General features: G+C 70.3%; 51 protein-coding genes and 1 other RNA gene (1 of these 52 running past the window's edge). 35 read left to right on the top strand and 17 right to left on the bottom strand.

Features of this window, described 5'->3' with window-relative positions:
* A protein-coding gene (locus JUB11_RS09695) for a DMT family transporter (protein WP_348771401.1) crosses the window boundary here: on the top strand, window positions 1-847 show its 3' portion. 53 nt of this gene lie to the left of the window's left edge; 847 of the gene's 900 nt are visible here — the last part of the coding sequence; its start codon lies off the left edge, out of view; it ends in the stop codon at window positions 845-847.
* A gap of 87 nt (window positions 848-934) precedes the next feature.
* Window positions 935-1915 (top strand): heparan-alpha-glucosaminide N-acetyltransferase, encoded by a 981-nt coding sequence (locus JUB11_RS09690; protein WP_207458326.1) that lies wholly within the window; start codon window positions 935-937, stop codon window positions 1913-1915.
* A gap of 78 nt (window positions 1916-1993) precedes the next feature.
* Here JUB11_RS09690 and JUB11_RS09685 read toward each other — a convergent pair whose 3' ends face one another.
* From JUB11_RS09685 to JUB11_RS09655, 7 genes are all read right to left on the bottom strand, one after another.
* A complete protein-coding gene (locus JUB11_RS09685; RefSeq protein ID WP_207458325.1) occupies window positions 1994-2995 on the bottom strand; it encodes a YihY/virulence factor BrkB family protein in 1002 nt (333 codons plus the stop codon).
* Window positions 2996-3007: 12 nt separating this feature from the next.
* On the bottom strand, window positions 3008-3820 hold the full coding sequence (locus tag JUB11_RS09680; protein ID WP_207458324.1) for a DUF3618 domain-containing protein: 813 nt from the start codon (window positions 3818-3820) through the stop codon (window positions 3008-3010).
* 96 nt (window positions 3821-3916) lie between these two features.
* The gene (locus tag JUB11_RS09675) at window positions 3917-5071 is read right to left on the bottom strand and encodes a DUF2336 domain-containing protein (protein WP_207458323.1); all 1155 of its coding nucleotides are present in this window, start codon (window positions 5069-5071) and stop codon (window positions 3917-3919) included.
* A gap of 108 nt (window positions 5072-5179) precedes the next feature.
* Window positions 5180-5839, bottom strand: a complete 660-nt coding sequence (locus tag JUB11_RS09670) for an ABC-type transport auxiliary lipoprotein family protein (protein WP_207458322.1) — start codon at window positions 5837-5839, stop codon at window positions 5180-5182.
* A gap of 2 nt (window positions 5840-5841) precedes the next feature.
* The gene (locus tag JUB11_RS09665) at window positions 5842-6774 is read right to left on the bottom strand and encodes an MlaD family protein (protein WP_207458321.1); all 933 of its coding nucleotides are present in this window, start codon (window positions 6772-6774) and stop codon (window positions 5842-5844) included.
* A gap of 7 nt (window positions 6775-6781) precedes the next feature.
* Window positions 6782-7531, bottom strand: coding sequence for an ABC transporter ATP-binding protein (locus tag JUB11_RS09660; RefSeq protein WP_348771402.1), 750 nt, complete (start codon window positions 7529-7531; stop codon window positions 6782-6784).
* A 93-nt stretch (window positions 7532-7624) separates the two neighbouring features.
* Window positions 7625-8779, bottom strand: coding sequence for an MlaE family lipid ABC transporter permease subunit (locus JUB11_RS09655; protein WP_207458319.1), 1155 nt, complete (start codon window positions 8777-8779; stop codon window positions 7625-7627).
* A 229-nt stretch (window positions 8780-9008) separates the two neighbouring features.
* Between JUB11_RS09655 and JUB11_RS09650 the strand changes: the two genes are divergently transcribed.
* Complete coding sequence (locus tag JUB11_RS09650; protein ID WP_207458418.1) at window positions 9009-9524, top strand: adenine phosphoribosyltransferase; 516 nt, start codon at window positions 9009-9011, stop codon at window positions 9522-9524.
* Window positions 9525-9692: 168 nt separating this feature from the next.
* Window positions 9693-11387 carry a CocE/NonD family hydrolase gene (locus JUB11_RS09645; RefSeq protein WP_207458318.1) on the top strand — a complete coding sequence of 565 codons (1695 nt, stop codon included), beginning with the start codon at window positions 9693-9695 and terminating at the stop codon, window positions 11385-11387.
* A gap of 18 nt (window positions 11388-11405) precedes the next feature.
* Here JUB11_RS09645 and JUB11_RS09640 read toward each other — a convergent pair whose 3' ends face one another.
* The 6 genes from JUB11_RS09640 to JUB11_RS09615 all read right to left on the bottom strand — a co-directional run bounded on the left by JUB11_RS09640 (window position 11406) and on the right by JUB11_RS09615 (window position 18638).
* Window positions 11406-12035 carry an FMN-binding negative transcriptional regulator gene (locus tag JUB11_RS09640; protein WP_207458317.1) on the bottom strand — a complete coding sequence of 210 codons (630 nt, stop codon included), beginning with the start codon at window positions 12033-12035 and terminating at the stop codon, window positions 11406-11408.
* Between the two features lie 26 nt (window positions 12036-12061).
* On the bottom strand, window positions 12062-12841 hold the full coding sequence (locus JUB11_RS09635) for a Fic family protein (protein WP_207458316.1): 780 nt from the start codon (window positions 12839-12841) through the stop codon (window positions 12062-12064).
* A 136-nt stretch (window positions 12842-12977) separates the two neighbouring features.
* Window positions 12978-16076, bottom strand: a complete 3099-nt coding sequence (locus JUB11_RS09630) for an efflux RND transporter permease subunit (protein ID WP_207458315.1) — start codon at window positions 16074-16076, stop codon at window positions 12978-12980.
* Between the two features lie 4 nt (window positions 16077-16080).
* Window positions 16081-17235: an efflux RND transporter periplasmic adaptor subunit gene (locus tag JUB11_RS09625; protein ID WP_207458314.1), complete on the bottom strand. Its 1155-nt coding sequence runs from the start codon at window positions 17233-17235 to the stop codon at window positions 16081-16083.
* A gap of 153 nt (window positions 17236-17388) precedes the next feature.
* Window positions 17389-17745 (bottom strand): hypothetical protein, encoded by a 357-nt coding sequence (locus JUB11_RS09620; protein ID WP_207458313.1) that lies wholly within the window; start codon window positions 17743-17745, stop codon window positions 17389-17391.
* Window positions 17746-17783: 38 nt separating this feature from the next.
* A complete protein-coding gene (locus JUB11_RS09615) occupies window positions 17784-18638 on the bottom strand; it encodes a glycosyltransferase family 2 protein (protein ID WP_207458312.1) in 855 nt (284 codons plus the stop codon).
* Between the two features lie 244 nt (window positions 18639-18882).
* Here JUB11_RS09615 and JUB11_RS09610 point away from each other — a divergent pair, with 244 nt between their 5' ends.
* The gene (locus JUB11_RS09610) at window positions 18883-19509 is read left to right on the top strand and encodes an ATP-dependent Clp protease proteolytic subunit (protein WP_207458311.1); all 627 of its coding nucleotides are present in this window, start codon (window positions 18883-18885) and stop codon (window positions 19507-19509) included.
* 96 nt (window positions 19510-19605) lie between these two features.
* On the opposite strand, the gene JUB11_RS09605 is transcribed toward JUB11_RS09610, so the two are convergent.
* The gene (locus tag JUB11_RS09605) at window positions 19606-20169 is read right to left on the bottom strand and encodes a GNAT family N-acetyltransferase (RefSeq protein ID WP_207458310.1); all 564 of its coding nucleotides are present in this window, start codon (window positions 20167-20169) and stop codon (window positions 19606-19608) included.
* 248 nt (window positions 20170-20417) lie between these two features.
* Here JUB11_RS09605 and JUB11_RS09600 point away from each other — a divergent pair, with 248 nt between their 5' ends.
* The 26 genes from JUB11_RS09600 (at window position 20418) to recN (ending at window position 50216) form a co-directional block, all read left to right on the top strand.
* Window positions 20418-21161 (top strand): TerB family tellurite resistance protein, encoded by a 744-nt coding sequence (locus JUB11_RS09600; RefSeq protein ID WP_207458309.1) that lies wholly within the window; start codon window positions 20418-20420, stop codon window positions 21159-21161.
* A gap of 133 nt (window positions 21162-21294) precedes the next feature.
* Complete coding sequence (locus JUB11_RS09595; protein WP_207458308.1) at window positions 21295-23121, top strand: ATP-binding cassette domain-containing protein; 1827 nt, start codon at window positions 21295-21297, stop codon at window positions 23119-23121.
* Entirely contained in the window at window positions 23118-23996 is an 879-nt protein-coding gene (locus tag JUB11_RS09590; protein WP_207458307.1) for an EamA family transporter, read from the top strand. Before JUB11_RS09595 ends, JUB11_RS09590 begins: the two co-directional genes overlap by 4 nt.
* Before the next feature lie 42 nt (window positions 23997-24038).
* Entirely contained in the window at window positions 24039-24737 is a 699-nt protein-coding gene (locus JUB11_RS09585) for an N-acetylmuramoyl-L-alanine amidase (protein ID WP_207458306.1), read from the top strand.
* Window positions 24738-24807: 70 nt separating this feature from the next.
* Complete coding sequence (locus JUB11_RS09580) at window positions 24808-25449, top strand: Uma2 family endonuclease (RefSeq protein WP_207458305.1); 642 nt, start codon at window positions 24808-24810, stop codon at window positions 25447-25449.
* Window positions 25450-25460: 11 nt separating this feature from the next.
* Window positions 25461-25859, top strand: an RNA gene (gene rnpB, locus JUB11_RS09575) — RNase P RNA component class A.
* Window positions 25860-26741: 882 nt separating this feature from the next.
* Window positions 26742-27239 (top strand): MraZ family transcriptional regulator, encoded by a 498-nt coding sequence (locus JUB11_RS09570; protein WP_207458304.1) that lies wholly within the window; start codon window positions 26742-26744, stop codon window positions 27237-27239.
* Window positions 27236-28213: a 16S rRNA (cytosine(1402)-N(4))-methyltransferase RsmH gene (gene rsmH, locus JUB11_RS09565; protein ID WP_207458303.1), complete on the top strand. Its 978-nt coding sequence runs from the start codon at window positions 27236-27238 to the stop codon at window positions 28211-28213. Before JUB11_RS09570 ends, rsmH begins: the two co-directional genes overlap by 4 nt.
* A complete protein-coding gene (locus JUB11_RS09560) occupies window positions 28210-28839 on the top strand; it encodes a hypothetical protein (protein WP_207458302.1) in 630 nt (209 codons plus the stop codon). Before rsmH ends, JUB11_RS09560 begins: the two co-directional genes overlap by 4 nt.
* Window positions 28836-30656 carry a penicillin-binding protein 2 gene (locus tag JUB11_RS09555; RefSeq protein WP_207458301.1) on the top strand — a complete coding sequence of 607 codons (1821 nt, stop codon included), beginning with the start codon at window positions 28836-28838 and terminating at the stop codon, window positions 30654-30656. Before JUB11_RS09560 ends, JUB11_RS09555 begins: the two co-directional genes overlap by 4 nt.
* A 7-nt stretch (window positions 30657-30663) precedes the next feature.
* The gene (locus tag JUB11_RS09550) at window positions 30664-32103 is read left to right on the top strand and encodes a UDP-N-acetylmuramoyl-L-alanyl-D-glutamate--2,6-diaminopimelate ligase (RefSeq protein WP_207458417.1); all 1440 of its coding nucleotides are present in this window, start codon (window positions 30664-30666) and stop codon (window positions 32101-32103) included.
* Window positions 32100-33584: a UDP-N-acetylmuramoylalanyl-D-glutamyl-2,6-diaminopimelate--D-alanyl-D-alanine ligase gene (locus JUB11_RS09545; protein WP_207458300.1), complete on the top strand. Its 1485-nt coding sequence runs from the start codon at window positions 32100-32102 to the stop codon at window positions 33582-33584. Before JUB11_RS09550 ends, JUB11_RS09545 begins: the two co-directional genes overlap by 4 nt.
* A gap of 48 nt (window positions 33585-33632) precedes the next feature.
* Window positions 33633-34718, top strand: a complete 1086-nt coding sequence (mraY, locus tag JUB11_RS09540) for a phospho-N-acetylmuramoyl-pentapeptide-transferase (RefSeq protein WP_207458299.1) — start codon at window positions 33633-33635, stop codon at window positions 34716-34718.
* 13 nt (window positions 34719-34731) lie between these two features.
* Window positions 34732-36123, top strand: a complete 1392-nt coding sequence (gene murD / locus JUB11_RS09535; RefSeq protein ID WP_207458298.1) for a UDP-N-acetylmuramoyl-L-alanine--D-glutamate ligase — start codon at window positions 34732-34734, stop codon at window positions 36121-36123.
* Window positions 36123-37244: a putative peptidoglycan glycosyltransferase FtsW gene (locus JUB11_RS09530; protein WP_207458297.1), complete on the top strand. Its 1122-nt coding sequence runs from the start codon at window positions 36123-36125 to the stop codon at window positions 37242-37244. Before murD ends, JUB11_RS09530 begins: the two co-directional genes overlap by 1 nt.
* A 14-nt stretch (window positions 37245-37258) precedes the next feature.
* Window positions 37259-38416 carry an undecaprenyldiphospho-muramoylpentapeptide beta-N-acetylglucosaminyltransferase gene (gene murG, locus JUB11_RS09525; protein ID WP_207458296.1) on the top strand — a complete coding sequence of 386 codons (1158 nt, stop codon included), beginning with the start codon at window positions 37259-37261 and terminating at the stop codon, window positions 38414-38416.
* Complete coding sequence (locus tag JUB11_RS09520) at window positions 38413-38676, top strand: hypothetical protein (protein WP_207458295.1); 264 nt, start codon at window positions 38413-38415, stop codon at window positions 38674-38676. Before murG ends, JUB11_RS09520 begins: the two co-directional genes overlap by 4 nt.
* Before the next feature lie 4 nt (window positions 38677-38680).
* Window positions 38681-40096, top strand: coding sequence for a UDP-N-acetylmuramate--L-alanine ligase (murC, locus tag JUB11_RS09515; protein ID WP_207458294.1), 1416 nt, complete (start codon window positions 38681-38683; stop codon window positions 40094-40096).
* A complete protein-coding gene (gene murB, locus JUB11_RS09510) occupies window positions 40093-41046 on the top strand; it encodes a UDP-N-acetylmuramate dehydrogenase (protein WP_207458293.1) in 954 nt (317 codons plus the stop codon). The genes murC and murB overlap by 4 nt, the downstream gene beginning before the upstream one ends.
* A complete protein-coding gene (locus JUB11_RS09505; RefSeq protein ID WP_207458292.1) occupies window positions 41043-41987 on the top strand; it encodes a D-alanine--D-alanine ligase in 945 nt (314 codons plus the stop codon). Before murB ends, JUB11_RS09505 begins: the two co-directional genes overlap by 4 nt.
* Window positions 41972-42919: a cell division protein FtsQ/DivIB gene (locus JUB11_RS09500; RefSeq protein ID WP_207458291.1), complete on the top strand. Its 948-nt coding sequence runs from the start codon at window positions 41972-41974 to the stop codon at window positions 42917-42919. The genes JUB11_RS09505 and JUB11_RS09500 overlap by 16 nt, the downstream gene beginning before the upstream one ends.
* Window positions 42920-42965: 46 nt before the next feature.
* Entirely contained in the window at window positions 42966-44234 is a 1269-nt protein-coding gene (ftsA, locus tag JUB11_RS09495) for a cell division protein FtsA (protein ID WP_207458290.1), read from the top strand.
* A gap of 180 nt (window positions 44235-44414) precedes the next feature.
* A complete protein-coding gene (ftsZ, locus tag JUB11_RS09490; protein WP_207458289.1) occupies window positions 44415-46106 on the top strand; it encodes a cell division protein FtsZ in 1692 nt (563 codons plus the stop codon).
* Between the two features lie 314 nt (window positions 46107-46420).
* Window positions 46421-47332 carry a UDP-3-O-acyl-N-acetylglucosamine deacetylase gene (lpxC, locus tag JUB11_RS09485; RefSeq protein WP_348771400.1) on the top strand — a complete coding sequence of 304 codons (912 nt, stop codon included), beginning with the start codon at window positions 46421-46423 and terminating at the stop codon, window positions 47330-47332.
* A gap of 389 nt (window positions 47333-47721) precedes the next feature.
* Window positions 47722-48540: an outer membrane protein assembly factor BamD gene (locus JUB11_RS09480; protein WP_207458288.1), complete on the top strand. Its 819-nt coding sequence runs from the start codon at window positions 47722-47724 to the stop codon at window positions 48538-48540.
* Entirely contained in the window at window positions 48507-50216 is a 1710-nt protein-coding gene (gene recN, locus JUB11_RS09475; protein WP_348771399.1) for a DNA repair protein RecN, read from the top strand. Before JUB11_RS09480 ends, recN begins: the two co-directional genes overlap by 34 nt.
* A gap of 364 nt (window positions 50217-50580) precedes the next feature.
* Here recN and JUB11_RS09470 read toward each other — a convergent pair whose 3' ends face one another.
* From JUB11_RS09470 to JUB11_RS09460, 3 genes are read right to left on the bottom strand one after another with little or no spacing between them, the layout of a single operon-like run.
* On the bottom strand, window positions 50581-51660 hold the full coding sequence (locus JUB11_RS09470) for an Ldh family oxidoreductase (protein ID WP_207458286.1): 1080 nt from the start codon (window positions 51658-51660) through the stop codon (window positions 50581-50583).
* Window positions 51657-52397, bottom strand: coding sequence for a GntR family transcriptional regulator (locus JUB11_RS09465; protein ID WP_207458285.1), 741 nt, complete (start codon window positions 52395-52397; stop codon window positions 51657-51659). Before JUB11_RS09465 ends, JUB11_RS09470 begins: the two co-directional genes overlap by 4 nt.
* Before the next feature lie 44 nt (window positions 52398-52441).
* Window positions 52442-53209: an SDR family NAD(P)-dependent oxidoreductase gene (locus JUB11_RS09460; protein ID WP_207458284.1), complete on the bottom strand. Its 768-nt coding sequence runs from the start codon at window positions 53207-53209 to the stop codon at window positions 52442-52444.
* Between the two features lie 190 nt (window positions 53210-53399).
* On the opposite strand from JUB11_RS09460, the gene JUB11_RS09455 reads away from it, so the two are divergent.
* From JUB11_RS09455 to JUB11_RS09440, 4 genes are all read left to right on the top strand, one after another.
* Window positions 53400-54137 carry an SDR family oxidoreductase gene (locus tag JUB11_RS09455; RefSeq protein WP_207458283.1) on the top strand — a complete coding sequence of 246 codons (738 nt, stop codon included), beginning with the start codon at window positions 53400-53402 and terminating at the stop codon, window positions 54135-54137.
* Between the two features lie 39 nt (window positions 54138-54176).
* Entirely contained in the window at window positions 54177-54707 is a 531-nt protein-coding gene (locus JUB11_RS09450; RefSeq protein ID WP_207458282.1) for a 2,4'-dihydroxyacetophenone dioxygenase family protein, read from the top strand.
* 106 nt (window positions 54708-54813) lie between these two features.
* The gene (locus JUB11_RS09445) at window positions 54814-55797 is read left to right on the top strand and encodes a tripartite tricarboxylate transporter substrate binding protein (protein ID WP_207458281.1); all 984 of its coding nucleotides are present in this window, start codon (window positions 54814-54816) and stop codon (window positions 55795-55797) included.
* 234 nt (window positions 55798-56031) lie between these two features.
* Window positions 56032-56489, top strand: a 458-nt coding sequence (locus JUB11_RS09440) for a tripartite tricarboxylate transporter TctB family protein (RefSeq protein ID WP_207458280.1), incomplete at its 3' end; no start/stop codon positions are given.

The raw sequence follows: 56489 nt of genomic DNA, 5'->3' as shown, positions 1-56489 counted from the left end.
CTTCCTGTCGATCATGAACGCGCTCGTGAAGATCGTGGCCGAGCACCACCCGGTGAACCAGGTGGCCTTCTTCCGCAGTGCCTTCGCGCTGATCCCCGCCCTCATCGCCATCCGCCTGCACGGAAGCTGGGCGGAGCTGCGCACCGACCACCCGCTGGGCCACGTCAAGCGTTCGGCGATGGGGCTGATGTCGATGCTGCTGGTCTTCCTCTCCTTCAGCCTGCTGCCGCTCGGCGAAGCAGTCGCCATGACCTTCTCCGCACCGCTGTTCCTGACCGCCCTGTCGGTGCCGCTGCTCGGTGAAAAGGTCGGGCTGCACCGCTGGAGCGCCGTGCTGGTCGGCTTCGCCGGCGTGCTGGTGATGGTCCGGCCGGACGGGGAGATCGTCAATCTCGGCGCGTTGGCGGCGCTGGGGGCCGCCCTGACCCAGGCCTTCGCGATGATCGCCATCCGCCAGATGAGCCGGACCGAGGCCCCGAACACCATCGTCTTCCATTTCACGGCCATCTGCACCCTGGTCACGGCGCTGACGCTGCCCTTCGGCTGGGTGACCCCGACCCCCGCCGATCTCGCCCTTCTGGTCACGACGGGGCTGGTCGGCGGCTGCGCCCAGCTCTGCCTGACGCGGGCCTATTCCCTGGCCCCGGCGGCGGCGGTCGCACCCTTCACCTACGTCTCACTCCTGTGGGCCGTGCTGTTCGGCTGGTTCCTCTGGCAGGAGGTGCCGACCGTTCATATGATGGCCGGCGCCGCCCTCGTCTCGGCGAGCGGCCTCTACATCCTGTACCGCGAGGCCCGCCGGGGGCGGAGCAAGCCGGTGACCGGCACCCCGCCCGGAGCGGATTGAGCCCCGGCCGCCTGCCCCTGCCCCTGTACCCTGCCCCCCTGTACCCTGCCCGACGAACGCGGACGGAAATCGAAGCGAGCGCACCCGATGGCCCCATCGCCCCCCGCCCGTGCCCCGACGCGGCTTCCCCTGATCGATGCCGCGCGCGGGGCGGCGATCCTCGCCATGATCGCTTATCACGCCTGCTGGAACCTGAACCTGTTCGGGCTGGCGGAGTTCGACCTGTTCGGCAACCCGCTGTGGCTCGCCGCGCGCACGCTCATCCTCGGCAGCTTCCTGGCGCTCTCCGGGCTGAGCCTCGTCCTGGCGGCGGAGCTTGGGCTGGACCGCCGGCGTTTCCTGCGCCGGCTCGCCCTGCTGACCGCGGCGGCGGCGGCCGTCTCCGCCGTCTCCTATCTGGCCTTTCCGCAAAGCCCGATCTTCTTCGGCGTGCTGCACCACATCGCGGTGGCGAGTGTCCTCGGGCTTGCTTTCGTCCGGCTCCCCTGGGCGCTCACGCTGGCCACCGCCCTGGCGGTGATCGTCGCGGGGGAGACCCTGTCCCACCCGATCTTCGAGCAAGCCCCGCTGCAATGGGTCGGGCTGATGAGCTTCGAGCCGAACTCCAACGATTACGTGCCGCTCTTCCCCTGGTTCGGCGTCGTGCTGCTGGGCATCGCCGCCGGCCGGTTCCGGCAGGAGCGGATACGGACAGCGGGGGCATGGGAGGATGGTTCCGGCGGATGGTTTCCCCAGGGGCGGGCGGGGCGGCTGCTGATTCTCGCGGGCCGGCACAGCCTGGCCGTCTATCTCCTCCACCAGCCGGTCCTTCTGGGGCTGCTGTGGCTCCTGGCGCAGGGCGTCGGCGTCACTCCGCCGGAGGTCCGCAACTTCCGGGAAAGCTGCACGGCAAGCTGCACGATGAACGGCGCGCGGCCGAACGTCTGCGCCGCGAATTGCCGCTGCATCGCGGACAGCCTGATCGAGCAGGGCCTGTGGGAGCGGACCCTGGCCGACCGGCTGGACCCCGCCCAGGGCGAGCAGGTCGGCATCATCGCGCAGCGCTGCATGACGCCCGATCCGGAATAGGAACGGGACCCGACCAAGAAAAAGGCGCCCGGCGCGGGGCGCCGGACGCCTTGAGACTAGAAGTCCCGGATGGAGCCGTCAGGCCCGCTTCTGGCCGACCGTGTCGGCCACATAGGCGCCGCGCTGGCCCAGCGGCCGCTCGTTGCCGTTGTTGGCGGTGGTGTCCTGGACCGTCTGGTGCTCGATCTCGGCGTTCAGCTCCGCCCCCATCAGGATGACGTAGGCGGTCAGGTTGAACCAGAGCAGCAGCACGACCACGGCACCGACCGAGCCGTAGGTTTCGTTGTAGCTGCCGAAGTTCGACACATAGACCGAGAAGCCGACGGAGCCCAGCAGCCACAGGAAGGTCGCGGCCCCCGCTCCCCAGCTCACCCAGCGCCACTTCGCCTCGCGCCGGTCGGGAGCATAGCGGTAGAGGACGGCCAGCACGAACATGATCGCCGCCGCCAGGATCGGCCAGCGCGCCAGCCGGGCGACCCAGCCGATCATCGTCTCCTCCAGCCCCATCGCGTTGATGGCGGCGGGCACCGCGACGATCATGCCCAGCGTGACGATCAGGAACAGCAGCCCGGCAACCGTCAGCATCAGCGACAACGCGGCCAGCCACAGGAAGCTCCGGTTCTCCTGCTCCCCATAGGCGATGTTCAGCGCGGTGATGAGGGAGTTGGTGCCGCGCGACGCGCTCCACAGCGTCAGCAACAGGCCGAACAGCACGCCGAAGCCCAGCCCCTGCGGTGGCGCCGTGGCCACGCTGTGCGCCTGGCTGCGCAGGATCTCCAGCGCTTCCGGCGGCAGCAGCCCGTTGAGCTGCTCGACCTGCTGCTCGATGCCGGCGGGATCGGCGAAAATGCCGAAGAGGGAGACCATCGCCGCGATCGCCGGGAAGATGGCGAGCAGGGCGTAATAGGCCACCCCCGCCGCGATCATGGAGATGTTGTCCTTGCTCTGCTCGTCCCAGGTGCGCCAGAGGATGTCCTTCCAGCCCGCCTTCGGAATGTCGCTCGGCGTCGTGGCGAGGCGGCCGCGGTGGGCGGCCGGGCGCGGGTACTGGTGATGGTGGCGGCGGCTCAGGCCCAGCATCGGCTCGTCCCCTTACGCCACGGCTTCGCGCAGGGCGCCGATCGTGTGCCGCATCGATTCGATTTCGTGGAAATGCGCGCCCACGATCACGCGGAGGTCGTCCGGCAGGTTCTCGTGCAGCGTGATGCGGAACAGCTCGAGCGTGCCGTCGAGGCCATGCTCCAGCGCGCCGAAGATCGCGCGGCGGTCCGGCGCGATGCCCAGCGCCCGGTCCCCGCCGATGGCGCGGTCGAGGTCGTACCAGGCCGGATGGACGGGGCCCCCGCCCTCCACCGTGCCGTTGCGGTTGCGCAGCTCGCCCTCCAGGGCGGCGGCGGTCCGCTCCAGCTGGGAGACGATCTGGTCGAGGCGCGGGCTGAGCGCTGCGTCGCCGAGGAGGCCGTCGGCCCGGCGGAAGCCGTCGGCTCCCTGCCGGCAGGCGCCGACGAGACCGGTCAGCAGGATGCGCGCGTGCTGGCCGGAGATCAGTTCGCCGTCCTTGAAGCCCTCGCGGGCACCGGTTTCCGCACCCGGCAGTTCGGGCGTGCGCGAGACGTTCCATGCGAGCCACAGGGCGCCGGCGCCGATCAGCGCCAGCGGCCAGGGGTTGGAGCGGATGGCGCGGGAGAGGCGGGTCGGCCGCCCGTCGATCACGTCGCGCACAACCTCCGCGACGCCGCCGGAGAGCTGCCCCGGAGACAGCCGGTACTCGATCTCGTCGAGCACCGAATCCATCCGGGAGCGAATGTTCTGAATGTCCTGCTCTATTTCCTCCGGCCCGCGCGAACGGTGCGCGGACATGGCGGAAGCGTCCTGAATGTTCGCGGGTTCGTTGTCTCGGGTCATGCCGGCCACTCCGTATCAGACTGCCGGAGTGCAACACACCCGCCAGACGAAGGTTCCGGGCCATTCAGGGGGAAGCACCCCCGCCAATCCCCCAGATCAATGGGCCGGGGCCGGCCCCCGAGCGGGGGCCGCCATGCCGCCGAGCCTGGTCAGGAGATAGTCCAGATCCTCAGCACCCATCTCCTCGTACTGGGTCAGGATGCGCTCGATCACCCGGCGGCGGTAACGTTCGACATCGTCCGGGCCGCCGTCGTAGTCGGTTTCCCGCAGCACGTCGAGCGCCACGCGGCAGGCCGGCAGCAGCGACGGCGGCAGCTTCGCCTTGTCGTAGATGGATTTCAGGCCAAGCCGCCCGGCATCGTGGATCAGCAGCCGCGCGTTGGTGGGCGACACCTCGGCGAGATGGGCCATCGCCGCCTCGAAGAAGGCGGTGTCCCCCATGCACAGGGCACGCACGAGAAGCGACGGCGTCAGCCGCCCGGCCCTGGAGAGCTGGGCGACGAGCCGCTCCAGCGCGCCGTCGCCGCGCCCCTCCTCCCCTTCCCCGGCCAGCAGCGACAGGGTGGCCCGCTCGCGGCTCTGGAGGACCAGTTCGGCGGCGACGCGCGGCGGCAGGTCGTGGCGGGACACCAGATGCTCGCGCAGGGTGTCCGACACCATGGCGACCAGCCGTTCGGCGATGGTGATGGGAAGGCGGGGGCGCTGGACGATGCGCTCCTTCACCGCCGCGCTGTTCCCGAACCGGTCGATGATGCGGCCGAGCCCCGCCTCGCTGAGCCGGGCCCCGGCGTTGCCGACCAGCGTCGCCACGGCCGTCTCGGTGCCGGATTCGATCAGGGCCTCGGCGACCGTCTCCGACACGGCCGGTCGGCCGGCGATGGCCGCCTGCTTGGCGTCGCCCCCGCTGCGCACGAGTTCCAGAAGGTCCGCGTCGGTCAGGGATTCGGACACGGACAGGACGGGGATCGCCACCGCCTCCACGTCGCGGGCGAGCGTCAGCGCGACGTCGCGCGGCAGGAACGGGCTGGAACGGAGATTCTCCGCCAGCGTCTGGCGCACGCGCAGGATGGCGTCGGAAGCCAGCGAGCGGATGATGTCCTCGGCGATGCGGCGCTCCGCGGCCGAAAGCCCCTCCTCCCCGAGCTGGAGGGCGATCTTCGCGGCGAGGTCGGCGCGCCCGTCGCTAGACGGGTTCGAGAGGAGCCGGGTCACGTCCTTGCCGGTAAGGCGCCCGGAAAGCGGTTCAGCCATGGGCCGCGGCCCTTTCCTACCCTGACGCCCCCTCCGTTGGGGACGCGCTGTTTCAGCTCGATAGGATGCGCGCTAAACTTTGAGTGATTCTTAACATCATTCTACGGATTAGGTTCTAGGACGTCCGTCGGATCCCGCCCGCTCGACCGCCGCCCCGACCCGCAGGGTCCAGGCGACGAGGTCGCTGGTCACCCGTCCCATCGCCTCGTTGAAGGCGGCGACGACGTTGGAGAATTCCGGGCCGCGCACCGGCACGGTCGCCTCGAAGGTCTCGCCAGCCTCGATGATCCGGCGCGGCATGGCCACCAGCTTGGCCGAGAGGCGGATGTGCACGCGGTCCGGATGCCGCGCGTTGGGATCGGAATGCTCCGCCTGGAAATCCCGGAGGTCCGTCTTCAGCAGGAAGTCGGAGCGCAGCCCGACCGTGTCGCGCCCAACCGACACGATCTTGCCGCTGTCCTCCAGCGACCGGACGATCAGCCCCTGCACCATCAGCGGCACGCGGTCCGCCCAGGACACGTCGGCGAAATAATCGATCGAGGTGGGGGTGCGCGTCACCGCGATGCGCGGCGTGTCGATGCCGGCGGCCGCCACCGGCGCCTCGACCAGAAGCTGCCAGTTGACGCGCGGTGCGGCCGTATCGACCGTCTGGCGGGGCGTCAGCGTGTAGAGCTGGGGCGGCGTCGGGGTGATCGCGGCACAGGAGGCCAGGAGCAGCGCCCCGGCCAGACCGATGGTTCCAAGCAAGCCCTTCGTCAAAGCACTCATCCTCAACGGACCTCCACCCCCTGCCCGGTCCCGCCGAACAGGAAGTTCGACGGGCTGTTCTCGATCCGCGTGACCACGCGCGAGAGCTGGCCGGACAGCTCGCGCAGCTGCGTGATCAGCAGCGTGAATTCATACAGCCCCGTGTTCATGAAGTCCTGCAACGGTTCGCGGTTGTCCTCCAGCAGCGACGACATCTGGGCCGAGGTCTGCTTCATGTTGGCGCTGAGCGCCGCGAACTCCGCCCGGACCGCCGCACCGCTGTTGGCCATGGACACCATGGACTCCTGAACGCTCGGGGCGGCGACCTCGATCCTCGCCATGACGCTGTTCAGCCGGGCCATGGTCCCCTCCAGCCCCGCAGCGGCCTTGGCCAGCTCGGCGGTGAGGACCCGGCTGTTCTCCAGCGTCTCGCTGATGGCCCGCTGGTTCTCCGGGGTCAGCAGCTCCGCGACGCGGCTGGTCACCTCGACCGCGCGGTCGAGCAGCTGGGGTGCGGTGTCCACCACCGCCGACAGGGAGGAGCGCCGCGACGGGATCACGCGGATGCCGTCGCCGTCGGGGTCCTGGAGCGGCGGGCTGTCCACCGTGCCGCCGTAGATCTGGACGTAGGAGCCGCCCGTGATGCCCTGTGTCTCCAGCGAGGCGAAGGTGTCGGCCTTGATCGGGGTGCCGCCCTCGATCTCGATCCGCACGCGCACCTGGGTCACGTCGCCGGGGTCGATCCGGATGTCGGAGACCGTGCCGACGGGAATGCCGCGGTAGCGCACGGCGCTGCCTTCCTGAAGGCCGGTCACCGAGCCCGAGAAGAAGATGTAATAAGGCTCCCTCGTCTCCTCGAGCTGGATCTTGGCGATCCAGACGGTGAAGCCGAACAGCCCGGCGAGCAGGACCAGCACGAAGCTGCCGACGAGGATGTAGCTGGCGCGCGTTTCCATGATGGGCTCAGGTCTCTGCATGGCGCGCGGCGCGGCCGCGCGGTCCGTGGAAATAGTCGCGGATCCAGGGGTGCGGGTCGGCGAGATGCTGTTCCAGCGTGCCGACGCGGATCTTGCGGTCGACCAGCACGGCGATGCGGTCGCAGATCGAGGTCAGGCTGTCCAGGTCGTGCGTCACCATGACGACGGTCAGGCCCAGGCTGCGCTGGAGGTTGCGGATGAGCTGGTCGAAGGCCGCCGCCCCGATGGGGTCGAGGCCGGCCGTCGGCTCGTCGAGGAAGAGAATTTCCGGGTCGAGCGCCAGCGCGCGGGCGAGGCCGGCGCGCTTGACCATGCCGCCGGACAGCTGCGAGGGGTATTTCGCCCCGGCGAAGGGCGGCAGGCCCGACATGGCGATCTTGACCCGCGCGATCTCGGCGATCAGCCCGCGCGGCAGCCCCGTGTGCTCCTTGAGCGGGACCATGACGTTCTCCGCGACGGTCATGGAGCTGAAGAGCGCGCCGTTCTGGAACAGCACGCCCGTGCGCGCCTGGAGCGCCACCCGCTCCGCCTCGCCCATGGCGGCGATGTCGCGGCCGAGCATCTCGATGCTGCCCGCCGCGGGCCGGTTCAGGCCGAGGATCTCGCGCATCAGCACCGACTTGCCGGTGCCGGAGCCGCCGACCACCCCCAGCACCTCGCCCCGCCGGACGTCGAGATCGAGCCCGTCATGCACCAGCTGCTGGCCGAAGCGCGTGACCAGCCCGCGCACGCGCACGACCGGGGCGCTGTCTGCCGGCGCGCCGCCGTCCGCCGCTGCGCCATCCCCGGCCGGGGATTCCACGGAAAGGTCTTGCGGGGCCACGGTCGCCTACACACCCAGGAAGGAGAAGAGGACGGAGAACAGGGCGTCGATCACGATCACCAGGAAGATCGATTCGACGACCGACTTGGTGGTCAGGGTCCCGACGCTTTCGGCGCTACCGGACACCTTCAGCCCCTCGTAGCAGCCGACCATGGCGATGACGAGGGCGAAAACGGGCGCTTTCACGATGCCGGCCGCGAAGGTGTAGATGGAGACGGCGCTCTGAAGCTGGCGGATGAACTGCCCCATCGTGATGTCGAGCGTCACGTAGCTCATCACGGCGCCGCCCAGCAGCCCCATGAGGTTGGCGTAGAAGGCGAGCAGCGGCAGGGTGATCATCAGCGCCAGCGCGCGCGGCACCACCAGCAGCTCCACCGGGTCGAGCCCCAGCGTGCCGATGGCGTCCACCTCCTGGTTCACCTTCATCGTGCCGATCTGCGCCGTGAAGGCCGAGCCCGACCGGCCGGCGACAATGATCGCCGTCATCAGCACACCGAGTTCGCGCAGGATCGAGATGCCCAACAGGTTGACCACGAACAGCTCCGCCCCGAAGCGCTGGAGCTGGTCGGCGCCCTGGAAGGCCATCACCACGCCGATCAGGAAGGACAGGAGCCCCAGGATGGGAAGCGCGTTGAGCCCGGTCTGCTCGACATGGAACATCACCGAGCGCAGCCGCAGCCGGGAGGGGCGCCGCAGGATGCGCAGGAAGGTAACGGTGACGAGGCCGAGGAAGGCCAGCAGGTCCAGCGCCTCCCGCCAGAAGCCGGCCGTGGCCCGGCCGGTCCGCTCGAGCATGTCGAGGATGGGGTGCGGCCGTTCCTCCGCTCCGGCCTCGGCGTCCGGTCCGCCCACCGACCCGCGCACCGCGTCGAACAGGGCCGCGTGTTCCGGCCGGACCTCCACCGCGACGGCGTGGCCTTCCCTTTCGAGCCGTCCGGCGAGTCGCGCCGCCAGATAGGCGCCGGCCGTGTCGAGCGCATCGAGACGCGACAGGTCCAGCCGGACCGGGGCCTGTGGCCCGGCATCCCGTTCGGCGCGCAGCCCGTCCAGCTCGCGCGCGAGGCCGCCGGCCGCCTCCAGGTCCCAGCGCCCGCCGGCGGTCAGCAGCCAGTCACCCTGTCCCGTCCGCGACGGCTCCATCCAGGCCCTTCGGGGAGCCATCGGACCACTACCTCTTACTTCGGCGCGCGAAATCGGAATGCGCGAATGTCGCGCAAACCTTGGACGCTGCCGGTTCTCCGGTCAACCCTCGCCTGTTGCAATGCGGGCAGACCTGCCGGTTTGCGCTCGTGAATCGCGGTGGATAGAATGCGCCCGATCCTTCGGGCCGGGCGTTGTACGTCCGATCCACCTCTCGGAAAACAGGCCCTCCCCCATGCCCTCCAAGCCCATCGACCTGAAAGACCACATCCGCGGCATCCCGGATTTCCCGAAGCCGGGCATCCTCTTCTACGACATCTCGCCCCTGCTCGCCCATGCCGAGGCCTGGAAGGAGGCCATCGACCGGCTTGCCGAGACGATCCGCCCGCACAAGCCGGACCTGCTGGTCGGGATCGAATCGCGCGGCTTCCTGGTCGCTGCCCCGCTGGCGCTGGCGCTCGGCACCGGCTTCATCATGGTGCGCAAGCACGGCAAGCTGCCCGGCGACAAGATCCGCCACTCCTACGACCTGGAATACGGCACCGACACCATCGAGGTGCAGGCCGACGCGGTGAAGCCCGGCCAGCGCGTGGTCGTGCTGGATGACCTGCTGGCGACCGGCGGCACCATGGCGGCCGCCGTCGCCCTGCTGCGCCAGGTCGGCGCCGACGTGCGCGCCGCCGCCTTCCTGGTGGAGCTGACCTTCCTGAACGGCCGCGAGAAGATGGACGTGCCCTGCCTGCCGCTGCTGTCCTACGATTCGTGACGGCTGCCCGCCCTTGAGATGCCTTGATACGAGGCAATCGCACGGTTTCGAGGCAGGCGCGCGCCTTTTCATCCGTTCCCGGACGCCGTCCTTCCCCGCCGGCCGGCAAGCCAGGCCGGGAGTGACCGGCGCCCGGCCTTGGCACGCGGATTGCCTGCCCCGAAGGGCATGAACACGACCGCCGCCGTCCTCGCCGAAGCCCCGGCGCCCTTCCCTGTCCGGCCGCCCGAGACCGTGTCGATGCGCGCGCGCGACGGAGCGCGGCTGGATGCCGACGTCTACCGCCCCGACGCCGCCGGAAGCTGGCCCGTCCTGCTGCTGCGGGTGAACTGCGGGCGGCGCACGGCGCAGAACAGCCATTACGCGCATCCCCGCTGGTACGCCTCGCGCGGCTACGTCGTGGCCGTGCAGGACGTGCGGGGCTGCGGCACCTCGGAGGGACGCTTCCGCCCCTTCCAGGCGGAGCGGGAGGACGGAGCCGACGCCGTCGCCTGGGCGGCGACGCTGCCAGGCTCGTCGGGGGTCGTCGGCATGTACGGCTGCGGCTACGCCGGCATGGCCCAGCTCCTGGCGCTCGCCGGCCAGCCGGAGGGCAAGGCCCCCCAGGCGCTGCGGGCCGTGGCGCCGGCGCTCGCCGGCTGGGACATCTTCTCCGACTGGGCCTACGAGGGCGGGGCCTTCCGCCTCGCCGAAGCCATGGAATGGGCGCTGCGCTGCGGGGCGGAGGCCGCGCGGCGAGTCGAGGACGGGGCCGCCTACCGAGGGCTGCTGAAAGCCGTGCGGGACCTGCCGCTGAACGACGAGATCCCGTCCCGGCCCAGGGTGCTGCGGGAATACGCGCGCCACACCCATTACGACGACTGGCTCACCACCCCCGGCCCCGGCGGCGAGTGGGACGATCATTCCCCGGCGGCGCGCCTGCGCGGGTCGCCGGCCGGCGTGCCCGTCCTCCAGATCGGCGGCTGGTTCGATGGCCGCCTTGGCGGCACGCTGGACGCCCATGCCGCATTCAGCTCGGCATTTGGCGCACCGGCCCGGCTGGTGGTCGGTCCCTGGATGGCCGGCGGCTGGCACCTGCCCGCGGGCGAGCCGGAAGCACCGGACGAGCGGCCGTCCATCGACGCGCTCCAGCTCGCCTGGTTCGACCGCTTCCTCAAGGGTATCGACAATGGCGCTGATCGCGAGCCCCCGGTCCGGCTCCACGACCTCGCCGCCGGGCGCTGGCGCGGCCTGCCCGTTCTGCCGGAGCCGAACGCCGAGTTCCACCTGGGGGGCGACGGCATGTCCGCGACCCATGGCGACGGCGGACGGCTGGCGCCCGAACCGCCCTCCACCCCCGGCGTGGACGCGCTGGTCCACGACCCGCGCCTGCCGGTGCCGTCGCTGGGCGGCCACACCGCCCCTTGCCCCGGCCTGCATGACCGCGCCGCGCTGGACGCCCGCCCGGACGTCGCCGTCTACGACACCGCCCCCCTCGCCAAGGCGCTGCCGCTGGCCGGGCGGGTCGCCTTGGAGCTGTGCGTGGAGGCCGACGCCCCGTCCTTCGACGTGAACGCCGTCCTGTCCATGGTCCGTCCGGACGGCCGGGCGCTGCCCCTGACCAGCGGCCACGTGCGCGTCGAGCCCGGCGCGCCGACGCGCCCCCTGTCCATCCCCATGCGCGCCGCCTGCGCCACGCTGGAGCCCGGCTGCCGCCTGCGCCTCAGCCTCGCCGGTTCCAGCTTCCCGGCCCATCCGGTCAATCCGGGAACGGGGGCCGAGCCCGGCGAGACGCGGCTGGTCGACGCGCTGCCGGTCACGCTGCTGATCCACACCGGCGGCCCCCGCGCGTCGCGCCTGCGGCTGGCGCTGGCGGAGGGGTGAGGCGCGGGAACGGTCCGGTCAGGGCTCGCCGGGCACCAGCGCCGCCACGGCCCTTTCGGCCTCCCCCTCGCCGCCGAGCCCCACGATCACGCCCGTACGGTCGGCGGCGTTGCGGTTCTGGCTCATCTTCCATTTGCCCTCGATGCGCGCAATCGGCAGGCGGAAGCCGACGATGCCCTTCAGCTGCGCGGCGATGAACTCCTCGGGCGCGTCGGACACGGCCCAGGGATCGGGCCGCCCCGCTTCGTGGCGGTCCGTCAGGGCCGAGACGACGGCCAGCAGTTCCGCTGGATCGTCGAAGAACTCCAGGCTGCCGTGGGCGTGGACGGTCACATAGTTCCAGGTCGGCACCACCTTGCCGGTCTCCCGCTTGGTCTCGTACCAGGAAGGGGAGACATAGGCGTCGGGACCCATGACGATGGCGAGCGCCAGGGTCTCGGGCGCCGCCCGGCGCCATTGCGGGTTCCCGCGCGCGAGATGGCCGAGCAGGGTGCCGTATGCCCCCTGGTCCGGGTCGAGCATCACCGGGACGTGGCTGGCCTCCAGCCCGTCGCCGCCCAAGGTGACGAGATGAGCCAGGCGGGACTGACGGATGGCGTCGTGGAGGACCGGCAGCCGGTCCTCCCGAAAGGCGGGCGGGACATACATGGTCGGTCTCCGTGGGACATGTGGGATCAGCCCGGCGCGCCAGACCCGGCATCGGGCTTGGCGTCCGGCTCGGCTGCCGCCTCCGCCGCGCCGACGAGGCAGACGTCGAGGCTCTGGTCGAGCAGGCGCAGCATCAGCTCGCGGTAGGGCTGCTTGTCGCCGACGGACCAGGCACGCTCGGTGGCGGCGCGGTAGGCCTCCACGTCGTCGGCCCGCACGACCACCGGCGGATGGCCGGCGCGGTTCAGGATCAGGTTGCAAAGGAGGAGCGCCACGCTGGCGTTGCCCTCGTCGAAGGGGCGCACGGTCATCAGCCGGTGGTGCGCCTCGAAGGCCGTCTCGGGGCCGGGCTCGGTCCGCCGCAGCCAGCCCGACAGGGCGGACATGGAGACGCGCAGCTTGGCGGGATCGGGCGAGGCGCCCCCGCCGCCTTCCTTCAGCGGTCCCTCGCGGTAGCGCCCGGCGGTGCGGCCGAATCCCTGGTGGAGCATCGCGTGGAAGGCCGTGATGGTGCGCTCGGTGACCACGCCGTTCGGCTGGAAGGACAGCCGCGCCAGAAGCTCCAGCGAGCGGCGGTGGTTGAGAACGAGCTGCTGCACGCGCGGCGGGCGGTTGCGCAGCACCACGCCGCGGCGGAGCACCGTCTGGATCTCCTCGCGGGTGAGGTCGCCCCCCTCCACCAGAAGGCAGGCGGCGGTCAGTTCAAGCTCGAACCAGTCGGCCAGCGCGTGCACGGCCTTTGCCGGCAGCGGCCGCAGATTGTCCAGAGCCTGCTTTTTCTCATGAATGTCGTCGAGCAGCGCCATGAACCGGTCTCCCGCAGAAAGCCGCTCCCTTGTAGCGGGGGGAGGCGCCGCCGCAAAGACCTTCCGGCAACCATGACGGGACGGGCGGGGGCAAGGCCCGCCCCGTCCCGCTCAGGCCCAAACCCCTCGGCCCGGCCTATTCGGCCGGATGCGCAGCGCCATGGACGATCCCGGCCTCCGCCTCCTCCGGGGGAAGCGGCTTCTTCTTCGCGATGTAGCTGTAGACCGTCGGCACCACGAACAGCGTCAGGAAGGTGCCGAGCAGCATGCCGCCGACGATCACGGCGCCGATGGCCTGCCGGCTCTCCGCCCCCGCGCCCGCCGCGTTGGCGAGCGGAACGGCGCCCAGCACCATGGCGCCGGTGGTCATCAGGATGGGGCGCAGCCGCAGGACCGACGCCTCCTCCACCGCCCGGCGGATGTCCGTGCCCTCGCGCTGGATCTGGTTGGCGAACTCGACGATCAGGATGCCGTGCTTGGTGATCAGCCCGACCAGCGTGACCAGCCCGATCTGGCTGTACACGTTCATCGTCCCCCCGGTCAGGTGCAGCGCCGCCAGCGCCCCGGTCATGGAGAGCGGCACCGTCAGCATGATGACGAAGGGGTCGATGAAGCTCTCGAACTGGGCCGCCAGGACCAGATAGATGAAGGCCAGCGCCAGCACGAACACGAAATAGAGCCCCGTCGCCGATTCCCGGAACTCGCGGCTCTGCCCGGCATAGTCGGTCTGGGCGGTGGCCGGCAGGGTCCGGTCCGCCGCCGCCTGGAGGAAGGCCAGCGCCTCGCCCACCGCCGTGCCGGGGGCCAGTGTCGCGGTGATGGTGGCCGAACGCAGCTTGTTGAAGTGGTTCAGCTCCTTCGGCGAGACCCGCTCCTCGACCTGGACGAGGTTGGCGAGCGAGATCATCGGCGCGGCACCGCCGGCCACGGCACCGCCCCGCACATAGATCGACGCGATGTCGCCGGGGTTGCGGCGGTCCACGCCGGCGACCTGCACGACCACGTCGTACTGCTTGCCATCGCGCTTGAAGCGGGTCACCTGCCGGCCGCCGAGGAAGGTCTCCAGCGTGCGGCCGACCGTGTCCACGTCCACGCCCAGGTCGGCCGCCTTGTCGCGGTCGAGCGTGATGCGCAGCTCCGGCTTGTTCAGCTTCAGGTCGGTGTCGACGTTGACGAGGCCGGGGAAGCTCTTCGCCTCGGCCAGGATGCCGTTCACCATGCCCTGGAGCTGCTCGTAGGGCAGCGAGGTCTGGATGACGAAGTTGACGGGCTTCTCGATGGGGCTCTGCCCCAGCGACGGCGGGTTTGTGACGAAGCCGAGGATGCCGGGAATCCCGAACATGCGCGGGAAGAGCTGGGCCGTGACCTGCTGCTGCTTCTCCTCCCGCTCGTCCCAGTCCTTCAGCCGGACGAAGCTGATGCCCTGGTTGACGACGGGGAAGCCGGTGACCTGGAAGAACTTCTCGATCACCGGGACCCCCCGGTAGATGTCCTCCATCATCTTGCCGTAGCGCTCGGTGTAGTCGAGCGTGGCGCCCTCCGGCGCGATGGCGATGCCGATGATGGTGCCGCGATCCTCGACCGGGGACAGTTCGGACTTCAGCCCGCCGAACAGGACCCAGCTCGCCCCGGCAACGGCCATGCCGACCAGCAGCACCAGCGGGCGGGCGCGCAAGGACAGGCGCAGCAGGCGGCGGTAGCCCTCGGTCATGCCGTTCAGCAGAGCTTCCACCGCGTTGTAGAGCCGGCCGTGCTGCGTCTGGTGGCGCAGCAGCTTGGAGCACATCATCGGCGACAGGGTCAGCGCCACGAAGCCGGACACGATCACCGCTCCGGCCAGGGTCAGCGCGAACTCGGAGAAGAGCCGCCCCGTGCGCCCGGTCATGAAGCCGATCGGCGCGTAGACGGCGGCCAGCGTGATGGTCATGGCGATGATGGCGAAGCCGATCTCGCGCGAGCCCTTCAGCGCCGCCTGGAAGGGGTGCATCCCCTCCTCGATGTAGCGGTAGATGTTCTCCAGCATCACGATGGCGTCGTCCACGACGAGGCCGATGGCCAGCACCATGGCGAGCAGCGTCAGCGTGTTGATGGAGAAGCCCATCATCTGCATCAGCGCGAAGCTGCCGATCAGCGAGACGGGGATGGTGACGAGCGGCACCAGCGTCGCGCGCAGCGAGCGCAGGAACAGGAAGATCACCACCACGACCAGCAGGATCGCCTCGAAGATCGTGTGGAAGACCGAATCGATGGACTTGGCGATGAAGATCGAGCTGTCGTAGGCGACATCCACGCCCATGCCCTCCGGCAGGGCGGCGGTGATCGCAGGAACCGCACCCTGCACCGCCTTGGACACGTCGAGCGGGTTGGCGGTGGACTGCTTGATGACGCCGATGGCGACCGCGCCCTTGCCCATGAAGCGGGCGCTGACCCGCTCGTCCCGGGCACCCAGCTCGGCGCGGCCGACGTCGCTCAACCGCACGAGATAGCCGCCCTCGTCGCGCAGGATGATGCGCTCGAACTCCTCGGGCGTGCGCAGGTCGGTCTCGGAGACGACGGTGAACTCGCGCTCCCGGCTCTCCACCCGGCCGGCGGGGATCTCGACGTTCTGGCGGCGCAGCGCGTTCTCGACATCCTGCGGGGTGACGCCGTAGGCGGCCATGCGCTGCGGGTCGAGCCAGAGCCGCATGGCGAAGCGCCGCTCGCCGAAGATCCGCACCTGGGCCACGCCCGGCAGGTTCTGGAGCCGGTCCTTCACGTAACGGTCGGCGAAGTCCGTCACGTCGAGCGGCGAATGCCGGTCGGAGGAGAAGGCGAGATAGATGATCGGCTGGGCGTCGGCCTCGACCTTGGCGATGACCGGCTCGTCGATCTCGTCCGGCATCAGGGACCGCACGCGGGCCACGCGGTCGCGCACGTCGCTGGCCGCCACGTCCACGTCGCGGTCCAGGCGGAAGCGCAGCGTGATCTGGCTCCTCTCCGCGCGGCTGATCGAGGACATCACGTCGATGCCCTCGATGCCGGAGAGGCTGTCCTCGAGCTGCTGGGTGACCTGGCTCTCGATGATCTCGGCCGAGGCGCCCTTGTAGGTCGTCTCCACCGTCACGACCGGCTCGTCGATCTTCGGGTACTCGCGCACGGCGAGCCGCTGGTAGGAGACGAAGCCGATGAGCATGATCGCGATGCTCATCACCGTCGCCAGGACGGGCCGCCGGATCGAAGTGTCGGAAAGGACCATGGCGTCAGCTCCCGGCCGGCTTGTCGTTGACCACCATCACCGGGGCGCCGTCGCCGATCTTCATCTGGCCGGCGGTCACCACGACGTCGCCGCGGGCCAGGCCCTCGACGATCTCCACCTCGGCGTCGCGGCGCTCGCCCAGCGTCACCCCCACCTGCGCGGCGCGGCCGTCCACCACCTTGTAGACGAACTGCTTCTTGCCGAAGGCGAAGACCGCCTGCTCCGGCACCGTGACGGCGTCCTGCTCGACCTTCAGCGTCAGCTGCACGCGCGCGAACAGGCCGGGGCGGAGGTTGCCTTCCGGGTTGTCGACGCGGGCGCGGATCATCACGGCGCGGCCGTTCACGTCCACCATAGGGTCGATGGCGTAGACCTCGCCCTTGAAGCTGCGGCCGGGGAAGGCGTCCACCGTCACGGCGAGCGGCTGGCCCGGCCGGACGGCCGCCAGATACAGCTCCGGCACCCGGAAACCGAGCTTCAGCCTGTCGATCGCCTCAAGGTTCACGATGGCCTTGCCGGCCTCGACCACGTCGCCGACGGACACCTTGCGCAGCCCCAGCACCCCGTCGAAGGGGGCCGTCACGGTCAGCTTGTCGAGCTGCGCCCGGGCGAGCTGCACGGCGGCCTCCTCCGACTGGAGGGTGGCCGCGGCCTGCTCGCGCGTGCGGGCGGCACCCGTACGCTGCCGGTACAGCTCGTCGGCACGGTTCAGCTCGGCGCGGGAAAAGGCGATGCCCGCCTGCGCCTGTGCCAGGGTGGCGCGGGCGATGGAGTCGTCCAGCCGCAGCAGCACCGTCCCCTTGGTCACGCGCTCGCCCTCCTGGAAGGCGATGGCGGTGATGCGCCCGGCGACCTCCGGCCGGATGATGACCGATTCCTCGGACAGCAGCGAGCCCACGGCGGTGATGGTCCGGGCGAGCGTGCCGACCTTGACCGGCGCGGCCTCGACCGGCATCGGCGGCATGCCGCCCGGCGGGCCGCCTGGCGCCCCGCCCTTCGACGCGCCGCCCGGCGCCGGAGCCGCCTGCGGCAGCTTGCCGGACTTCAGGGCCGCGACGAGGCCATCCACGGTCCCGCCCTGCTTGACGAAATACCAGTAGCCCCCGCCGGCGAGCGCCAGCAGGAGGGCGATGACGAGGAGGCGGAAGGGACTGCGCATGGGACCGGCATCCAGCAGAGGTCCGCGGGCCGGCGGCGCGCGGAACGTTTGATGTTCGCCGCGCGAAAGATTCTTCTGGCGGTGAGGTGAACTGTATCGTTCAGTTCAGCGCGTGAGTCGAGAAGGTTGAGGGCGACAGGGCGAACTGTCGCGTCACGTGTTGCAAACCGGCAAACCGGCGCGCAATTCGATCAAGGTCCTTTCCGCGTCCGCAATGATCAGGTCGGCCAGTTGGCCCGGCCCGATGCGACCCATCGGGTCCAGGGGGCGGACGCGCGCCCCGCGAATCTCCGGTCCCGGCGCGCAGCAGGGCGCCTCCCCCGCCGGCAGCACCGCGCGGATGCGCCCGTCCTCGATGCGCAGGTCGGCGAGCACCGTTCCGCCACCTTCCGGACCGGCCTCCAGCCCGGCGACAGATGCATCGAGCAAGGCGGCGTCGATGCGGACGCGCTTCAACCAGTAGCGCCCGGTTTCGGGAATGCGCGGCGGAGTGAGAGAGGGATCCGGCATGGGCTCGGTCGGTGGTTGGGGCTGGGACGTCCGGTCGCCTAACCGGCGGGCAGCGCGGCGTCCTGCAGCGCGATGAATTCCTGGAAATTGGCGCAGCGCCCCGCCCGGAAGGCCGCCTCGTAGGCGGCGTTCAGCGCGCGCTTGGCCCCGATCGCCGCGCGGAAGTGGGCGCGCAGGTCCGCGTCGCGCAGGCCGAATCCGTCGCGGTCGAGCCGGTCCAGCACATGGCGGTAGCAGGCCTCCGCCCGCGCCCCGCTGTCGGGCGAAAAGGTGATGGAGCCCTCGCGCTGCCGGTACTCGTAGAGCGGCGCCAGGGCGAGCGGCAGCCGCCCCACCCGGTCCAGCACGCGGATGTTGAAGGCGACATCGTCGCAGAAGTTCACGTCCTCCGGCCAGCCGGGCGTCAGGTCGCGGCGGACCATGAAGAACATCGGCACGGAGGTGCCGAGGAAGCGGGCGGCGTCCAGCTCCCCGATCCCCCGCCCCTCCGGGAAAAGGGTGGAGAGCGGCGCCCCGTCCCGGTCGCGGACCACGGCGACGTTGTCGGCGGCCGCACCCGCCGCCGCGGCCAGCGGCGCCAGCACCGCCAGCCGGTCCGGCTCGTAGCGGTCGTCGGCGTCGAGCGGCGCCACCAGGGGCTTGCCCGCCACGCGCAGCCCCGCGTTGCGGGCGGCGGGGGCGCCCGCCCCGATCCGGCCCGTTCCGGTGAAGACCAGCCTGGGGTCCGATAGCCCGGCGGCGTCCAGGATCGCCCGGTAATCGGCGCCGTCGTCGCTGACGATCACCGCCTCCCAGTCCGTCCAGCTCTGGCCGAGCAGGCTCCGCACCGCGCGGGCGATGGTGTCCTGCGCCCGAAAGGCCGGGATGATGACCGAGACGCCGCATCCATCCATCGCCCGCTCCCGACTTCCGCGAAGCTTGACCAGGGCTTCAGCATGCTGAGCGGCGGGCGGCGCTGTCAATCGGCCTTGAGCGACCGGAAAGGCCCTGGAAACAGGTCGGAACGGTGCGGCCTATGCCGATCCGGTGCCCGGATTTCCCATTGCGGCCCGTTGAACGGGGAGCGAATACGGGCTATCTGGAGAGGCGAGAGAGGCGCAGTGCGGCTCAAGTCCGACACCAAGGAGACCAACAACGATGGCGCACGACGGTTACACCCGGTTTGACGACGAGCCCGAAGGCGAGCCGGAGGAGAAGTCGAAGGAAAGCGCCCCGCCTCCGTTCGCTGCCCTGCAGCAGAACCTCTTCAAGGCGCGTGTCGTGCTGATCTTCGGCGAGATCAACATGAAGCTGGCGCAGGCCGTGTCCGCCCAGCTGCTTGGTCTGGCGTATGAGAACGACGACCCGATCACGGTGGTCGTGAACTCGCCCGGCGGCCATGTCGAGGCCGGCGACACCATCCACGACATGATCCGCTTCATCAAGCCCGAGGTGAAGATGCTCGGCACCGGCTGGGTCGCCAGCGCGGGCTGCCACATCTATCTGGCGGCGAAGAAGGAAAACCGCGTCTGCCTTCCGAACACCCGCTTCCTGATCCACCAGCCGCTGGGCGGCACGGGCGGCCGGGCAACGGACATCGCCATCGAGGCGAAGGAAATCATCCGCATGCGCGAGCGGCTGAACCGGATCATCGCGCGCGAGACCGGCCAGCCCTACGAGAAGGTCGCGAAGGACACCGACCGGAACTACTGGATGATGGCCGACGAGGCCCGCGAGTACGGCATCGTCTCGCGGATCGTCAACGGCATGGACGAGCTGAAGTAAGCCCGCCCGCCGGCACATCGGGTACGCGAAAGGCCCCTCTCCCCGGAGAGGGGCCTTTTTCGTGCGCGCTTTCCCTGCAGGCGGCCGATGGCTGCGTCAGGCCGCCGCCAGATCCGGGCGCCCCGCCCGCCAGCGGCCCAGCAGGCTGTCGACCGCCCCGGCGCTCTCCTCCAGCGCCTCGAGCGCGAGCGAGAACTGGTTGGCGGGCGGCAGGTCCAGGGTGATGGTGACGTCGCCGCCGTCCTGCTCCGCCCGGCCGCCGAACTTGCGGGCGAGTGCCCGCATGCGCCGGTTTTCGGCGAGGCAGTAGAGATGCAGCCGCTTGGCGAAACGGTTGCGCGCGATGGTCAGGGCGCGGCGCACCAGCGCGCTGCCCAGCCCCATCTCCTGGAAGGGCTTCTCGACGCTGATCGCCAGCTCGGTGTCCGCCGGCCAGAGCATCCGGTCGCTGCACAGCTCCACCACGCCGCGCAGTTCGCCCCCGATGAAGGCCCCGATCAGCAGCGTGCGGCTCCAGTCGATCCCGTCGCAATGCCGGACGATGGTCGTGTCGGAGGTCGTGCCCGTGAAGCGGGCGTAGCGGTCCGCCTTGTCCAGCCGCAGCAGGTGCGCCCGGTACAGAGCCAGCTCGGCCGGCAGGAGTTTGCGGATGACGGACATGGATCGAACCCGTGGTCGGCGGAATGCGCGCCTTGGCCGAGCGTTCGTCCCCAGAACGGATTGTTGTTGTTTCGAGCGGAAGCTATGCTGCGCTGCAACAGCTATATGCTCCCGCGCCCGGCGGATGGCAAGCGGCGCCGACGGTTGGCGAAGAGGCCGCCCGCCGCTATGGTTCCGGCGCCACGGTGGTGCGGCGCGAAATGGCACCGTCCGGTGGCGCGACATCTGGGAATTTCGGAACGACGGCGATGAGCATCTGGGGCAAGATTCTGGGCGGCGCGGCGGGCTTCACTCTCGGCGGGCCGCTGGGCGCGCTGGTCGGGGCGGTCACCGGCCATGCGGTGGACCGCCACACCGACGGCGGCAATGACAGCAACGGCGGCGACCCGACCCAGAGCGTCGCCTTCACCATCGGCGTCATCGCGCTCTCGGCCAAGATGGCGCGGGCCGACGGGGTGGTGAAGCGGGTGGAGGTGAACACCTTCAAGCGGCTGTTCCAGGTCCCGCCGGAGGAGTTGGACCATGTCGGCCGCGTCTTCGACCTTGCCCGCCGCAGCACCCACGGCTTCGAGGTCTACGCCCGGCAGATCGCCGCCCTCTTCGAGGACCGCCACGCCGTGCTGGAGGAACTGCTCGACAGCCTGCTGGCGATCGCCGAGGCGGATGACGAGCTGCACGAGGTGGAGGCCGGCTACCTGCGCGAGGTGGCGCGGATCTTCGGCTTCGGCGACGCGGACTTCGACCGCATCCTCGCCGGCCATCACATCGCCGGCACGCCGGACGAGAACGACCCCTACCATCTGCTGGGCGTCACCCGTGCCGACCCCGACGACGCGATCAAGGCGGCGCACCGGCGGCTGGTCCGCGAACACCACCCCGACCGGCTGATCGCCCAGGGCATGCCGCAGGAATTCATCGACCTGACCACCCGCAAGGTCGCCGCTATCAACGCCGCCTACGACCGCATCCAGCAGGACCGCGTGCGGGCCTGACGCGCCTTCCCGCCGCCATGCCGGGTGCGCCGTGTTCGGGGCGCAGGGCCGCATAGGCATTTTTGACCATCGCCCCGGCGGGAGGGAGCGCGCTATAAAGGCGCCCCTCCCTTTCCTTTTCGTCTGTCGAGCGATGGCGCCCCCCACCCCGATCACCGCACTCCAGGGCGTTTCCGTCACCTTCGGCGGCCGTCCCCTGTTCGAAAGCATCGACCTGTCCCTCGGGCGGGGCGACCGGGCCTGCCTCGTCGGCCGCAACGGATCCGGCAAGTCGACCCTGATGAAGCTGGTCGCCGGCATCATCCAGCCGGACGGCGGCGAGCGCTTCGTGCAGCCCGGCGCCCGCATCGCCTACCTGCCGCAGGAGCCGGACTTCACCGGCATGAAGACCGTGCACGACTATGTCGCCGCCGGCCTGCCGGAGGACGAGAGCGACGAGCTGCACAAGGTGGACGCCGTTCTCGACCGGCTCCAGGTGCCGGGCCATCTCGACCCGGCCACCCTGTCGGGCGGCGAGGCGCGCCGCACGGCGCTCGCCCGCACGCTGGTCGGCAACCCCGACGTGATGCTGCTGGACGAGCCGACCAACCACCTCGACCTGCCGACCATCGAATGGCTGGAGGGCGAGCTGCTGTCCTACCGGGGCGGACTGCTGCTGATCAGCCACGACCGCGCCTTCCTGAACCGGCTCGCCCGGCGCACGCTCTGGCTCGACCGCGGCACGGTGCGCGCCACCGACCGAGGCTTCACCGAGTTCGAGGCGTGGCAGGCGGAGGTCTTCGAATCGGAGGAGATCGCCGCCCAGAAGCTCGACCGCAAGATCGCCGGCGAGATGAAGTGGCTGCGCGAGGGCATCTCGGCCCGCCGCACCCGCAACATGGGCCGGGTGCGGGCACTCCAGCAGCTCCGCCGCGACCGATCGGAAAACATCAAGGGCGGCCAGCAGGCCAAGCTCGCGGTCGCGGAGGCCGAGCGCGGCGGGCGGCTGGTGATCGAGGCCGAGCACATCGCCAAGGGCTTCGACACGGCCGACGGCCGCAAGACCGTCGTCAAGGACTTCTCCACCCGCATCCTGCGCGGCGACCGGATCGGGCTGATCGGGCCGAACGGCGCCGGCAAGTCCACCCTGCTGAAGATCCTGACCGGTCAGATCCAGCCGGACTCCGGCACGGTGAAGCTCGGCACCAACCTGGAAACCGCCTATTTCGACCAGAAGCGCGAGGGGCTGGACCCGGAGGACACGATCCGCCAGGTGCTCTGCCCCTTCGGTGGCGACAGCGTCATGGTCAACGGCAGCCCGCGCCATGTCGCCGGCTACATGAAGGACTTCCTGTTCGACACGCGCCAGCTCGACAGCCCGGTCAAGTCCCTGTCGGGCGGCGAGCGCAACCGGCTCCTGCTCGCCCGGCTCTTCGCCCGGCCCAGCAACCTGATGATCCTCGACGAACCGACCAACGACCTGGACATCGACACGCTGGACCTGCTGGAAGAGGTGCTCGGCGACTATCAGGGCACGCTGCTGCTGGTTAGCCACGACCGTGACTTCCTCGACCGGCTCGTCACCGCGACCATCGCGGTGGAGGGCGACGGCGTCGTGGCCGAATATGCGGGCGGCTATTCCGACTATCTGGTTCAGCGCCCGGACAAGGGCCCCGCAGCCCAAGCCGCGGCCAAGCCGAAGCCGGCCGCTCAGGCCGCGGCACCCAAGCCGCGCGGCAAGCTCAGCTACAAGGACCAGCGCGAGCTGGACGAGCTGCCCGGCCGCATGGACAAGCTGACGGCCGAGGTCGCGAAGCTGGAGAAGGACCTGACGGACCCGAACCTCTTCACCCGCGACCCGGCGAAATTCCAGAAGACGACCGAGCTTCTCCAGACCCGGCAGAACGATCTGGCCGCCGCCGAGGAGCGCTGGCTGGAGCTGGAAGCCCTGCGCGAGGAACTGGAGGGCGGCCGCGGATGACCTTCCGGGACTCGCTGCTGGCGCTCCTGGTCATGGCGATCTGGGGCTTCAACTTCGTCGTGGCGAAATGGGGCATGGCGGAGTTCCCGCCGATGTTCATCATGTTCTTGCGCTTCGTGGTGGTGGCGGCGGTGCTCGTGCCCTTCGCCCCCTTTCCGCGCGGACGGCTGCTCCAGATCTTTCTGCTGTCGCTGGTGCTCGGCACCATCCATTTCCCGCTGATGTTCAACGGGCTGCTGGGGCTGGACGCGGCCACCGCCTCCATCGTGGCGCAGACGCAGGTGCCCTTCTCCTCGCTGATGGCGGCGATCTTCTTCAAGGACAAGCTGGGCTGGCGGCGCGCCGTCGGCATGGCGGCGGCATTTGCCGGCATCATCGTGATCGCCGGCCAGCCGCGGCTCAGCGGCCAGATCACCCCGCTGCTGATGATCCTCGCCGCCAGCTTCGCCTTCGCGGTCGCCAGCATCCAGATGAAGCTGCTGGGCGACGTGAACGGCTTCGCGCTCAACGGCTGGATGGCGCTCTTCGCCCTGCCCCAGCTCCTGATCCTGTCGCTGATCCTGGAGACCGGCCAGATCGAGGCGCTTCTCAACTCCACTTGGCGGGGCTGGGGCGCCATCGGCTACATGGCCTTCGGGGTGACGATCTTCGCCTACGGGCTCTGGTACCCGCTGCTCAGCCGCTATGCCGTGAACCAGACCATCCCCTATCTGTTGATGGTTCCGGTGTTCGGCGTGGCCGCGGGCGTGCTTCTGATGGACGATCCCTTCACGCTGTCGCTGGTGATCGGCGGGCTGATGACCGTGGGCGGCGTCGCCATCGTCGTGAAGCGGCGCCCGAACACGGTCAGCGAGAAGGTCACCAACCCGACATGACGGTCCTTCCCCCAACGAACCATCTCCGGTGAAGCCCGAACGATGAAGCTGGTCCAGCGCCCCTCCCCCAACCACGGTCCCCGGCCGGAGGGCGCACGGCCCGAACTCCTGATCCTGCACTACACGGGCATGCCCTCGGGGGAACTGGCGCTGTCCCGCCTCTGCGACCCGGCGGCCCAGGTCAGCGCCCACTACACGGTGGACGAGGACGGCACCGTCTACGCCCATGTGCCGGAGGACCGCCGCGCCTGGCACGCCGGGGTCAGCCGCTGGCGCGGCGCCTCGGACGTCAACAGCCGCTCCGTCGGCATCGAGATCGTCAACCCCGGCCACGAGTTCGGCTACCGCCCCTTCCCCGCCCCCCAGATGGAGGCCGTCGCCGACCTCTGCCTCGCCATCATCGGCCGGCACGGGATCGCGCCGGAGGACGTGCTCGCCCACAGCGACGTGGCGCCCTCGCGCAAGGAGGATCCGGGCGAGCTGTTCGACTGGCGCGGCCTCGCCGCCCGGGGCGTCGGCCTCTGGCCCACGCCGTCCCATCCCGACGAGGCCTCGCCCGACGAGACCTCCCTGGGCGAGCCGGATGTGACGACACTGCTGGGACGCTATGGGTACGACACCGCCGAACCGGCCGCCCTGCTCGCCTTCCAGCGCCATTTCCACCCGGAGGCGCTGACCGGCCGGCCCGACCCGGAGACGCTGCGCCGCCTGCGCGCCCTGCTGCGCGTGACCGGGCGCTAGTTTCCCTCTCCCGTCACGCCGAAGACAGGATACATTTCATGTCTCTCGAGAGGTTCGAGCGAGGCGCCCCATGTCCGATCCGGCCTTCAAGCGCATGAGCGTGGACGAATTCCTTCTCTGGGAGGACGGGACCACCACGCGCTACGAACTGATCGACGGCGTGCCGGTCGCCATGGCCCCGAGCCACAGCGCGCACCAGATCATCGTCGGCAACGCGGCGCGCCACATCGGCAACGCGCTGGACGCCCGTCCGCCCTGCCGCGTCCAGCCGGAGGCCGGCATCCTGAAGCCCGACAGCGTCCGAAGCTTCTTCCAGGCCGACCTGGCGGTGACCTGCAAGCCCCACGCGTTCCGGGAGCACGCGATCCCGGATCCGGTCCTCGTCATGGAGGTCCTTTCCCGCTCGACGATGGACCACGACCGCCGGATCAAGCTTCCCGTCCACCGCTCGATCCCCAGCCTGCGCGAGATCGTCCTGGTGGACAGCGAGAGCCTTTTCGTCGAGGTCCACCGTCGACTCGACGAGGCACGCTGGCAGGTGGACCTGCTTCTGGAGCCTGAGGCGATCCTGCGGCTGGACAGCGTCGGCGCCGGCTTCCCCCTCTCCGCGCTCTACCGGAACGTCGAAACGGGGAATGGTTCCGGAACTGGCCCGGGGCTTGATTTGGGATCGGGCCCCACGTCCATTGCGTCCGGGGACGGAACCCTCTAAAAGGAGCGCCGCCAGACGGCTGGATGGCTGCCTTCGGCTCACGCCGGGGGAGGAAAGTCCGGGCTCCACGGAAACACGGTGCCGGCTAACGGCCGGCGGGGGCGACCCTAGGGAAAGTGCCACAGAAAGCAAACCGCCCGGGTCTTTCGGACGCGGGTAAGGGTGAAAGGGTGCGGTAAGAGCGCACCGCGCGACCGGCAACGGGAGCGGCACGGTAAACCCCACCGGGAGCAAGACCGAATAGGGACGGCACGGTCCACCATCCCGTCAGGGGTGGCGTGGGCCAGGCATGTTTTCGCGCTGCCGTCCGGGTTGGTCGCGAGAGGCGCCGGGTAACCGGCGTCCCAGATGAATGGCCATCGCCCGGGGCGACCCGGGTACAGAACCCGGCTTACAGGCCGTCTGGCACTTATACGATTCTCATGAAGTCCTGACCTTCGGTCAGGACTTCCGCGCCATGGGGCGCGGGGCCGCAGTCGCGGCCCCATACCGGGTTCGGATGTCGGAATTTTCCGAACCCGGTATCAAATCCTCCATCCCGGCACCCACCGCCCTTCCCGGCGGCGCCTTCGGAAAAGGGCCGCGGCCCCGTTCCGGGGGCGCGCGCCCATGGCCGCATGGGCCGGAGCGCACCCCGAAGCGCAGCGAAGCGTGGTGGAAAACCGCTCCGCCGTGGGACGGCGCCCCACCGTAGATGGGGGAAAGCCCCTGGGCGCGCACCCCGCCGGCGGGGATAAAACCGGCCCAATCAAAGCTTCCCAAGGCTTGTCCGCGCAGATACCCCCAAGCCGGATCCGCGGAAATCCTGCCTTTCGGCGGCTTCCCCGAACTTGTCCCCAGCTTCATCCACACCCGGTGGATAACTGTGGGGCGATTTCCCATGCCGTCCCATGCCGAACCATGAGAATCACACCCTGGTATTAGCTCCCCGGGACAGCCTGATTCTCAGGCAGCGGCGACCATCTTCAAGTCCGGTTCCGGGCGGCGTCATGGAACATTCTATGAACCTCATAGATCGCAAGGCATAATTTCGGCAGGGCTGTGACTATAAATTTCTTATTTTCGCGCTTGACGCGTGGATCCTTGCATCTCTGCCACAGGGCTCCCGGAATTCTTGACAGGATGGTTTGATTACTGGGGGGAGCGTTGACGCCCATACCGGCCCATGCTATCCCATAAACACCCAAATAACGGGGGGTCCTCTCCCAAAGCTTTACGACTGTAGGGCAGGGGCGGGGATCGAACGGCCAGGGGTGTAAGTCGTTCAGGCAAGCGGGGGGATGTCGGGGCCGATGGCCGTTTTCCTGTCCACATACGTCAACAAAGTTGACAGGAAAGGCCGCGTCTCCATCCCGGCGCAGTTCCGGCAGTCGCTCGCCAAGAGCAGCCTGCCGGGCACGATCTATCTCTGGCCCTCGCTGAACCACCAGGCGCTGGAAGGCGCCGACCAGGATTATCTCGACGTCCTTTCCGACAGCCTTGAATCCCCCGACCTGGACGCGGACGAACGCGAGATGATCGAAACCTTCATTTTCGGGAAGCTGGTTCCCGTCTCCCTCGACAACGAGGGCCGCATCGTCCTCCCGAGGGAACTGGCGGAGTTCGCCAACATCGGCGAGGAGGCCTCCTTCATCGGCCGCCGCAAGACCTTCCAGCTCTGGGAGCCGAACGCCCTGAAGGCGCACGAGGCCGCGCTGCGCGACCAGGTGGTCCGCAAGGACATCTCGCTGAGCCAGATCGTCGCCAAGGCCCAGCGCGGCGCCGCCGGCCGGGCCGGGGAGGGCGCATGACCCCCGCCGCCTCCCCCCACATCCCCGTCCTCCTGAACGAGGTCGTCGAGGCACTCTCCCCGCGCGCCGGCGGCGTCTACGTGGACGGCACCTTCGGCGCGGGCGGCTACAGCCGCGCCATCCTGGACAGCGCGGACTGCCGCGTCTTCGGAATCGACCGCGACCCCGCCGCGATCGAACGTGGACGCGCGCTTTCCGCCGCCTACCCCGGCCGGCTGGAAGTGATCGAGGGCCGGTTCGGCGACATGGACGAACTGCTCTCCTCCCGCGGCATCGGCCCGGTGGACGGGGTGGCGCTCGACATCGGCGTCTCCTCGCCCCAGATCGACGAGCCGGAGCGCGGCTTCTCCTTCCGGTTCGACGGCCCGCTCGACATGCGCATGGGACGCGACGGCCCGACCGCCGCCGACGTCGTGAACGGCGCGGCCGAATCGGAGCTGGCCGACATCATCTATCATTACGGCGAGGAGCGGATGGCGCGGCGCGTGGCGCGCGCCATCGTCGCGGCCCGCGCCGAGACCCCCTTCGAGCGCACCCGCCAGCTGGCGGAACTCGTGCGCTCGGTCGTGCCGAAGGGCAGGGCGGACGCCATCGACCCGGCGACCCGCACCTTCCAGGCGCTGCGCATCCATGTGAACGACGAGCTGGGCGAACTGCGCCGGGGCCTTTCGGCCGCCGAGTCGCTGCTGAAGCCCGGCGGGCGTCTCGCCGTCGTTTCCTTCCATTCGCTGGAGGACCGGGAGGTCAAGACGTTCCTGAAGGAACGTTCCTCCCCTCCCCCGGCGCCGTCCCGCCACGCGCCGCAGGCGCGCGGCGAGGAACGGACCCCATCCTTCCGCCTGCTCTCCCGCAAGCCGATCGGCCCGGGACCGGAAGAAGAACGCAACAATCCCCGCGCGCGCTCTGCCCGGCTGCGCGCGGCCGAACGCACATCGGCGCCGGCCTTCCCGGCGCCCGGTAAGGAGGCTGCATGAAAGGCAAATCGGCGCTGTTCTGGCTCGGTCTGACCGCCGCCGCGGGCGTCGTGCTGTTCGAGACCAGCTACGAGGTCCAGGAACTGGAAGAGCAACTCGCGTCCATGAACCGCAAGATCGTCGCGGAGCAGGAAGCGATCCAGATCCTGAAGGCCGAGTGGAGCTTCCTCAATGACCCGACCCGGCTCGAGTCGCTGGCCCGCCAGCATCTCGCGCTGAGGCCGACCGAGGGACGCCAGTTCGTGGCGCTCGACAGCGTGCCGATGCGCCCGGTGACCATGCCGGACGCCCTGCCCGCCCCCGCCCCGCTCCCCAACGCGCCGCGCGTCGCCCCGGTCATGCCGCCGATGGCGGGCGTGAACAACGGCGGCTCGGTCATGCCGGCCTCGCTGAAGGCGCCGGCCAAGCCCGCCGCCGCGCCGAAGGCCGAACCCGCAAAGGCCGTCAAGCCCGCCGCCGCTCCGGCCGTCCGCTCCACCGACCTGGAGAAGGCGCCCGAGCGGAAGATCGCGAAGCCGACGGAGGTCGCCGCACGTCCGGCGCCGCAGCAGGGCTTCCTGCGCCCGCCCGCCGCCGGCGACAGCCTCGGCGCCCTCGTCGCCCGCCTCGAGGATTCCGGCCGATGAACGCCCTGCCCCCCGAGTTCGAGCCGGCGGCGCACTCCGCCTATGTTCCGCCGCGCGCCGCCAAGCCGCGGACGAAGCTCGCCGTCGCGCTCGAACAGGGGCGCAACCGGCTGATGGTGACCGCCGCCGTCGTGTCGCTGGCCTTCGGCGCCATCGGCGTCAAGCTGATGATGGCGACGCTGCTCGCCGACGGGGCCGAGCCGCGCAAGCACGAGGCGCTGGACCTCGACAGCTCGCCCGTGAACCGGGCGGACATACTCGACCGCAACGGGAACCTGCTCGCGACCTCGCTCGCCATGCAGTCGCTCTACGCCGATTCCAAGGCGGTCATCGACCCGGTCCAGTCCGCGCACAAGCTCATCGAGGCCCTGCCGGAGCTTGCCAACGAGCGCAAGGAACTCGTCGCCAAGCTGTCCAGCGGCAAGCGCTTCGTCTGGCTGAAGCGCAACCTGACGCCCCGGCAGCAGTACGCCGTCCACCGCCAGGGCATCCCCGGCGTCTATTTCGAGCGGGAGGAGCGCCGCTTCTACCCGGCCGGCAACCTGACCTCGCACGTGGTCGGCTACACCGGCGTGGACAACAACGGCCTGGGCGGGCTGGAGCAGAGCTTCAACAAGCGCCTGACCTCCGAACCTGGCAAGCCGCTGCGCCTGTCGCTCGACCTGCGCGTCCAGCACATCCTGAAGAAGGAGATGCTGACGACCATCGAGGAGTTCAGCGCCATCGGCGGCGCCGGCATCGTCTACGACGTGCGCAACGGCGAGGTGGTGGCGATGGTCTCGCTGCCCGACTTCGACCCGCACAACCCCGCGGTCCCGCCGGAGGCCGCCAGCGATCAGGACAAGAACCCGCTCTTCAACCGGGCGACGCTCGGCGTGTACGAGATGGGCTCCACCTTCAAGGTCTTCAATTCGGCGATGGCGCTGGATTCCGGCAAGGTCCGCGTCAGCGACTATTTCGACGCCGCCAACGGCATCCGCATCGGCCGCTTCACCATCAGCGACTACCACAACATGCACCGTGCCCTGACCGTGGCGGAGGTGTTCCAGCACTCCTCCAACATCGGCTCGGTGCGCATGATGCAGGCGGCCGGCATCCAGACCCAGCGCGACTTCATGGCGAAGGTCGGCTTCATGCGGCCGACCACGCTGGAACTGCCGGAGAACGGCTGGCCGCTCGTGCCGAACCCCTGGCGCGAGGTCAACGCCATGACCATCAGCTTCGGGCACGGCATCTCGGTCAGCCCGATGCACACGGTCGCGGCGGCGGCGGCCACCGTCAACGGCGGCATCATGCACAGGCCGACGCTGTTGAGGCACCAGGACGGCGAGCCTGTCCCGGGCGAGCGCGTCCTGTCCGAGCGCACCTCGGACATCATGCGCCGCCTGTTCCGCTTCGTGGTGACCGACGGCACCGCCAAGGGCGCCAACGCCACGGGCTACGTCGTCGGCGGGAAGACCGGCACGGCCGACAAGCAGAAGGGCCGCAGCTACGTGCGCAATTCGCGCATGTCGTCCTTCCTCGGGGCCTTCCCGATGCACGATCCGCGCTACATCGTTTACGTGCTGATCGACGAGCCGAAGGGAACGAAGCAGAGCTACGGCTTCGCCACCGGCGGCTGGGTCGGCGCGCCGCTCGTCGGCCGCATCGTCCGCCAGATCGGCCCGCTGCTGAACGTGGCGCCGGTGGACGAAACCTCGCCGCAGATCCTCAACGCGGTCTACATGTCGACCAGCGGCTCCATCGTTCCGCCCCCTCCCGCTCCAACGAAGGGAAGCTCCGTTGCATCTATCCCGCCTGCTGGCCAACCGCACTGAGGATACGATCGTCCGCGAGGCCGCCCCCGGCCTCGATGTGACCGGGCTTGAGATAACCGGGCTGACCGCCGACAGCCGGGCGGTCACGCCCGGTTTCCTGTTCGCGGCCCTCCCCGGAGCGAAGCAGGACGGGCGCGCCTTCATCGGCGCCGCCCTGGCGCAGGGTGCGGCCGCGGTGCTCGCCCCGAAGGGAACGGAGCTTCCCGCCGGCAGCACGGCGGTCCTGATCGAGGCCGACCGGCCCCGCCTGGCCTTCGCCCTGATGGCGTCGGCCTTCCACGGCCGCCAGCCCGGCACGGTGGTGGCCGTCACCGGGACCAACGGCAAGACCTCCACCGTCCAGTTCGCCCGGCAGATCTGGGCCAACATGGGACACAAGGCCGCCAGCCTCGGCACGCTGGGGCTGGTCGGCCCGGGCCTCGACGGCTACGGCGCCATGACGACGCCCGACCCGGTGTCGCTGCACCGCCATCTCGCCGCCGTCAAGGACGCGGGCATCGAGCATCTCGCCATGGAGGCGTCGAGCCACGGGCTCGACCAGTACCGGCTGGACGGGGTGCGGGTCGCCGCCGCCGGCTTCACCAACCTGACGCGCGACCATCTCGACTATCACGGCACGATGGAGGCCTATCTGGCGGCCAAGGGCGCGCTGTTCGGGCGCGTCCTGGCGCCGGGCGGCACCGCCGTGCTGAACGCCGACAGCGACGTCTTCCCCCAACTTTCCGAGATTTGTTCCAGCCGCGGCCACCGGGTTTTCGGCTACGGTCTGTCCGGTCGCGAGCTGCGGGTGAATGCGGTCGAACCGCAGGTCCACGGGCAACGCCTGGACCTCACCGTCCTGGGCCGCGACGTCACGGTCGACCTGCCTCTGGCGGGCCGCTTCCAGGCCTGGAACGTGCTCTGCGCGCTGGGCCTGGTCATCGGCTCCGGCGGCGACCGCGACCTGGCGCTGGAGACCCTGGCCCGCCTGGACGGCGTGCCCGGCCGCCTTCAGCATGTCGCCACCACCCCGAGCGGAGCGACCGTCTACGTCGACTACGCTCACACGCCGGACGCGCTGGAAACGGTGCTGACGGCGCTGAAGCCGCATGCCCGCCGCCACCTCGCCGTGGTGTTCGGCTGCGGCGGCGACCGCGACCGCGGCAAGCGTCCGGTGATGGGGGAACTGGCCGGCCGCCTGGCCGACCGGGCCATCGTCACCGACGACAACCCGCGGACCGAGATCCCCGAGGCCATCCGCAAGGAGGTGCTGGCGGGATCACCGGCCCTGGAGGAGATCGGCGACCGCCGCGAGGCGATCCGCGCGGCCGTCCGGGGGCTCCGGGCGGGCGACGTTCTGGTCGTCGCCGGCAAGGGGCACGAACAGGGACAGACCATCGGCACCGAGGTGCGGCCCTTCGACGACGTGGCCGAGGCCCGGACCGCCGTAGCGGAGGTTGGAACATGAACGAGACGACGCCCACCACGACGCCGGCCCCCCTGTGGACGGCCCGCGACGCGGCCGCCGCCACCGGCGCCGCGTCCGGCGGCGACGCCGCCTGGACCGCCACCGGGGTCGCCATCGACAGCCGCAAGGTCGCGCCGGGCGACCTCTTCATCGCCATCCAGGGTCCGAATTTCGACGGCCACGCCTTCGTGGGCAAGGCGCTGGAGGCCGGGGCCGCCGCCGCCCTGGTCGGCCATGCCCCCGAAGAGGTGCCCGCCGATGCCCCTCTCCTGACGGTCGGGGACACGCTGGCCGCCATGGAGGCCCTGGGCCGCGCCGGGCGCGCCCGCACCCGTGCGAAGATCGTCGGCGTCACCGGCTCGGTCGGCAAGACCGGCACCAAGGAGGCGCTGCGCCATGTGCTGGGCGCGCAAGGGTCGGTCTACGCGACCGAGGGCAGCCTGAACAATCATTGGGGCGTGCCGCTGTCGCTGGCCCGCCTGCCGGCCGGGGCCGCCTACGGCGTCTTCGAGCTGGGCATGAACCACGCGGGCGAGCTGGGCCCGCTGTCGCGCATGGTGCGGCCCGACGTCTCGGTCATCACCACGGTCGAGGCGGCGCATCTGGAATTCTTCGCGTCGGTCGAGGACATCGCCGACGCCAAGGCGGAGATCTTCGAGGGCACCGCACCCGGCGGGATCGCCGTCTTGAACCGCGACAACCCGCATTACGGCCGGCTGGCCGCCGCGGCCCGCGCCAGGGGCCTGCGCGTCTGGGGCTTCGGCACCCACGCCGACGCCGAGGCGCGGCTCGCCGACTTCTCGCTGCACGCGACCTGCAGCGCCGTCACCGCCGTGATCGGCGGCGAGCGCCTGCAATACTGCCTGTCCCTGCCGGGCAAGCACTGGGTCATGAACAGCCTGGCCGTGCTGCTGGCCGCCCGCGGCCTCGGCGCCGACCTCGCGACCGCCGCCCGCTCCCTGTCCACGCTCCAGCCCGTGAAGGGCCGTGGCACGCGCAAGCGCATCCATGCGGCCCAGGGCGCCTTCACCCTGATCGACGAAAGCTACAACGCCAGCCCGGCGGCCATGGCCGCGACGCTCGAGGTGGTGTCCCGGATCGATCCGGGCGCCGGCGGGCGCCGCATCGCCGCTCTCGGCGACATGCGCGAGCTGGGCGACCGCGCCGACGCTCTGCACGCCGCCCTGGCCGAGCCGCTGAAGGCCGCCCATGTCGACACCGTCTACTGCTCCGGCCCGCACATGCGCGCCCTGTTCGACCGGTTGCCGCCGGCGATGCAGGGGCGCTGGACCGAAACCAGCGCCGAGCTCGCCCCCGTCGTCGCCGCCGAGGTGAAGGGCGGCGACGTGGTGCTGGTGAAGGGATCCGCCGGCAGCCGCATGGGAACGGTGGTGGAGCTTCTCTCGTCGCTTGACACGCGGCGCGAAGAGGACTCCAACGGCAAGCCGACGGCCTCGCCCCTCTTATCCGCCCGCTCCTGACCTTCTCCTCCCGCCCTCCTCCTCGCCCCTTTCCGACTGCCGAGCCCGATGCTCTACAACCTGCTCTTCCCGCTGGCGGACGCCTTCACCCCCTTCAACCTGTTCCGGTACCTGACCTTCCGGACCGGGGGCGCCGTGCTGACGGCGCTGGTCATCAGCTTCGTCTTCTTCCCCCGCCTGATCGGCTGGCTGAAGCGCAAGCAGGGCGAAGGGCAGCCCATCCGGAGCGACGGGCCGGAAACCCACCAGAAGAAGAAGGGCACGCCCACCATGGGCGGCCTGATGATCCTGATCTCCGTCTCGATCAGCACCATCCTGTGGGTGGACGTGACCAACGCCTACAGCTGGGTGGTCCTGCTGGTGACGATCGGCTACGGGCTCATCGGCTTCGGGGACGACTATCTGAAGCTCACCAAGCGCAACCCGAAGGGCCTGTCGGGCAAGCTGAAGCTGGTCTGGCAGATCGCCATCGGCGTCGCCGCCGCGGCTGCGGTTGCCTACATCTCCGAGCCGCCGCTCCGGAACGGGCTCGCCCTGCCCTTCGTGAAGGATTATCTGCTCGGCCTCGGCTGGTTCTTCATCCCGGTCGGCGCCTTAGTCATGGTCGGCGCCTCGAACGCGGTGAACCTGACCGACGGGCTGGACGGGCTCGCCATCGTGCCGACGATCATCGCCACGGGCTGCTTCGCCCTGATCGCCTACCTCACCGGCAACGCGATCTTCGCCAACTACCTGCAGATCCACCATGTGCCGGGCGCCGGCGAGCTGACCGTCTTCTGCGGCGCGCTGATCGGGGCCGGCATCGGCTTCCTCTGGTACAACGCGCCCCCCGCCATGGTCTTCATGGGCGACACGGGCTCGCTGGCGCTCGGCGGCGCGCTGGGCGCCATCAGCGTCGTGACCAAGCACGAGATCGTGCTGGCGATCATCGGCGGCCTGTTCGTGCTGGAGACGGTGTCGGTGATCGTGCAGGTCGCCTCCTTCAAGCTGACCGGCAAGCGTGTCTTCCGCATGGCGCCGCTGCACCACCACTTCGAGAAGAAGGGCTGGGCCGAGTCCACCGTCGTCGTCCGCTTCTGGATCATCGCCGGCGTCCTGGCGCTGGTCGGCCTCTCCACCCTGAAGCTCCGCTGAGGGCCGCCCCGCGATGATCGACCTCTCCCACATGAAGGACCGGCCGGTGGCGGTCATGGGGCTCGGCAAGTCCGGCCTCGCCACCGTCGAGGCCCTGCGCCTCGGCGGGGTCGATGTCTGGGCCTGGGACGACAACCCCGCCGGCCGCGCCAGGGCCGAGGCGCTGGGCGCCCGCATCGTCGATCTGGCTGAGGCGGACCTGTCGCCGCTCTCCACCCTGGCCTGGTCGCCCGGCATCCCGCACACCCACCCGAAGCCGCATCCGGCGGCGGAGCGCGCGCGCGCGGCCGGGCTTGAGCCGGTCTGCGACATCGAGCTTCTGGCCCGGACGCAGCGCGGCGCCCGGACCATCGGCATCACCGGCACCAACGGCAAGTCCACCACCACGACCCTCATCGGCCATGTGCTGGAGGCCGCCGGGCGGACCATCGCCGTCGGCGGCAACCTCGGCACGCCGGTTCTGACCTTCCCGCCGCTCGGCGCCGACGGCACCTATGTGCTGGAAATGTCGAGCTACCAGCTGGAGCTGACCCCCTCCCTTGTCTTCGACGTGGCGCTGCTGCTGAACATCACGCCGGACCATCTCGCCCGGCACGGCGGCATGGACGGCTACATCGCCGCCAAGACGCTGGTCTTCCGGGGCCAGGGCGCAGGCCGGACCGCGATCGTCGGCGTGGACGACCCGCACAGCCGCGCCATCTTCGAGACCCTGAAGGCCGAGGGCGGCCGGACCGTCTGGCCGGTGTCCGCCGAGGACCGCGCGCCCGGCGGCGTCTACGCCGCGGACGGCTTCCTCGTGGACGACACGGACGGCAAGGCGGTCCGCGTCGCCTCCTTGAAGGACTTCCCCCGGCTGCTCGGCAAGCACAACTGGCAGAACGCCGCCGCGGCGTTTGCCGCCTGCAAGGCGGCGGGCGTGCCGGCCGACGTCATCGTCGGGGCGATGCGCAGCTTCCCCGGCCTCGCCCACCGCCAGCAGCTCGTCCGCACGGTCCGCAACGTCCGCTTCGTCAACGACAGCAAGGCGACCAACGCCGACGCCACGGAAAAGGCGCTGGCGACCTTCGATCCGATCTACTGGATCGTCGGCGGCCAGGCCAAGGAGACCGGGCTTTCGGGGCTGGAAGGCTACATGGGCCGCGTGCGTCACGCCTTCCTGATCGGCGAGGCGACCGAGGCCTTCGCCCCCTGGCTGGAAGCGCACGGCGTGGCGCACAGCCGCTGCGGCACGCTGGACGTGGCGACCCGCGCCGCGGCGGCGATGGCGCTGGAGGACGGGCTGAACGAAGCCTGCGTCCTGCTGTCGCCGGCCTGCGCCTCCTGGGACCAGTTCGCGAATTTCGAGAAGCGCGGCGAGGCCTTCGCCGACGCCGTGGGCGCGCTTGACGTGGAAGGAAACGGCTGATGGTGACCTTCGACCGGACCGATCAATCCGTCTTCGGCCGCTGGTGGTGGACCGTCGACCGCTGGCAGCTCGCGGCACTGGGCGCGCTGATCCTCATCGGCACCGTGCTGATCACGGCGGCGAGCCCGCCCGTGGCGGAGCGCATCGGCATCTCCGACACCTTCTACTTCGTCGAACGGCACCTGATGATGCTGGTGCCGTCGCTGGCGATCATGGGTGCCGTGTCGATGCTGAGCCCGCGCGGCGTGCGGCGCGTGGCGCTGGCGGTCTTCCTGGTGTCGGTCGCTCTGGTCTTCGCCACGCTCGTCGTCGGCGTCGAGATCAAGGGCGCGCGCCGCTGGATCCACATCCCCGGCCTGTCCATCCAGCCGTCGGAGTTCGTGAAGCCCGCCTTCGCCGTGGTCGCCGCCTGGCTCTTCTCGCTGTCCCACACCTCGCCGGGCTTCCCGGGCTGGCTCGTGTCCATGGCGCTCTACGGCCTGACCGTGGCCGGGCTGATCCTCCAGCCCGACCTCGGCATGACCTTCGTGGTCTCGGCCGTCTGGTTCTCCCAGTTTTTCCTGGCCGGGCTGAACATCATGCTGGTGGCGATCCTGGGTGCGCTAGGCGTGGCCGGGCTGATCGGCGCCTACTACACGCTGCCGCACGTGCAGAGCCGCATCGACCGCTTCCTCGACCCGGCAAGCGGCGACACCTACCAGGTCAGCCGCTCGCTGGAGGCCTTCGCCAACGGCGGGCTGCTCGGCACCGGGCCGGGCCAGGGCACGGTGAAGTTCTCCCTGCCGGACAGCCACGCCGATTTCATCTTCGCCGTCGCCGGCGAGGAAATGGGCCTGCTCTTCTGCCTGTTCATCGTGGCGATCTTCGCCTTCATCGTGCTGCGCGGCTTCGCCCGCGTCTTCAACGACACGAACTACTTCATCATGCTGGCGACGGCCGGCCTGCTGATCCAGTTCGGCCTCCAGGCGGCGATCAACATGGGCTCGGCCCTGCACCTGATGCCGACCAAGGGCATGACGCTGCCCTTCATCTCCTACGGCGGCTCGTCGCTCCTGGCGCTGGGCTTCGGCATGGGCATGGTGCTGGCGCTCACGCGCAAGCGCTTCGGCCCGGCGGTCTGAGAGAGGAGCGCACCATGCCTCACGACAAGCCGATCCTCCTCGCCGCCGGCGGCACCGGCGGCCATTTCTTCCCGGCCGAGGCGCTGGCGCGCGAGCTGCTCGCCCGCGGCCGCGCCGTCACGCTGGTGACCGACCGGCGCGGCCAGGCCTTCGGCGACTCCCTGCCGGAGGTGCCGGTGCACCGCATCCAGGCCGCGGCCCCCGGCGGCGGCCTGCTCGGCAAGGTCAAGGCGGCGGTCCAGCTCGGCATCGGCACCATCGAGGCGCGCGCCCTGATGCGCCAGCTCGACCCTTGCGCGGTCGTCGGCTTCGGCGGCTATCCCTCGGTCCCGACCGTCTTCGCCGCGGGCCGCGCGGGCATCCCGACGGTGCTGCACGAGCAGAACGCGGTGCTCGGCCGCGCCAACCGGATGCTGGCGGGCCGCGCCCGGCGCATCGCCGTCGCCTTCCCGGAGATGGCCGCCGTGCGGGACGCGGACCGGGCCAAGCTGGTCCGCACCGGCAACCCGGTCCGCCCGCCGATCGCCGCACGGCGGGACGCCGGCTACGCCGCCCCGTCCGCCGACGGCCCCGTCCGGCTGCTGGTGACGGGCGGCAGCCAGGGTGCCCGCGTCTTCTCCGAGATCATACCCGAGGCGCTGCGCCGGCTGCCCGGCGCCTTGCGGGCGCGCATCGAGCTGGCCCAGCAGTGCCGGCCCGAGGAGCTGGACGCCACCCGCGCCCGCTACCAGGGCATGGGGCTCGGCGCCCTGACGCTGGAGAGCTTCTTCCGCGACATGCCGGACCGGCTCGCCGCCTGCCACCTCGCGGTCACGCGGGCCGGCGCCTCCACCGTGGCGGAGCTGACCTGCATCGGACGTCCGGCGCTGCTCGTCCCCTACCCGCACGCGATGGACGACCACCAGACGGCCAACGCCCGGCAGCTCGCCGCCGTCGGCGCCGCCTGGCTGATCCCGCAGCCGGACTTCACCGCCGAGACCCTGGCGGAGCGCCTGACCGGCCTGCTGTCCGACCCCGCCGCGCTGGCGCACGCCGCCAGGGCCGCCCATGGCTGGGGTTCGGACGACGCGGCGGTCCGGCTCGCCGATGCCGTCGTGGAGCTGTGCGGACGCCACTGCCAGGAGGACGGCGCCAACGGCAACCGGATCGAGCCCTCGGAGGCCGCGGAATGAGGAACGCCCTGGTCAAGGGGACCCGCCCCCTGGCGCGCCCCGGCGCCCGCACCCTGAGCGACTGGCCCAACGCCAGGACGCGGATGGAAGGCTCCTGGAGCCACCGCCCCGACTGCCCCCTTCTCCCGAAGGAGGAGGCGCCTTATGGTTTCCTGCGCGACCGGCTGCACCACGGCACCGGGACCGCCCCCCTCCCGCCGGACCTGACGGACCAAGCCGTCGAAGCCGCCCTGCGCCTGATGATTCGCCGAGGACGTTGACAGCATGCGAGCCCTTCCCCTTTCCATCGGCACGATCCATTTCGTCGGCATCGGCGGCATCGGCATGAGCGGCATCGCCGAGGTGCTGAAAAACCTCGGCTATTCCGTCCAGGGCTCCGACCTGTCGGAAAGCGCCAACGTCAAGCGCCTGCGCGAACTCGGCATCGCCGTTCACATCGGCCACCGCGCGGAGAACATCGCCGGCGCCTCGGTCGTGGTCGTCTCCTCCGCCGTGAAGAAGGACAACCCGGAGGTCGTGGCCGCCCGCTCCGCCCTGGTGCCGGTCGTGCGCCGCGCCGAGATGCTGGGCGAGCTGATGCGCCTGCGCTGGGCCATCGCCATCGGCGGCACCCACGGCAAGACCACCACCACCTCCATGCTCGGCCACATGCTGGAGCACGCGAACCTCGACCCGACCGTCATCAACGGCGGCATCATCAACGCCTACGGGACCAACACGCGGCTGGGCTCGGGCGACTGGATGGTGGTCGAGGCGGACGAGAGCGACGGCACCTTCATCAAGCTGCCGGCCTGCATCGCCGTGGTCACCAACATGGACCCCGAGCATCTGGACTTCTACGGCAACTTCGACAACGCCCGCGCCGCCTTCGACAGCTTCGTCCAGAACATCCCCTTCTACGGCTTCGCGGCACTCTGCATCGACCACCCCGAGGTGCAGGCGATGATCCCGCGCGTGTCCGACCGCCGCATCATCACCTACGGCTTCTCGCCGCAGGCCGACGTGCGCGCGCTGAACGTGGAGATGAGCCCGGCCGGCGCCAGCTACGACGTCGTCATCCAGGACCGCCACAGCACCGAGGCCCGCACCATCCAGGGCGTGCGGCTGCCCATGCATGGGCCGCACAACGTCCTGAACTCGCTCGCCTGCTTCGCGGTCGGCAACGAGATGGGGCTGCCCGACGTGGTCATGCGCGACAGCATGGCGCATTTCCAGGGCGTGAAGCGCCGCTTTACCCGGACCGGCGAGTGGAACGGCATCGGGGTCATCGACGATTACGGCCACCACCCGGTCGAGATCGCCGCCGTGCTGCGCGCCGCCCGCACCGCCGGCACCGGCCGCACCATCGCCGTGGTGCAGCCGCACCGCTACACGCGGCTCGCCAACCTGTTCGAGGAGTTCTGCACCTGCTTCAACGACGCCGACGCGGTGATCGTCGCTGACGTCTACGCGGCCGGTGAGAGCCCCATCGAGAACGTCAACCGCGACTCCCTGGTCGAGGGGCTGCGCATGCACGGCCACCGCCAGGTGATGGCGCTGCACGGCCCGGAGGAGCTGCCGCAGCTCGTGGCCGAGATCGCCAAGCCCGGCGACCTGGTGGTCTGCCTCGGCGCCGGCAACATCACGCAATGGGCCAACGCGCTGCCGGGCGACCTCGCCCGGCTGGGCGGTGCGGCATGACGGCGGTCCCGACGATGCGCCCCGACGGCGAGCGGCCCGACGGCCACCTTATCGACCGCATGCCCGCCTGCCGCGGGCGGCTGACCGCCGACGCGCCGCTGGCCGGCGTGACCTGGTTCCGCGCCGGCGGCCCGGCGGAGGTGATGTTCCGCCCCGCCGACGCCGAGGACCTGGCCGACTTCCTCTCCGCCCTGCCCGCCGAGGTGCCGGTGACGGTGCTCGGCGTGGCGTCCAACCTTCTGGTCCGCGACGGCGGCATCCCCGGCGTGGTGATCCGGCTCGGCCGCGGCTTCGCGGACATCCGGGCCGAGGGCATGGAGGTCAATGCCGGGGCCGGCGCGCTCGACATCAACGCCGCCACCGTGGCGCGCGACGCCGGCATCCGCGGCCTGGAGTTCCTGTCGGGCATCCCCGGCACGGTCGGCGGCGCCCTGCGCATGAACGGCGGCGCCTACGGCCGCGAGACCAAGGACGTGCTGGTGTCCGCCGAGGGCGTCACCCGCACGGGCGAGCGGCTGAGCCTGTCGCTCGGCGACATGGGCTTCACCTACCGCCACAGCGCGGTCCCGGCCGACGTCATCTTCACCGCCGCCGTCTTCCGGGGCGAGCCGGACGAGCCGCTGGCCATCGCGCGGCGCATGGCGGAGATCGCCGAGGCGCGCGCCGAGAGCCAGCCGGTCCGCGCCCGCACCGGCGGCTCCACCTTCAAGAACCCGCCCGGCCACAAGGCCTGGGAGCTGATCGACCAGGCCGGCTGCCGCGGCCTCGCCATCGGCGACGCCCAGGTGTCGGAGAAGCACTGCAACTTCCTCATCAACCAGGGCGGCGCCAGCGCCGCCGAGCTGGAAGCGCTGGGCGAGGAAGTGCGCCGGCGGGTCTTCGAGACCTCCGGCGTCACGCTGGACTGGGAAATCAAGCGCGTCGGCGTTCCGAAGGAGCCCACCCCATGAGCCGGAAAAAGCATGTCGCGGTCCTGATGGGCGGCTGGTCGGCCGAGCGCGAGGTGTCGCTGGTCAGCGGCGCCGGCGTCGCCCGGGCGCTGGAGGAGGAAGGCTACACGGTCACCGCCGTGGACGTTCAGCGCGACCTCACGGGCCTGATGCGGGCCTTGAGCGAGCCCCGGCCGGACGTCGTCTTCAACGCGCTGCACGGGCGCGGCGGCGAGGACGGGACGATCCAGGGCGTGCTTGAGTTCCTGGGCATCCCCTACACCCATTCGGGCGTGCGGGCCTCGGCCATCGCCATGGACAAGGACCTCACCAAGCAGCTCGTCGCGGCGGCCGGCGTGCGCTCGCCCAAGGGGCTTGTGCTGCACCGGGGCGATCTCGATGACGGCCGGCACCCGATGCCCGCCCCCTACATCATGAAGCCGGTGGACGAGGGTTCGACCGTCGGTGTCACGCTGGTGCGCGAGGGGCAGAACAGCCCGCTGGGCGAGGCCTGGACCTTCGGCGAGCGCGTTCTGGTCGAGGAGTTCATCCCCGGCCGCGAGCTGACGGTCGGCGTCATGGCCGCCCCCGGCGCCGAGCCGCGCGCGCTTACCGTCACGGAGATCACCTTCGAGGCCGAGCTGTACGACTACACGGCCAAATACACGAACGGCCATGCGGTCCACACCCTGCCGGCGCGGATTCCCGAGGCGGTCGCCGAGGAGGCCAAGCGCCTCGCCATCCTGGCGCACCAGACGCTGGGCTGCCGCGGCGTGTCGCGCAGCGACTTCCGCTGGAACGACGAGAAGCCCGGCACCGAGGGGCTGTATTTCCTGGAGATCAACAACCAGCCGGGCATGACGCCGCTGTCGCTGGTCCCCGAACAGGCGGCCCATGCCGGCATCGGCTATGGTGCCCTGGTGAGCTGGCTGGTGGAGAACGCGGCATGTCAGCTGGACTGAGCGCCCCCCCCGACCTGCGGACTCCGCGCTCCGCCCGGCCGGAGGAGCGCCCGGTGCCGCCGCGCGCCATGGCGCAGTCGGCCCGCAAGGGCAACCGACGCCGAGCCTGGCCGCGCTGGACCCGCCCGGCGCTGAAGCTCGCCTTCACGCTGACGCCGCTGCTCGCGGTCGGCGGCTTCGTGTTCCACGGCTGGCAGGACGGCAGCTTCGCCGAGGCCGCCGACAGCCTGAACGGCGCCATGGTCACCGCCACGGCCGGCGCCGGCTACGCGCTGGACGAGGTGCTGGTCGAGGGCCGCAAGGAGACGGAGTCCGCCGTGGTGCTGGACGCGCTGGGCGTGCGCCGGGGCGACCCGATCTTCGCCATCGACCTCGCCGAGGCGCGGGAACGGCTGCTCCAGCTTCCCTGGATCTCCAGCGCGTCCGTGGAGCGCCGCCTGCCGGACGTCCTCTATGTCCGGCTGGCCGAGCGCCAGCCCATGGCGATCTGGCAGCACGCGCGGACCTTCACGGTCATCGACCGCCAGGGCCGGCCGCTCGCCGACGCGACCGAACTGGCCAAGCGCGGCAACCGCCGGATCGAGACGCTTCCCATGGTGGTGGGCGCCGACGCGCCCCGCCAGGTGCCGCATCTGCTGGAGATGCTGGACCAGGTGCCGAGCCTTCGCGACCGCGTCGTCGCGGCGAGCTGGATCAGCGACCGCCGCTGGGACCTGAAGCTGGAAAACGGCATCACCATCAAGCTGCCGGAGAACAACCCCTTCACCGCACTCCGCCAGCTCACGGAGATGCACGCGAGCGGCCGCCTGTTCGAGCGCGACATCGTCGCCGTGGACATGCGGCAGCCCGACCGGATGATCCTGCAGACCTCCGACACGGCGGTCGTGCCGGCTCTGGAAGACGAGAAGAAGAAGCCGGGAAAGAAGACATGAGCAGGCTTGTCACGACCGGCACCAGCGAGGCCAAGGGGCGATGAGGATGGGCTTCAACAGCGCGAAGAAGCAGAAGCGCGCTCCCCGCGGCGGGATCGTCGCGGCGCTCGACGTCGGCTCCACCAAGGTCTGCTGCTTCATCGCCCGCGTCGAGGACGCGGGCTCGGTGCGCATCCTGGGCATCGGCCACCAGATCGCCACGGGCGTGCGCACCGGCGCCATCGTCGACATGGAGGCGGCGGAGACCTGCATCGGGGCCGCCGTCCACCAGGCCGAGCAGCAGGCCGGCGACACGATCCGCGAGGTGATCGTGAACATGTCCGGCGGCTTCCCGGTCTCGCACAGCTTCAACGCCGAGGTGTCGGTCCCCGGCCCCGAGGTGACGGAGCATGACGTGCACCGGGCGCTGAACCACGCGCGCAGCCTCCAGGTGGCGCCGGACAGCCGGATCGTGCACGCCATCCCCGTCGGCTTCGCGCTGGACGGCAACCGCGGCATCCGCGACCCCAAGGGCATGTACGGCGAGCGGCTCGGCGTGAACGTCCATGTCATCACCGCTTCCGCCGGCGCCGTGCGCAACCTCCAGATCGGCGCGGCCCGCTGCCACCTGGAGATCGACAGCATGGTGGTGAGCCCCTACGCCTCGGGGCTCGCCTGCCTGGTCGAGGACGAGATGGAGCTGGGGGCCGCCTGCATCGACATGGGCGGCGGCACGACGACGATCTCCGTCTTCTGCGAGGGCAACCTCGTCTGGACCGACTGCATCCCGGTCGGCGGCAGCCACGTCACCAACGACATCGCGCGCGGCCTGACGACGCCCGTGGCGCATGCCGAGCGCATGAAGACGCTGCACGGCAGCGCCATGGCGACGGCCGCCGACGAGCGCGAGATGATCGACGTCCCCCAGGTCGGCGAGGAGGAGCGCGGCACCTCCAACAGCGTGCCGAAGTCCTTCCTGGTCCGCATCATCCAGCCGCGGCTGGAGGAGATCTTCGAGCTGGTCCGGCAGCGGCTGGAGCAGTCGGGCCACGCCAAGCTGGTCGGTCGCCGCGTGGTGCTGACCGGCGGCGCCTGCCAGCTGCCCAACACGCGCGAGCTGGCCCAGCTCATCCTCGACAAACAGGTTCGCCTCGGTCGCCCGCTGCGGATCGCCGGTCTCAACGAGACCCACGGCGGCCCGGCCTACTCGACCGCGGCGGGCCTTCTCCTACATGCTGTCCGCAATCCCAACGAACTGCCGGTGTCGGGCCACGAGGCCGCGGCATCCTCCGGCATTCTGGGACGGGTCAGCCTGTGGCTGCGGGAGAACCTTTGATGGCTTCCGACGCTTGTCCCATCCACCGTCCGTTCCGCCTCGCCTACAACGTCTTCGCCTACGAAGTCCCCGTCTCAACAGTCCCCGTCTCACCAGTCTTCGTCTAAACGGTCCCGCCGGAGCCAACCGGCGGCCATCCCATAAACATTCGACAATCAGCAGGTTGTGGAGGCTTTACACATGATCAACGTCACGATCCCCTCGGTCGAGCCCGAGCTGAAGCCGCGCATCACCGTCTTCGGCGTCGGTGGCGCCGGCGGCAACGCCGTCAACAACATGATCAAGTCCAACCTGGAAGGCGTGGACTTCGTCGTGGGCAACACCGACGCGCAGGCGCTCAAGGGCAGCATGTGCGAGAAGCGCATCCAGCTCGGCACCACCGTGACCCGCGGCCTCGGCGCCGGCTCCAAGCCGGATGTCGGCCGCGCCTCGGCCGAGGAGCAGATCGACGAGATCGCCAGCTACCTCGACGGCGCCAACATGGTGTTCATCACCGCCGGCATGGGCGGCGGCACCGGCACGGGTGCGGCTCCGGTCATCGCCCGCGCGGCGCGCGAGCGCGGCATGCTGACGGTCGGCGTCGTCACCAAGCCCTTCCACTTCGAGGGCGCGCACCGCATGCGCCTGGCGGAGTCGGGCATCGCCGAGCTGCAGCAGTATGTCGACACGCTGATCATCATCCCGAACCAGAACCTGTTCCGCATCGCCAACGAGAAGACGACCTTCGCGGACGCCTTCAAGATGGCCGACGACGTCCTGCATTCCGGCGTGCGCGGCGTAACCGACCTGATGGTCATGCCCGGCCTGATCAACCTGGACTTCGCCGACATCCGCTCGGTCATGACCGAGATGGGCAAGGCGATGATGGGCACCGGCGAGGCCGGCGGCGAGCGCCGCGCCATCGAGGCCGCCGAGGCCGCCATCTCCAACCCGCTGCTCGACGACGTGTCGATGAAGGGCGCGCGCGGCGTGCTCATCAACATCACGGGCGGCTACGACATGACCCTGTTCGAGGTCGACGAGGCCGCCAACCGCGTCCGCGACGAGGTCGATCCCGACGCCAACATCATCTTCGGCTCGACCTTCGACAGCTCGCTGGAAGGCACGATGCGCGTCTCGGTCGTCGCCACGGGCATCGACGCCGCCGCCATGGCCAACCCGCGCACCCTGCACCCGGTCAACCTGTCGCTGGTCGCCGGCGGCCCGAAGAAGCCGGCCGCCGTGCCCGGCCTGACCACCGCCGCCCCGGCCGTGCCGGGCCTCACCGCCGCCGCCCCGCTGCCCGGTGCCGCCACGGGGATGAACCGCGCCATGACCGCCGGCTCCTCGGCGCTGCAGATGGACCCCGTCCAGCAGCAGCCCCAGCCGCAGCACCAGGCGGTGGTCCAGCCCGCCCCGCAGCCGGCGCCGGTCGAGCCGGTCCAGGCCCCGCAGGCCGAAGCCTACCAGCCGGTGGAGACCGCCCCGGCCGCCGCTCCGGCCGCCGGCCCGCTGCACGGGACGAACCGCGACGGCCACTTCATGGCGCCGCGGCCCGCCGACGCCGGCCAGCGCCAGCCGATCGTCGCCGGCCCGGCCCCGACCCAGGAGCCGGAGCGCAAGCGCGGCGGCATGTCGCTGTTCGGTCTCGTCACCGGCCTAACCGGCCGCAAGGCCGAGCCCGCGCCGGAGGTGGCACCCCAGCCCGTCCAGCAGCCCGCGCTCCAGCAGCCGGCCCAGCAGCCCCAGATGGCCGCCCAGCCCGCGCCGCAGCCGCCGCGCGCCGAGCCGCGCCCGAACAGCTTCGGCATCGAGGCCCCCGGCAAGCCCATGACCCCGGCCGAGCAGGAGGCGCTGGACATCCCGGCCTTCCTGCGCCGCCAGGCGAACTGAGCGTGATCGAACAGAGCCTCGGCATCCGCTGAAGGCCAGCCCTTCCTTCGGCGCCGTCACCTCCCGTGGCGGCGCCGAAGGGAGAATCCACAACCTGCATTGACCTTACCGCCTCCGGAGCCGCGCAATCGTGCTCCGGGGGCGGCTTTTTCGCGTCCGCCGCCCGGTCGCTGTTGCTCTGCAACATTCGGTAACAAAGCGTGATTTGTTCTGTCGCGGGGGCGATGCTACCTACCAATTGCGGTCATGGTTTCCCCGTGACCCGCCGCCGATTCCCGATCGTTCAGGATCGACCACAACAGCGGGATATGACCGTGCTTCACAAAGCCAGCCATGCGGACGTGATGTTCCAGCGGACCCTGCGGAAGGCGGCCGGCTGCTCCGGCGTCGGACTGCATTCGGGCAACCCCGTGACCATGACGGTCGCTCCGGCCGAGGCGAACAGCGGCATCTCCTTCATCCGCACCGACCGTCCGCGCGCCGGCCGGATCCCGGCGCGCTGGGACCGCGTGGTGGACACCCGCCTGTGCACGGTGCTGGCGGGCGACGAGGGCACGACCGTCGGCACGGTCGAGCATCTGATGGCCGCACTCGCCGGCTGCGGCATCGACAACGCCGTGATCATGCTGGACGGCCCCGAGGTTCCGATCATGGACGGCAGCTCGCAGGGCTTCGTGGAGCTGATCGAGCGCGCCGGGACCGTGGCGCAGGCCGCTCCGCGCCGCGCCATCCGCGTCCTGAAGCCGGTGACCGTCACGGAAGGCGCCAAGTCCGTCTCGCTGTTTCCGGACGAGGTCACGAGCTACGGCGTCGAGATCGATTTCGACAGCGCCGCCATCGCCCGGCAGGCGCGCACGCTCGTGCTCGACGGCAGCGCCTTCCGCGACGAGGTCAGCCGCGCCCGCACCTTCGGCTTCCTTCACGAGGTCGAGGCGATGCGCAAGGCCGGGCTCGCGCGCGGCGGCTCGCTCGACAACGCCATCGTGATCTCCGGCGACACCGTGATGAACGAGGGCGGGCTGCGCTACGGCGACGAGTTCGTGCGCCACAAGATCCTGGACGCCGTCGGCGACCTCTATCTGGCCGGCGCGCCGCTGATCGGCCGCTTCCACGGCGTCCGGCCGGGCCATGCCATGAACAACCGGCTGCTGCACGCGCTGTTCGCCCAGGCCGATGCCTGGTGCTACGAGACGATCGCGGCTCCGGTCGAGCGCGCCGTCGCCTGACCGGCACGCCGCTGCGCGGGAACCCTGCCCTCCCCTTCCGGGGAGGGCATTTTTATTTTCACGGCCCCCTCCCCTTCCGGTGCGCCGGACCACGCGCGGCGCGCGAAGCGCCCTCCCCTTCCGCGCGGAAATGGAGGATACTCGCGCAGCCTTCCCCTGGTTTCCAGAATCATGAAACGCGAATAATCATTTTATTTCAATTGGTTATGTAACAATATTGAGGTAATTCCTGAGCCCGGCACGCTAGTGGCCGCCCTCCCTCGGAACGGGACGGCCCGCCCTGCCGGTTCCAGGAAGCGCTCCATGGGGTGCCGAGCGATCCGACTTGCCGCGCCGGGCTCCTCGCGTGCTATATAGGGGCACACCAGAAAAGCGTCTTCAGGACTCCGATGCTCCCCCGCTTCCACCGCCTCCCCTTCGCGGCCCTCCTGCTGGCCTCCGCCCTGGCCGGCTGCTCCTCCACCCCGGAGGCGCCGGCCTATGTCGAGCGCCCGGCCGAGCAGATCTACAAGGAGGCGGACGCCGCCATGAAGGACGGGCGGTACAGGGTCGCCGCCCAGCTCTTCGACGAGGTGGAACGCCAGCACCCCTATTCGGAATGGGCGACCAAGGCGCAGCTCATGGCCGCCTACGCCCATTACGAGGACCTGAAGTACGACGACGCGATCCTGGCGCTCGACCGCTTCATCCAGCTTCATCCGGGAAACCCGGACGTCGCCTACGCCTATTATCTGCGCGGCCTCTCTTATTACGAGCAGATCACCGACGTGCGGCGCGACCAGCGCATGACACGCCTGGCGACGGACGCGCTGGGCGAGGTGGTGCGCCGTTTCCCCGAGACCGAATACGCCCGTGACGCCAAGCTGAAGATCGACCTGACCTACGACCATCTGGCCGGCAAGGAGATGGAGGTCGGGCGCTTCTACCTGAACCAGGGCCAGCACACGGCGGCGATCAACCGTTTCCGGACGGTGATTGAAAACTTCCAGACCACTTCCCACGTGCCGGAGGCGCTGCACCGGCTGGTGGAGTGCTATCTGGCGCTTGGCGTGACGGACGAGGCGAGAACCGCCGCCGCCGTGCTCGGCCACAATTTCCCCGGCAGCGAATGGTACACGGACAGCTACGCCCTTCTGGTGGACGCGAACGTACGTCCGCAACGAAACGAGAGATCGTGGATCAGCAGAGCTTGGAGCTCCCTGTTTTAGGGCGGTCGGTTCTGGCGTCCCTGACGATCCGGGACGTCGTCCTGATCGAGCGGTTGACGCTGAATTTCCGCACCGGCCTGTGCGTGCTCACGGGTGAAACCGGCGCCGGCAAGTCCATTCTTCTGGACGCGCTCGGGCTGGCGCTGGGCGCGCGCGCCGATTCGGGCCTCGTCCGCCAGGGCGCCGACCAGGCGTCGGTGACGGCGGAGTTCGAGCTGCGCGGCGACCATCCGGCGCTGGCGATCCTCCGCGAACAGGGGCTCGACGACGAGGACCGCCTCATCGTCCGCCGCACCGTGTCTCCGGACGGGCGCAGCCGCGCCTGGGTCAACGACCAGTCCGCCAGCGTCACGCTGCTGAAGCGGCTGGGCGAGGAGCTGGTCGAGGTCCATGGGCAGTTCGATACCCACGGCCTTCTCAACCCGCAGACCCACCGCGGCGTGCTCGACGCCTATGCCGGGCTCGAGCGCGACGCCGAGAAGGTGGCATCGCTCCACCGCGACTGGCGCAAGGTCGAGGACGCCCGCGCGAACGCCGAGCAGGAGATCGCCCGCGCCCGCCAGGAGGAGGATTATCTCCGCCATGCCGTCGCCGAGCTGGACGCGCTCGCGCCGAAGCCCGGCGAGGAGGCGGAACTTTCGGAGACCCGCGCCGTCCTCACCCACCGCGAGAAGCTGGTGGAGGCGATGAACGCGGCCTTCGCCGACCTGTCGGGCGACCGTGGAGTGGAGCGGGCGCTGGCTTCGGCCATCCGCACCCTGACCCGAATCGCCGAGAAGGCCGGCGGCAAGCTCGACCCGGTCATCGCCGCACTCGACCGAGCGGCGAACGAGGCGGCGGAGGGCATCGCGGCCCTTCAGGCGGCCTCGGCCGACGTGGACATGGACCCGCAGGCGCTGGAGAAGCTGGAGGACCGCCTCTTCGCCCTGCGCGCCGCCGCGCGCAAGCACGGGGTGGACGTGGACGCGCTTTCGGCGCTCCGCAAGGACATGGCCGACCGGCTGCTGCTGATCGAGGACCAGGGCGACCTGCTGACCCGCCTCGCCAAGGAGGCGGAGGCGGCGCGCGAGGCCTACCGCAAGGCCGCCGAGAAGCTCGGCAAGGCCCGCCGCTCCGCCGCCGCCGAGCTGGACAAGGTCGTGGCCGCCGAGCTGCCGCCGCTGAAGATGGAGAAGGCCCGCTTCCGCACGACGGTCGAGCCGCTGGACCCCGCCGACTGGGGACCGGCCGGCATCGACCGCGTCGCCTTCCAGGTCGCCACCAATCCCGGCTCCGCCCCCGGCGCGCTCAACAAGATCGCGTCCGGCGGCGAACTCGCCCGCTTCATGCTGGCGCTGAAGGTCGTGCTGGCCCAGACCTCCACCGTTGGCACGCTGGTCTTCGACGAGGTGGACACGGGCATCGGCGGCGCCGTCGCCGCCGCAGTGGGCGAGCGCCTGGAAAAGCTCGGCCACGGGTTGCAGGTCCTCGTCGTCACCCACAGCCCCCAGGTGGCAGCGCGTGGTGCGGTCCATCTGAAGGTCCAGAAGACCGCCAAGGGCAACCAGGTGACCACTGGCGTCGCCGAGCTGGACGGCGGCGACCGCCAGGAAGAAATCGCCCGCATGCTGTCGGGCGCCACCGTCACCGCCGAAGCCCGCGCCGCGGCGGCCAGCCTCATCGCCGGCCGGGCTTGATGACCGGGCGCCGGGCTTCCCCTTGCGGGGGCGGCCCGGCGGCTCAGTGGAACTCTCAAAATTTTTGCGCCGCAGAAAGCATCCGGAAGACAAAAACCTTCCGTCACCCCCGCGAAAGCGGGGGTCCAGAACTCCCCATTGCGCACTTTACTTTGCAAGACTTGGATCCGCGGCTTTGCTTGATCCCCTCTCCCCTTGGGGAGAGGGGCAGGGTGAGGGGGTTGCCGGGGAACATTTCCGTGCGGCAATTGCAGAACCCCCTCACCCTCCCAGCCCTTGCGGGCTGGGCCCCACCCTCTCCCCGGCGGGGAGAGGGAAAAACGGCCGTCAAGGTTAGCGCCGTTAGCGCAAAGACCCTACCCACTCACCCCAACGCCGCCGGCACCTCCACGCCCATCGCCGCCGACTTCGCCCGGAGCGCGTCGGCGATGGCGGGGGACAGTTCCACGCCCGTCTCGAGTTGGCGCCGGCGGCGCTCCAGGCCACGCTCGCCGGGAAGGCGGACGGGAGGAGCGCCCTCGGGCACGCGGGACTCCCGGCAGCTCCGGGCCAGCGCTTCCATCTGGTGGCGGAAGGCGCCTTCCCCGCCGGTCCGGGCCGGGTCGATGACCTGGAGGAACACCGAGGCACCCCAGCGCCGCTCCGGCTCGGCTCGGCCGTAGCCGCCGAGGCCGGCGGTCATCGCCTCGATCATCAGCGACAGGGCGAAGCCCTTGTGCCCGTGGTCCTGGCCGCCGATGGGCAGGATGGTGCCGGGCGGGTCGGTGAAGAGCACGGCCGGGTCGTCGCTCTTGCGGCCCTGCCCGTCCTGAAGCCAGGGGTGCGGCAGCCGGCCGCCCTGCCTGTGCAGGCGGTTGGTCAGGCCGTTGGTGGTGATGGAGCTGCTGACGTCCAGCAGGATCGGGCCGCCCTCCGTCGGGATGCCGGCGGAGATCGGATTCGGCGTCACCACCGGCGTCAGCCCGCCGAAGGGCGCCACGCTGCTGACCGCCGGGTCGGAGGAGGCCAGGATGATGAGCTGCCCGGCTTCGGCCACCGGCCGCAGATAGGCGGCCAGGCAGGCGATGTGGTGGCTGCGGCGGATGACCACGGTCGAGGCACCCTGCTCCCGCGCGCGGGACGACGCCTGCTCGACGGCGCGGCGCACCAGCCAGGGACCGGGCAGATAGCCGCCGTCCCAGAGCGCGATGGGGCCGTGGTCGGACACAACCTCCGGCTCGCCCGCCGTCGCCATGCGGCCCCCGGCGATCTCGTCCAGGTAGGGGGCGGCGAGCTGCAGCCCGTGCGTGTCGTGGCCGAGCAGATCGCCCTCCACCAGCACGTCGGCGACGGTGCGCGCCCTGTCCTCGGCCAGCCCGGCGCGGACGAACAGCGTGCTCGCCCAATCCTGCAGCGTCTTCGCGGAATACCGCTCCTTGGTCATCGTCCTCTCGCTTTCCGTCATGATGTCTCGATGTCCTCCCGCCCCTTGAGGAAGTGGAGGATGAAGTCGTAGGCCGAATCCAGATGCGCGCGCAGCGCGCCGGCGGCCTCGTCCGGATCCCGGCGGCGGAGCGCGTCGATGACGCGCCCGTGCTGCTCGACCGTGATGGCGCCCCGGTCCGGCTCCGGAATGGTCAGGTGGCGGCAGCGGTCGAGCTGCGCCTTGGAGATCTCCACCGCGCGCCACAGCCCCGGCATGTCGCTGATCCGGCTGATGGTGCGGTGGAACTGGTCGTCGTAGCGCACCGCCTCGTCGTAGCGCCGGTGGTCCAGCGCCAGCCGGTAGAGCGCGTGCAGCTCCTCGATGCGCAGGAGGTCGTCGTCCGTCACCCTCGGTGCCGCGCGCCGGATGCTCTCGATCTCCAGCGCGCGGCGGATGACGTGCGCCTCCTCGATCTGGGCGAGGCTGACCTTCGACACGTAGGTGCTGGACTGCGCGACGACGGTGATCAGCGCCTCGTCGCTCAGCCGCTTGACCGCCTCGCGCACGGGCGTGCGGGAGATGCCCAGCTGCTCGGCGATGAGCTTCTCGTTGACGACCGCCCCCGGCTTCAGGCTGCCCGACAGGATCAGCCGCCGGACGAGCAGGTAGATCTGGTCGCGCAGGGGCCGCGAGCGGTCGAGCCCGGCCGCCGCCTCCGGCGGCAGGATCGCCCCCAGCCCCTCGCTTCCGTTCTGCGCGCCACGCCGTCCCGCCACGGATGGTCTCCCCGTTCCGCCCTGCCCAGCCTCCCGCTCCGCCGTCAGTAGGTCGCCCGGCCGCCGGACAGGTCGAAGACCGCGGCGGTGGTGAAGGAGTTCTCCTCGCTGGCGAGCCAGGCGATCATGGCCGAGGCCTCGTGCAGCTCCAGGAAGCGGTTCCGCGGGATCTTGCCCAGCATGTACGTGATGTGCTCGGGGCTCTGCTCCATGGCGCCGGGGGTGCGGGCGACGGCGGGGGTCACGCAGTTCACCCCGATGTCGTAGCCGGCGAGTTCCTTGCCCAGCGACTTGGTCAGCGCGATGACGCCGGCCTTTGCCGTGGAATAGGCGGCGGCGTTCGGGTTGCCCTCCTTCCCGGCGATGGAGGCGACGTTGACGATGCGCCCGTAATTCTGCGCGATCATCATCGGCACGATGGCGCGGCAGCAATGGAAGGTGCCGTTCACGTCCACATGCAGGACGACGTGCCACTCCTCCACCGGATAGTCCCAGAGCGTCCGGTTCGGCCCGACGATGGCGGCGTTGTTGACGAGGATGTCGACGCCGCCGAGCGCCTCCCGCGTGGCTTCCGCCGCCTCGGCCACCCCGGCGTGGTCGCCGATATCCACCTCGGCCGTATGGACGCGCCCCGCCCACTCCGGGTCGGTCCCGGCGAGTTGCGCGCGGGCCGTGTCAAGCTGGGCGGCGTTGCGGTCCCACAGGCTGACCCGCGCGCCGGAGCGCAGGAAGCGTTGAACCACCTCGAATCCGATGCCCTGCGCGCCGCCGGTCACGATGGCGCGGCGGCCGTTCAAATCGATCTGGTTCATGCGTTCTCCCTGGTGTGACGGGTGGAATCCGGCGGCAGCGGCGGCGTCCGCGCGCCCTCCTGCATCCGTATTCGGTTTGTTGATCCCACAATCTTTCTTGACAACTGTTATACTAGTACAACATGCTCGTCAACAACGCCGGCCACACCGGAAACCCTCCTCCGGAGGCGGCCGCATCGGGAGGAGTTCCATGTTCGACATCGCGGGGCGTCACGCCCTGGTCACCGGCGGCGCCAACGGGATCGGCGCCGGCATCGCCTCGGCCCTGATGGAGGCCGGCTGCCACGTCACCGTCGCCGACCTGCCCGGCTCCGCCACGCCGGAGCTGGAGGCCGCCCAGTCCGCCGGGAAGGCGTCCTTCGTCCCGCTCGACGTGACGGACGAGGCGGGGATCGCGGCGGTGGTGGGTGCCCTGAACCGGCTCGACATCCTCGTCAACTGCGCGGGCATCATCCGCCGGGCGGAGGAGTTCGACCTCGCCACCTTCGCGCGGGTGCTGGACGTCAACCTGACCGGCACCATGCGGCTCTGCACGGCCTGCCGCCCGCTGCTGGCGGCGAACGGCCCGGACGGCGGGGCCGCCATCGTCAACATCGCCTCGATGCTGAGCTTTTTCGGCGGCGGCCTCGTCCCCGCCTACAGCGCCAGCAAGGGCGGCATCGCCCAGCTGACCAAGAGCCTCGCCATCGCCTGGGCGAAGGACGGCATCCGCGTCAACGCGGTGGCGCCGGGCTGGATCGCCACGCCGCTGACCCGGGCACTCCAGGAGGACCCGGAACGGTCGAAGGCCATCCTGTCCCGCACGCCCATGGGCCGCTGGGGCAAGCCATCGGACGTGGCCGGCGCCACGCTGTTCCTCTGCTCCCCGGCGGCCTCCTTCATGACCGGCGTCGTCCTGCCGGTCGATGGCGGCTATCTCGTCGCCTGACCCTCACCCTTTCACCGAAGACCAGGAAAGAAGACCGGCATGACCGACACGGCCGCTCCGCTGGACCATTCCCGCATGCCCTACCAGCTTCCGTTCCCGCCGGAGGCCGCCGCCGAGATCATCGTGCCGGGCGCCCTGCCGGAGGACGAGCGCGTCTGGGTGCCGCAGGCGCCCAACGTCTGGTTCCGCCCGCTCTGCCTCAACACGGTGTCCGGCTATTGGGTGAACCTGCTGCGGGTGCGCAAGTCCGGCGTGCTGAGCCGCCACCGCCATCCGGGGCCGGTGCACGGCTTCGTGCTGCGCGGCCGCTGGCACTATCTGGAGCATGACTGGGTGGCCGAGGAGGGCTCCTACGTCTTCGAGCCGCCGGGCGAGACCCACACGCTGGTCGTCCCGGAGGACGTGCCGGAAATGATCACCCTGTTCCACATCACGAGCTGCATGATCTACGTCGATCCCTGGGGCAAGCAGACCGCCTACGAGGACGTGTTCAGCAAGATCGCCATGTGCAGGGCGCATTACGAATCCAACGGGCTCGGCGGGGATTACCTGGACCGCTTCATCCGCTGATTTTGGGCGCCGATCCTGGGCGCCGATCCTGGGCGTTGGCACGGGCGCGGACCCGGGCCGGCTTGAACCGAGCCGAATAAAACAACCAAAGAGGGAGGGTAACACCATGAGGAAGATGCTTCTGTCGACCCTGTCCGCCACGGCGGCCATCGTCGCCGGCCTGTTCATGGGGGCCGTGGCCCCGGCCGAGGCGGCCTATCCGGAGCGCCCGGTCACGCTGATCGTGCCCTGGGGTGCGGGCGGCGGCACCGACGCCACCGCGCGCATCATCGGCACGCTGCTGGAGCGTGAACTGGGCAAGCCGGTCAACGTCGTGAACCGCACGGGCGGCAGCGGCGTCGTCGGCCACTCCGCCATCGCCACCGCCCCGCCCGACGGCTACACGCTGGGCATGGCGACCGTCGAGATCGGCATGATGCACTGGCAGGGCCTGACGGAGCTGACCTCCAAGGATTACACGCCGCTCGCCCTCATGAACTACGACCCGGCGGCGATCCAGGTGCGGTCCGACGCCCCCTACAAGAACGTCAAGGACCTGATCGAGGCCATCAAGGCCAACCCCGGCAAGTTCAAGGCGTCCGGCACCGGCCAGGGCGGCATCTGGCACCTCGGCCTGTTCGGCCTGCTGGCCGAGCTGAAGATCGACCCGGCCGCCGTCACCTGGGTGCCGAGCCAGGGTGCCGCCCCCGGCCTCCAGGACCTCATGGCCGGCGGTGTGGAGATCGTCCCCTGCTCGCTGCCGGAGGCCCGCTCGCTGCTCGACGCCGGCCGCGTGAAGAGCCTCGTCACCTTCGGCCAGAGCCGCAACGCCGCCTTCCCCAACGTCCCGACCCTGAAGGAGGAGATCGGCAGCACGTGGGAAGTCGGCGCGTGGCGCGGCATCGTCGGGCCGAAGGGCCTGCCCCAGGACGTGTCCGACCGCCTCGTCCAGGCGCTCGACAAGATCTACAAGTCCGCCGATTACAAGACCTTCATGGACCAGCGCGGCTTCGGCATGCAGTACGCCGCGACCGGTGAATTCGCCAGCTTCATGGAAGCGAGCGACAAGAAGCTGGGCGACGCCATGAAGGTCGTCGGCATCGCGAAGTAAGAGCGGCGGAAGGGACCCGCGAGCGCTTTCGGCTGCGCGGCGGGTCCCTTTTCCTTCCTTCCCCATTTCTGCGATTACTCATTGCAGGAACAGCTCCTTCCGTCATCCCCGCGGAAGCGGGGATCCAGAAGTCTTCCACAGGGTTTGCTCTGCGGAGTTCTGGATCCCCGCGTCCGCGGGGATGACGTCAACTGGTCGGACACCGCCTGCGTTCCCGTCCCAGAGGACACGCCCATGAGACTTCACGACACCATCATCGGCCTTCTTCTAGGGCTGCTCGCGCTGGCGGTTCTGGTGACGGTCAGCGACTACCCGAGCATTCCCGGCCAGAACATCGGGCCGGCGGCCTTCCCGGGGCTGATCGGGGCGCTGCTGCTGCTCTGCTCGGCCATCCTCATCGTCCGGGGGCTGCGCGACCGGGACGCCCCCTGGCTGCGCCTGGGCGACTGGCTGCGCTCCCCCGCTCATCTCCGCAACGTCCTGCTCGTGGTGGCGGGCCTCGTCTTCTACATCCTGGCCGCCGACGCACTGGGCTTCATCGTCTGCTCGCTCGTGATCCTGCTCGCCCTCTTCTTCTCGCTCCGGGTGCGCCCGGTCCTGGCCGTCACGGTGGCGCTCGCCGTCACGCTCTTCGTCCACACCGTCTTCTACAACGTCCTGCGCGTGCCGCTGCCCTGGGGCGTGCTGCAGCC

This window comes from Azospirillum sp. SYSU D00513 (assembly GCF_017356015.1).
Classification (GTDB): domain Bacteria; phylum Pseudomonadota; class Alphaproteobacteria; order Azospirillales; family Azospirillaceae; genus Azospirillum.
The sequence above is the reverse complement of the archived record's forward strand: the minus strand, read 5'-3'. Positions and strand labels throughout refer to the sequence as shown.

Bases quoted from the DNA above. Each gene is read 5' to 3' on its own strand.
- JUB11_RS09690 (WP_207458326.1), top strand. From the start codon at position 935: ATGGCCCCATCGCCCCCCGCCCGTGCCCCGACGCGGCTTCCCCTGATC.
- JUB11_RS09685 (WP_207458325.1), bottom strand. From the start codon at position 2,995: ATGCTGGGCCTGAGCCGCCGCCACCATCACCAGTACCCGCGCCCGGCC.
- JUB11_RS09680 (WP_207458324.1), bottom strand. From the start codon at position 3,820: ATGACCCGAGACAACGAACCCGCGAACATTCAGGACGCTTCCGCCATG.
- JUB11_RS09675 (WP_207458323.1), bottom strand. From the start codon at position 5,071: ATGGCTGAACCGCTTTCCGGGCGCCTTACCGGCAAGGACGTGACCCGG.
- JUB11_RS09670 (WP_207458322.1), bottom strand. From the start codon at position 5,839: ATGAGTGCTTTGACGAAGGGCTTGCTTGGAACCATCGGTCTGGCCGGG.
- JUB11_RS09665 (WP_207458321.1), bottom strand. From the start codon at position 6,774: ATGGAAACGCGCGCCAGCTACATCCTCGTCGGCAGCTTCGTGCTGGTC.
- JUB11_RS09655 (WP_207458319.1), bottom strand. From the start codon at position 8,779: ATGGCTCCCCGAAGGGCCTGGATGGAGCCGTCGCGGACGGGACAGGGT.
- JUB11_RS09645 (WP_207458318.1), top strand. From the start codon at position 9,693: ATGAACACGACCGCCGCCGTCCTCGCCGAAGCCCCGGCGCCCTTCCCT.
- JUB11_RS09640 (WP_207458317.1), bottom strand. From the start codon at position 12,035: ATGTATGTCCCGCCCGCCTTTCGGGAGGACCGGCTGCCGGTCCTCCAC.
- JUB11_RS09635 (WP_207458316.1), bottom strand. From the start codon at position 12,841: ATGGCGCTGCTCGACGACATTCATGAGAAAAAGCAGGCTCTGGACAAT.
- JUB11_RS09630 (WP_207458315.1), bottom strand. From the start codon at position 16,076: ATGGTCCTTTCCGACACTTCGATCCGGCGGCCCGTCCTGGCGACGGTG.
- JUB11_RS09625 (WP_207458314.1), bottom strand. From the start codon at position 17,235: ATGCGCAGTCCCTTCCGCCTCCTCGTCATCGCCCTCCTGCTGGCGCTC.
- JUB11_RS09620 (WP_207458313.1), bottom strand. From the start codon at position 17,745: ATGCCGGATCCCTCTCTCACTCCGCCGCGCATTCCCGAAACCGGGCGC.
- JUB11_RS09615 (WP_207458312.1), bottom strand. From the start codon at position 18,638: ATGGATGGATGCGGCGTCTCGGTCATCATCCCGGCCTTTCGGGCGCAG.
- JUB11_RS09610 (WP_207458311.1), top strand. From the start codon at position 18,883: ATGGCGCACGACGGTTACACCCGGTTTGACGACGAGCCCGAAGGCGAG.
- JUB11_RS09605 (WP_207458310.1), bottom strand. From the start codon at position 20,169: ATGTCCGTCATCCGCAAACTCCTGCCGGCCGAGCTGGCTCTGTACCGG.
- JUB11_RS09600 (WP_207458309.1), top strand. From the start codon at position 20,418: ATGAGCATCTGGGGCAAGATTCTGGGCGGCGCGGCGGGCTTCACTCTC.
- JUB11_RS09595 (WP_207458308.1), top strand. From the start codon at position 21,295: ATGGCGCCCCCCACCCCGATCACCGCACTCCAGGGCGTTTCCGTCACC.
- JUB11_RS09590 (WP_207458307.1), top strand. From the start codon at position 23,118: ATGACCTTCCGGGACTCGCTGCTGGCGCTCCTGGTCATGGCGATCTGG.
- JUB11_RS09585 (WP_207458306.1), top strand. From the start codon at position 24,039: ATGAAGCTGGTCCAGCGCCCCTCCCCCAACCACGGTCCCCGGCCGGAG.
- JUB11_RS09580 (WP_207458305.1), top strand. From the start codon at position 24,808: ATGTCCGATCCGGCCTTCAAGCGCATGAGCGTGGACGAATTCCTTCTC.
- JUB11_RS09570 (WP_207458304.1), top strand. From the start codon at position 26,742: ATGGCCGTTTTCCTGTCCACATACGTCAACAAAGTTGACAGGAAAGGC.
- rsmH (WP_207458303.1), top strand. From the start codon at position 27,236: ATGACCCCCGCCGCCTCCCCCCACATCCCCGTCCTCCTGAACGAGGTC.
- JUB11_RS09560 (WP_207458302.1), top strand. From the start codon at position 28,210: ATGAAAGGCAAATCGGCGCTGTTCTGGCTCGGTCTGACCGCCGCCGCG.
- JUB11_RS09555 (WP_207458301.1), top strand. From the start codon at position 28,836: ATGAACGCCCTGCCCCCCGAGTTCGAGCCGGCGGCGCACTCCGCCTAT.
- JUB11_RS09545 (WP_207458300.1), top strand. From the start codon at position 32,100: ATGAACGAGACGACGCCCACCACGACGCCGGCCCCCCTGTGGACGGCC.
- mraY (WP_207458299.1), top strand. From the start codon at position 33,633: ATGCTCTACAACCTGCTCTTCCCGCTGGCGGACGCCTTCACCCCCTTC.
- murD (WP_207458298.1), top strand. From the start codon at position 34,732: ATGATCGACCTCTCCCACATGAAGGACCGGCCGGTGGCGGTCATGGGG.
- JUB11_RS09530 (WP_207458297.1), top strand. From the start codon at position 36,123: ATGGTGACCTTCGACCGGACCGATCAATCCGTCTTCGGCCGCTGGTGG.
- murG (WP_207458296.1), top strand. From the start codon at position 37,259: ATGCCTCACGACAAGCCGATCCTCCTCGCCGCCGGCGGCACCGGCGGC.
- JUB11_RS09520 (WP_207458295.1), top strand. From the start codon at position 38,413: ATGAGGAACGCCCTGGTCAAGGGGACCCGCCCCCTGGCGCGCCCCGGC.
- murC (WP_207458294.1), top strand. From the start codon at position 38,681: ATGCGAGCCCTTCCCCTTTCCATCGGCACGATCCATTTCGTCGGCATC.
- murB (WP_207458293.1), top strand. From the start codon at position 40,093: ATGACGGCGGTCCCGACGATGCGCCCCGACGGCGAGCGGCCCGACGGC.
- JUB11_RS09505 (WP_207458292.1), top strand. From the start codon at position 41,043: ATGAGCCGGAAAAAGCATGTCGCGGTCCTGATGGGCGGCTGGTCGGCC.
- JUB11_RS09500 (WP_207458291.1), top strand. From the start codon at position 41,972: ATGTCAGCTGGACTGAGCGCCCCCCCCGACCTGCGGACTCCGCGCTCC.
- ftsA (WP_207458290.1), top strand. From the start codon at position 42,966: ATGGGCTTCAACAGCGCGAAGAAGCAGAAGCGCGCTCCCCGCGGCGGG.
- ftsZ (WP_207458289.1), top strand. From the start codon at position 44,415: ATGATCAACGTCACGATCCCCTCGGTCGAGCCCGAGCTGAAGCCGCGC.
- JUB11_RS09480 (WP_207458288.1), top strand. From the start codon at position 47,722: ATGCTCCCCCGCTTCCACCGCCTCCCCTTCGCGGCCCTCCTGCTGGCC.
- JUB11_RS09470 (WP_207458286.1), bottom strand. From the start codon at position 51,660: ATGACGGAAAGCGAGAGGACGATGACCAAGGAGCGGTATTCCGCGAAG.
- JUB11_RS09460 (WP_207458284.1), bottom strand. From the start codon at position 53,209: ATGAACCAGATCGATTTGAACGGCCGCCGCGCCATCGTGACCGGCGGC.
- JUB11_RS09455 (WP_207458283.1), top strand. From the start codon at position 53,400: ATGTTCGACATCGCGGGGCGTCACGCCCTGGTCACCGGCGGCGCCAAC.
- JUB11_RS09450 (WP_207458282.1), top strand. From the start codon at position 54,177: ATGACCGACACGGCCGCTCCGCTGGACCATTCCCGCATGCCCTACCAG.
- JUB11_RS09445 (WP_207458281.1), top strand. From the start codon at position 54,814: ATGAGGAAGATGCTTCTGTCGACCCTGTCCGCCACGGCGGCCATCGTC.